Below are 57,671 nucleotides of genomic sequence, written 5' to 3'. Positions count from 1 at the left end.
AAAACTCAACACTCATAAGAAAAACTGCGTCACCCTGCACGCTTTACAACTAACTTTCTTGTCAAAGAAAAAAAACTCGTTAATTTTGTTAATTCTATCTAGTTGAACATCTTATCCGTTTTTAACGAGAACCTCGGCAGCGAAGTACATTTTAGAACTGCCCTTTATGAGTTGTAATCTTATCCATGTTTAAATTCTACAAAAAACAGAAATTTAAGCGCCTTCAGAGTACACTGATGACCGCATTTCTGGTGCTCAGTATCACACCTCTTACTATTACTGCGATCTTTTTCCTACAGTCCCACAGTAAAGATCTGCAAGAACAAAGCACCTCACACTTGTTGTCTGTTCGAGATACAAAACAACAGCAAATTATCGACTACTTTGAGGCGCGGGAAACCGAAGTCATGGGCTTTGTGCGCTCTGAACTGGCTTACGCCAGTGGTGGTCGATTTTACGGTCTCGTCAATGCTTTTAGTCGTTTAGGTAATGACATTGAAGAATCTCGTAAAAATGCCCAACAGCGCTACATTGAAGGCAGCGGAGATCAAATCAAAACGTCAACGTTACCCGAGTCTTCCAACTATGTCGGAAGTGAACGTTACCGACTCTTACATAAACGTTACCACTGGGCCTACTTGGAGCTCCTCAAGCGCTCTGATTTTAATGATATTTTGCTGGTCGATATCAACGGTAATGTCACCTACTCGATCAACAAAGACGATAACTACGGAACAAACTTATTATCAGGCCCCTACAAAGACTCAGCACTTGGCAAAACCTTCAAGCGTCTAGCTGATGACGTCACTGAACGCCGTAAGGTGAATGAAGACTACACCCCTGTGATTGTGTCTGATTTCGAACTGGAAGGTGGTAAACAAGTCGCTTGGTTAGGTGCTCCAATTGTTCAGCAAGGCTACCTACACAGCTATGCTATGTTCCGCTTACCAAATAATGGCATCACGAAGTTAGCCGCAGACGCCAACCGAGAGTCATCCATTAACACCTTACTGGTTGGAAATGATCACCAACCTCGCACAATTAACACCAAGCAAGATGACATTAAGAACAGCTTAGAAGTGATCGATAAAGCACTCTCTGGTGCATTTGGCGTCGGCACTTACACGAACGGTTTAGGTGAAGAGATCATCGCTGCTTATGCACCGATTGAAACGCGTGGTGTTATTTGGGCACTCGTCGTGCAATTACCTGAAAACGAAGCTTTCGCTCGTATTCATCAACTCGAAAAACTGTTTGTTATCGCCATGCTGATCGCCATCATTCTAGTGGTAATCGCTTCCCATTATTTATCAAACTTTATTACTTCTCCGTTGCTGAAGTTAACTTGGGCTGCCGAAAAAGTGTCTGCCGGAGATCTTGATGACACCACCTTTAATACGGTTCGCAAAGATGAAATTGGCCGTCTTGCGCTGAGTTTTGAACGAATGCAACGCTCTATTCGAGAGAAAATTCAAACCATTAAGAAGCAAAATGAAGAGCTCGAGAGCAACATCCAGATCATTCAAAAACAAAATGATGAACTACAATTGGCCGACAAACTTAAAGATGAGTTCTTAGCCACCACTTCTCATGAACTCCGCACACCATTGCACGGCATGGTCGGAATCGCTGAGACTTTAGCGTCCGGCGCTAACGGTGCTATTCCTGCTAGCCAAAAATATCAGCTTGATATCATCATTAAAAGTGGGCAACGTCTCGCAAACCTTGTTGATGACTTATTGGATTATCATAAAATGCGTTACGGAAGCATGGATATCCAGAAGTCAGCGGTGAGTTTAGCCAGTGCAACGCGACTGGTACTAGAGCTTTCCAGCCATTTACTCGGAAATAAAACCATCCGTATCATCAACCAAGTACCAGCGGATTTGAAAGCGGTGTCTGCCGATCCTCAACGCCTTGAACAAGTGTTATATAACCTGATCGGTAATGCGATTAAGTACACCTCAGAAGGTAAAATCGTTATCTCCGCCAATGTGGTTGATGATCATGTTCGTGTGCAAGTTGTGGATACTGGGCAAGGTATTCCCGCAGAACATCTTGAACATATTTTCGAACCACTTATCCAAGCGGGACAAGACGCAAGTCGCTATCGTCAAGGTGCGGGGCTCGGGCTTTCGATTAGCCGTCAATTGATTGAGTTGATGGGTGGCTCGTTATACGTCAGCAGCCAGCCTATGGTCGGCACCACCTTCAGTTTCACGTTACCACTTGCCAGTGAAGAAGAGATCCAAACAACTCAAACCCTTGCAGCGCACGGACACTTCCAGATTCCTGAAATCGATGTAGAGAACAATGAAGACTTATCACTGCCAGAGAATCCAGACGGCCCGTTACTGTATGTCGCTGACGATGAGCCAGTAAACCTGCGTGTGCTTGAGAGTTTCTTACGTTTAGAGGGCTATCGCGTACGTACCGTCTCTGATGGACCAGAAACATTAGCACTCGTTGAGCAGGAAAAACCGGAACTCCTGTTATTGGATATCATGATGCCAGGCATGAGCGGCTATCAAGTCTGCAGTGAATTACGTGAAACTTATGACCATGCCGAGCTACCTATCATTATGCTCACCGCGCTTAGTCAAACAGAAGATCGTGTACGAGGCTTTGAAGCAGGAGCCAACGACTATTTGTCTAAGCCATTCAATAAACAAGAGCTAGCTGCACGCATCCAAGCGCACTTAACGGCAAGCCAAGCTGAAATGCGCCACATGGAGAATAAGATACTTGAATCTGAACTTCGCCAACGAGCGGCTATAGAGGCAAGCTTATTAGAAACTCAAGGGCGATTGTTGGAACAACTGGAATCGGCTCCTGAAGCGATTATCTGTTTGCGTGAAGATAAACGTATCCGGTTTGCTAATGAAGCTGCTTGCAAGCTATTCAAGCGTAACTTAGAACAATTAAAACGTTCATCTGCCGATGAGTTGATTGCACCTAAGTATCTGACCGTCAAACAACCTCATTACTGTGGCAAGATTGATATCTATATTGAAGATATTCGTCAAAACATCGAAGCAGACATTCTTAAACTACCTGAAGGCTCAGGCTTAGATGTCATGTATATCTTTAATGTTGGCGGAGGAGCCAATGCCGCTCGCATACACAACCTAGAAACCGCCGTAGAGGTGCTTTCAAGTTATGCTTTTGATGGCGATAAAGACCAGCTGCAGAAGCTGAAAGAACTCGGTGGAGAGTTTACACGGCTTGCAGACAAAGCGCTTGGTAACAAAAAAGACAAACAAGAGCTAATGCGAGAAATTCTGGTCGACGCAATGACACACGCCTTAGAGTATTGGGAGTCAGTCACTGGTGAAAGTAAATTCGCATTTGCCGAACAAAGTGGCTTATGGCGCGTTTATCTTGACCGTAGCACTCTGCAAACACGCACTTTGGATAAATACATGCGTATAGAAACTCTGCCGAAAACGCCACGTTGGAGAACTGTGTTGAGCTCAATAGAATTCATCCTTGAACACTGTAAAGAACAGAGTCCTGAGCGTGCGTACATCGAAGCTCAACGAGATAAACTACAGCGACTGTTGACCAGCTAATACCTATCAAAAAAACTAGCCCAGCGCATACGCTGGGCTTTTTATTATCCAAGCCTTCCCTTTCTCTAAAAACGAACAATACAGCGACTCTCTACCGTTACCACATTAAAATGCCGAATAAGCCTCTGGACAAAGTTGTCCATGGTAGGCACTCCAAACATACGCTTCTATCGATATAACCGACCCAAACCAGGTTGAGTCGAGCGAATAAAACACTTCATTTTTACAATAAAAAAAGAGCAATAAATGAGAGAAAACTGTCGATAAAAGAGACTATTTTTCAGATAACAAACGGTTTTTAACCAACAATTGACAGAGATTGCGAACTCAATCACAACAGAACGGCAGATTAATTTTTAGCTAATTAATTAACACATTTTCTGCATGTGAGCGAGATCTCCGAACCAGGAAGAGAACCAGAAGGCTTTTATTTTAAATAGATTATAGGTTAGCAATCACTAACACTCACTATTAATAAGGATATAAACTGCGACGCATATCAACGTTTACTTTTTGGTCTATCTCTAGTCAAAATTAGCCAAAATAACGTTTATAACGGAGAGTGACGATATTTTAACGTTTTTAACGAGAATCGAGTTTGATTATTTTATGGATAAGGTGTTTTCTTACTCCTGCCTAAGGCCTACAGGCCACTCTTGGCGAAACTCAATGTTGTAATGAGTAATGCATAAACAAGAGGTAGGTCTTGGAGAGTGTTTATCAATTGATGACATTCAATTCCATTTAGTGAAATGAAAGCAAATAGTAAGGAACAGCTATGCTTGCCAATATTAAAAAAACAGCACTAGCAACAGCAATTATTGCAACGGCTACTACAGGTTTTGCATCGGTAGCTACTGCGGCTGAACGCAGTGAACTGACTATCCACCCTAAAGAGTTTACAACTTTCGTTCGTAACTTTAACCCTTTCTTGGGTGCAACTAACCTGCACACAACAACCGACTTTATTTACGAGCCGCTCGTTGTTTTTAACGAAATGCACGGTAACACGCCAGTATTTCGTCTAGCAGAAAACTTTACCATGGCTGATGACCTAATGAGCGTGACCTTCGATATTCGTAAGGGCGTAAAATGGTCTGACGGCAAAGCGTTTACCGCTGATGACGTAGTTTATTCTTTCAACCTAGTTAAAGAGAAACCAGAGCTAGACCAATCTGGTATCAACTCTTGGGTTACTGGCGTAGAGAAAGTTAACGACTACAAAGTTAAATTCCGTCTAAGCGAAGCAAACTCTAACGTTCCTTACGAAATTGCGAAAGTACCAGTTGTACCTAAGCACGTATGGAGCAAAGTGAAAGATCCAGCAACATTCACAAACGAAAATCCAGTAGGTAGTGGTCCATTTACCGAAATCGACACTTTTACACCGCAACTATACATTCAGTGTGAAAACCCGAATTACTGGGATGCTGATAACCTAGATGTAGACTGTCTACGAGTGCCACAAATCGCGAACAACGACCAATTCTTGGGCAAAATCGTTAACGGCGAAATGGACTGGACGTCTTCATTCGTACCAGACATCGACCGCACTTACGCTGCAGCAAGTCCGAATCACCACTACTGGTACCCACCAGCGGGTACTCAAGCGTTTGTAGTGAACTTCAAAAACCCAGACGCGGCGAAAAACGAAGCACTTACTAACGTTGACTTCCGTCGTGCGTTCTCTATGGCGCTAGACCGTCAAACGATTATCGACATTGCATTCTACGGTGGCGGTACAGTAAATGACTTCGCTTCGGGTCTAGGCTACGCATTCGAAGCTTGGTCTGACGAAGAGACGCACAACAAGTACAAAGGTTACAACACATACAACGCCGAAGGTGCGAAAAAGCTTCTTGCTAAAGCAGGCTTCAAAGATGTAAACAAAGATGGCTTTGTAGATACACCATCTGGCAAGTCTTTCGAGCTTCTCATTCAATCGCCAAACGGTTGGACTGACTTTAACAACACTGTACAACTAGCTGTTGAGCAACTAGCAGAAGTAGGCATTAAAGCACGTGCTCGTACTCCAGATTTCTCGGTATACAACCAAGCAATGCTAGAAGGTACATACGACGTTGCTTACACCAACTACTTCCACGGTGCGGATCCACACTTGTACTGGGACAGCGGCTACAACTCGAAGCTACAGTCTGGTGACGGTATGCCTCGCTTTGCAATGCACTTCTACAAGAACGATAAGTTAGACGGTCTTCTTAACAGCTTCTACAAAACCGCTGATAAGCAAGAACAGCTAGAAATCGCTCATGGTATCCAGAAGATCATTGCTCAGGACCAAGTAACCATTCCTGTGCTATCTGGCGCGTACATGTATCAATACAACACAACTCGCTTCACTGGTTGGTGGAACGAAGAAAATCCTAAGGGCCGTCCAAACATTTGGGCTGGTATCCCAGAGCGTCTACTTCACGTGCTGGACCTAAAACCAGTTAAATAAGTAGAAGTTCATTTCAAGCGGCATACATCCCGTGTGCCGCCTATAAAAATCCCTTGTTAACGAAACCAATATGTGGCGCTCGTCGTCAGGGGATTTTTCGCTCTAAATTTCGCTAGGAGCGACCTGAAACCAGAAACAGGGAAAAAATCTGGGTGAGTAAGGTGTGAGTTATGGGTTATTTTTTAAGACGTTTGTCGTTCTATCTTGTCGCGCTCTTAGTTGCAGCGACGTTAAACTTTATTATTCCGCGAGCAATGCCTGGTGACCCAGTTACCATGATGTTTGCTAATGCTTCTGTACAGGTGACGCCAGAACGAATCGCAGCAATGAAAGAACTGCTCGGTTTCGTTGATGGGCCGATTTACATTCAGTACTTTTCGTACATTAAAAACATTCTAAGTTGGGAGCTAGGTACATCAATCCAGTTCTACCCTCTTTCAGTTAACTCTTTACTAGGTAGTGCATTTGGCTGGTCTCTCTTCCTAGCTGGTACTGCGGTTGTACTTTCTTTCTCAATCGCTTCTGTACTCGGCATTTTTGCCGCATGGAAGCGTGGCAGTAAGTACGATGCATTCGTAACGCCTGGTACATTGATCATTCAAGCTATCCCACAGATGGTTATCGCAATGTTAGCGCTGTTTACCTTTGCGATTGGCCTAAAATGGTTCCCATCTGGCTATGCTTACACGCCAGGTACTATCCCTGATTGGTCAAGCTGGGAGTTCATCAAAAACGTGGGTTACCACGCAGTACTCCCTCTATTCTGTGCAACCATCGTTCAGATCGGCGGCTTCCTCGTCAATATGCGTAACAACATGATCAACCTTCTCGCCGAAGACTACATCACGATGGCGAAAGGCAAAGGGCTGAGCGAGAACCGTGTCGTCTTCAATTACGCCGCACGTAACGCGCTACTTCCAAGTGTAACCGCGCTATCTATGTCTTTGGGTATGGCCATTGGTGGCCAATTGATCATCGAGATGATTTTCAACTACCCAGGTTTAGGCACCGTGCTACTTAACGCAATTCACGCTCGTGACTACCAAGTACTTCAAGGTCAGTTAATTATCATGACGATGTTCATGCTGTGCTTCAACTTAATGGCTGACATGCTGTACATGATTCTAGACCCTCGCCTACGTACGGGAGGCAAATAATCATGAAAGAACTATTCAAACTTATTTTAGGTAACTCATTCGCTCGAATCGGTCTTGGTATTGTTACCGTATTCGTATTCGTTGCGATCGCAGCTCCTTTACTTACGAAACATGCGCCAGACAAACGAACCGGTAATCCACACGAATACCCTAGCTTTGTCGTAAAACAAGCACAAAATAATCCTGATGGCTGGGTAGCTAAAAATCTAGCAGATGATCGTCGTACGCTGATTATGTCGAAAAAGGCTGATCACGTTCTGGGAACTTCACGTATGGGTCGTGATATTTGGTCACAAGTGGCTTACGGTGCACGCGTATCGCTAGGTGTCGGCTTTGGTGCTGGCATCATCGTATGTTTCCTAGCGACGGTCATTGGTATCTCGGCAGGTTACTTCGGCGGCAAAGTGGATGACATATTGAGTGCAGCGATGAACATCATGCTGGTAATCCCTCAATACCCATTACTCTTTGTACTGGCAGCCTTTATTGGCGAAGCAGGTCCACTCACCATTGCCTTGATTATCGCTGGTACCTCTTGGGCGTGGGGCGCACGTGTTGTCCGTTCTCAAACCATGGCTCTACGCGAGAAAGAGTTTGTGAAAGCCGCTGAAGTATTGGGCGAATCTTCATTCCGCATCATCTTCGTTGAAATTTTACCAAACCTAATCCCGATTGTCGGTGCAAGCTTCATCGGCTCAGTAATGCTCGCTATCAATACTGAGGCTGTAATCTCGTTCTTGGGCCTGGGCGATGCCAACACCATCAGTTGGGGCATCATGCTTTACAACGTGCAAACCTCATCAGCAATGTTGATTGGCGCATGGTGGGAAGTATTAGCACCTTGTATCGCCTTAACTCTTTTGGTGACTGGTCTTGCTCTACTTAACTTTGCCGTTGATGAAATTGCTAACCCACAGCTTCGTTCTCACAAAGGGATGAAACGCTGGAAGAAACTGGCAGAGAAAGACAAGAAAGAGCGCGCGCCTGAAATGGCACCACAAAATGCACTATGGAGCGGAGATAAATAATCATGACTGCACCACTAATTTCTATCCGTAACCTATGCGTAGATTACATCACAGATGCGGGCGATGTCCGCGCCTGTAACAACGTTAGCTTTGACATTGCGCCAGGTGAAGTCTTTGGCCTGGCAGGTGAATCTGGCTGTGGTAAATCCACAGTTGCTTTCTCGCTCATGCGTCTTCATAAGCCGCCAGCATTCATCACTGGTGGTGAGGTCATCTTCAACGGTGAAGACATCATTAAGTACAGCGATGAACGTATGCAATCATTCCGCTGGAGCGAGATGTCGATGGTGTTCCAAAGTGCAATGAACGCATTAAATCCGGTGCTTACGATGGAAGAGCAGTTTTGCGATGTCATCATGCGCCACACCAACATGACACGTGAACAAGCGAAAAAGCGCGCCGAAGGATTGTTGGAAATCGTTGATATTCATCCAAGCCGCTTGAATGACTACCCACACCAATTTTCTGGTGGTATGCGCCAGCGCTTAGTCATTGCGATTGCTCTGGCTCTCAATCCAAAGATGATCATCATGGATGAGCCAACGACGGCACTCGATGTTGTGGTTCAGCGTGAAATCTTACAAAAAATCTATGCACTGAAAGAAGAGTTCGGCTTCTCGATCCTTTTCATTACCCACGACTTGTCACTCATGGTCGAGTTCTCGGATCGAATCGGCATTATGTACTCCGGTGAGTTGATTGAAGTTGCCCCTTCTAAGCAAATTCTGGAAAGTCCTTACCACCCTTACACCAAAGGTTTGGGTAGCTCTTTCCCTCCACTAACTGGTCCTAAAACCAAATTAACTGGTATTCCAGGCAACCCTTTGAACCTATTAGAGATTCCTCAAGGCTGCCGATTCCAAGCTCGCTGCGACCGCGTCCACGAAGCTTGTACACGAGTACCAACTCAGCTGCGTCAAATTGAACCTGGTCGTTTTTCAAATTGCCACTTATACGGCGACACGATTGCTCAAGCTAAGGTTTAACAACAAAAAATAACGCTAGCTAAGAACAAAATTACACTGGAGAGAATTATGAGCAAACAACTCGGCGAACTGCTGATTGAGGGTAAACATGTCGTTAAGGACTTCCCTTTAAATAGTAACTCAATCAAGCAGTCAAAAATGCGCGCGATCAACGACGTGTCATTCAAGATGTACAAGAGCCGCGGTTTGTCAGTAGTAGGTGAATCAGGCTCTGGTAAATCTACTACCGCTAAAATGATAGCTAAAATGTACGCCCCTACAGAGGGGGTGATCGAATACAGAGGTCGTGATATCCAAGATATTACCTCTCGGCATGACTTGATGACATACCGTGAAGGCGTACAAATGGTATGGCAGGACCCATTTGGCTCACTAAACCCTACACACAATATCTTTCACCACATTGCTCGCCCGTTGCTGATCCATAAAAAGATTGCACCAGGCAACAAAAAGGAACTGGAAGAGCGTGTGTATGACCTACTAGAACAAGTTGGTCTGATTCCGCCAAAAGAAACCGCGCAAAAGTTCCCGCACCAGCTATCTGGCGGTCAGCGTCAACGTGTAAACCTAGCCCGTAACATCGCTGTAGGTGCAGAAGTGGTATTGGCAGATGAGCCAACATCAATGCTGGACGTATCAATTCGTGCAGGTGTTTTGAACTTGATGGAAGAGATGAAGTTTGAAAAACAAATGTCTCTGCTTTACATCACTCACGACATCGCAACGGCGCGTTACATTGCTGAAGATCTCGCGGTTATGTACGTAGGTCACATGGTTGAATGGGGGGATACTGAGGAAATCATTCACGATCCTCAACACCCATATACGCAACTGTTGGTATCTGCTGTGCCTGATCCATCGAAGTCTATTCACGAGAAGCTGAAAGGCAACAAAGGGGAAATCCCACTTTGGACACCGGATTCAGTCGGCTGCCCATTTGCAGGACGCTGCGTACACGCAACCGATAAATGTCGCGAACGACTACCAGGCGTCACTCAGCTTTCTGAGAACCACTTTGTTCGCTGTTACTTATTTGAAGATTAATTATAACGAGGGTCAGGTTCAGCCTGACCCATTCCTGTTTTATCGTTTCCCGGAGACATTGAATGCTGCTACTGACTAACCACATTGGTTATGAACATCTGGGCCCAAAGAAAGCCATTGTCCAGACCGAACAACCACACTTGTCTTCTTACACTGCCCAATTGATTTGTGCCACTAGCGAGCAAACCGTGGCAACTTTTGCGGTTGAAGAACAAGGTAAAGTGGCGAACTGGCATCAGGGCTATTTCTACCTCATCGACTTTTCATCTTTCACAGATTCAGGCGACTATTTCCTGCAAGTGGAAGATACGCGCTCTTCCTCTTTCACCATTGGCGAACATATTCTGTTGGATCAAACTTTGTCGGATGTGATCCACTACTTCAAATCACAACGTTGTGGTGGAATTTTCGATCAACAAGATCGACAAGTTCCAGTGCTCAACGCCAACCAAACGGTTGATGTACACGGAGGCTGGTACGACGCATCTGGAGACGTTAGCAAATATTTAAGTCATCTTTCATACGCTAATTATTTGAACCCTCAACAAACCCCAATGGTGGTTTGGAACATCCTAAAAGGGCTTTCATTGCTTGAAGGAAGCGAAGACATTGCAGCCTTCACACGTACACGTCTTATTGAAGAAGCCCTGTTCGGTGCAGACTTCCTTGTTCGTATGCAAAACGAGAAAGGCTTCTTCTACATGACGGTCTTTGATAAGTGGAGCAAAGATACTGCGCAACGAGAAATCTGTGCCTACGAAACGCAACTTGGTCACAAATTTGATGACTACCAAGCAGGCTTTCGACAAGGTGGCGGTGTCGCCATCGCAGCGCTGGCCGCGGCGTCGCGTTTAGGTGTTCACGGAGAATACGATCAACAGAAATACCGCAACGCTGCTGAAAATGGTTACTGGCACTTAAAAGAGCACAATACGCAATACCTCAATGATAGTGAAGAAAACATTATCGACGAATACAGTGCGCTACTAGCCAGTGTAGAACTGTTTAAAGCCACCAAAGAAACTCGCTACTTGGAAGAGAGCCGTTTGTGGGCACAACGCTTAGTTGCCCGCCAAATGAGCGACGAGCAGATTCAACACTTTTGGTCAGCAAACCAAGACGGCAGTCGTCCATACTTTCACGCAGCTGAAGCTGGCCTACCCGTTATTGCCTTGTGCGAATATCTATCAATTGAAGACGACTCCGTACAGACAGAATCTGTAAAACGCATCGTTAACCGAGCGTGTGAGTTTGAGATCAAAATATCGAATAAAGTGACCAACCCATTCGGTTACCCTCGCCAGTATGTTAAAGGCGTAAATGAGTCAAAACGCGATGCATTTTTTGTCGCACACAACAATGAATCCGGCTATTGGTGGCAAGGCGAGAATGCTCGATTGGGCTCACTCGCGACCATGGCGTATCTTGCTCAACCGCATATAGCGTCGCAAGAAATACAGCAACAACTTTCAGTGTTTGCTCAAGATGCATTGAACTGGATTGTAGGCTTAAACCCATATGACATGTGCATGCTTGACGGCCACGGTCGTAACAACCCTGATTACCTTCCTCAATATGGTTTCTTCAATGCTAAAGGCGGTGTGTGTAACGGAATCACTGGCGGCTTTGAAGACGAGGAAGACATCGCATTTAACCCACCAGCACAAAAAGACGACATGTTACAAAACTGGCGTTGGGGCGAACAATGGATCCCGCATGGCGCTTGGTACTTACTCGCGATAATGAGTCAAGCTCAGCATATTTCTCAGTTGGCAACCTCTAAAAATATTAAGGAACAATAATCATGGGGATGTATTTTGTAGGTATCGATGGTGGCGGCACGTCATGTCGAGCAAGGATCAAAGATTCACAAGGTAATTTTCTTGGCGAGGCCAAAAGCGGCAGCGCCAACATCATGCTAGGCGCTGAAATTGCAATGGCTTCGATTCTTGAATCCATCACTTCGGCTGCCGAGCAAGGTGGCCTGACACAACAAGATTTTGCATCGATGCATGTCGGCTTAGCCCTTGCAGGTGCTGAGCACAAAGCATCTTGGCAAGCCTTTATGTCTCTTCCTCATCCATTTGCCAGTATGACTCTTAATACTGATGCTTACGGCGCGTGCGTTGGTGCACACAATGGCGAAGATGGCGCAATCATGATCGCAGGAACGGGTTCTTGTGGCATCTATCTTAAAGGATTGGAGCAGCACGTTGTCGGTGGTCGTGAATTCCCTATTTCGGATCAAGGTGGTGGCGCAGTGATGGGGCTTCGCCTAGTTCAACAAGTGTTGTTAGCTGAAGATGATATCAGAGAGAAAACGCCTCTAGCACAACACGTCATGGCACATTTCGAAAATGACGTTGATAACGTGGTGGCTTGGTCTAAACAAGCGCTTCCTCGTGATTATGGCCAGTTTTCTCCTGCAATTTTCCAACATGCAGAACAAGGTGATGCACTAGCAATTGAGATGCTGAAGCAAACTGCAGCTGATATAGAAATGTTTCTCGTGGCATTAAACAAGCGCGGCGCAACGCGTATTTGTTTAATGGGCAGCATTGCTGAACGTATTTTACGTTGGCTTTCGCCACCAGTTCAGCAATGGGTTGTTGAGCCACAGTTTGACGCGATTGAAGGCGCAATTATGTTTGCAGGTAAACCTGAACATAACCTTTACTCGCTCAATGCGGCGTAGGAGTAGATATGGAATATCGTGTTGATCTCGTCGTCCTATCAGAACAAAAGCAAAACTGCCGTTTCGGACTGACTTTCCATAATTTGAGCGATCAAGATCTCCACAATTGGAGCCTAATTTTTGCTTTTGATCGCTACATTCTGCCGGATAGTATTTCGAATGGTCAACTCAAGCAAATTGGCAGCTACTGCACCCTCAAACCAGAAGGGTTGGTGCTGGCAGCTAACCATCATTTTTACTGCGAGTTCAGTATTGGTTCGAACCCATTCCGTTACTATTCTGATGGATTCAATGAAGCCTTGGTCAACTTTGAAGTCAACGGCAACCTTCAGCGAGCTCAAGTCGATGTTACGCCGATCGTATTGGCTTCACCGTACCGTGAACGTAGTGAGATCCCTTCCAGCTTGACGCATGCGCAACCTTTATTGCCAAAACCAAACCATATAGAAGTCAGCGATCACTGCTTTAGCTTTAATCATCAAGCTGGCGTTGCGGTTTATTCAAACCTAGCCAATGCAGCTAAAGAGTGGTTACTTGAAGAGCTTAAGCGCATTCATCAATTTGAGCTCGCATCAGACAATGGCAGTCAGATCATCTTCAAAGGCAACCCAACCTTGGATGAAGGCGCTTACAAGCTGAAGGTAGCAGAAGAGTCGATCAAAATTGAAGCAGGATCTTCGTCTGGTTTTACCCATGCTTGTGCAACGTTATTGCAACTGATCAAAGTTGGCGATCAACCAGCCTCAATGGAAGTGGTTTGCTGTTCAATCAAAGACCGACCACGTTTTCGTTACCGCGGTATGATGCTAGATTGTGCTCGCCATTTTCACTCCGTTGAGCAAGTCAAACGTTTGATCAACCAGTTGGCTCACTACAAGTTCAATACATTCCATTGGCACCTTACCGATGATGAAGGTTGGCGAATTGAGATCAAATCATTGCCTCAACTAACCGATATTGGCGCATGGCGTGGGTTGGATGAAACCAATGAGCCACAGTACACGCACCTTGCTGAGTGTTACGGCGGTTTTTACACTCAAGAAGACATCAAAGACGTGGTTTCCTTTGCTTCGAAACGAGGCATCACTGTTATCCCTGAAATCGATGTACCAGGCCACTGCCGAGCTGCCATCAAGTCGTTACCACACCTATTGGTAGAAGCAGAAGACACCACCGAATACCGCAGCATTCAGCATTACAACGACAACGTCATTAACCCAGCTCTGCCGGGGAGCTATGAGTTTATCGATAAAGTGTTGGAAGAAGTCTCCGCGTTGTTCCCTGCGCCTTATGTTCATATCGGTGCGGATGAAGTACCTAACGGGGTTTGGTCAAAAAGCCCTGCGTGCCAAGCACTAATGGAGCAACAAGGTTACAGCGACTACAAAGAGTTGCAAGGGCACTTCTTGCGTCATGCCGAAGACAAACTTCGTAAATTGGGCAAGCGCATGCTGGGTTGGGAAGAAGCACAGCATGGCGACAAAGTTAGCAAAGACACAGTGATCTATTCGTGGTTAAGCGAAGAAGCGGCGTTGAACTGCGCGCGCCAAGGTTTCGATGTGGTGCTACAACCTGCACAAACCACCTACCTAGATATGACCCAAGATTACGCACCAGAAGAACCGGGCGTGGATTGGGCCAACCCGTTGCCGCTAGAAAAAGCTTACAACTATGAACCACTCGCTGAAGTGCCAGCTGACGATCCAATACGCAAACGCATTTGGGGCATTCAAACAGCATTGTGGTGCGAAATCATTAACAACCAGTCTCGTATGGACTACATGGTCTTCCCGCGCTTAACCGCAATGGCAGAAGCATGTTGGACAGACAAACAACACCGAGACTGGACCGACTATTTATCACGTTTGAAAGGACACCTACCGCTGCTTGATTTGCAGGGAGTGAATTACCGTAAACCGTGGAAGTAATACAGAGCTGATGTAGAAGCATCACGCTTGAAGAGTTTTTAAATTTTGGCTGCAGACGCAGCTTTGTAAAAAGGAAAGACACAAATGAAATACGGCTATTTCGATAACGAGAATCGTGAATACGTCATTACTCGCCCTGATGTACCTGCTCCTTGGACCAACTACCTAGGTACAGAAAAATTCTGTACCGTTATCTCGCATAACGCGGGGGGCTACTCGTTCTACAACTCTCCAGAATACAACCGTGTTACTAAATTCCGTCCAAACGCGACATTCGATCGCCCAGGACACTACGTTTACCTACGTGATGATGAGACGGGTGATTACTGGTCAATCTCTTGGCAACCAGTCGCCAAAAGCCTAGACGAAGCGAACTACGAAGTTCGTCATGGTTTGTCATACTCTAAGTTCAAGTGTGAATACAGCGGTATTAGCGCAACCAAAACGCTCTTTGTACCAAAAGGCGAAGACGCTGAAATCTGGGATGTAGTGATTAAAAACACCTCAGATAAACCACGCACGATCAGCGCATTCTCATTTGTTGAGTTCTCATTCAGCCATATTCAATCTGATAACCAAAACCATCAGATGTCTCTGTACTCAGCAGGTACGGCTTACAATGAAGGCGTGATTGAGTACGACCTGTACTACAACACCAACGATTTCGAAGGTTTCTACTACCTAGCTTCAACATTTGACCCAGATTCATACGACGGCCAACGTGACAGCTTCCTAGGCCTATACCGTGATGAAGCAAACCCGTTAGCAGTAGAACAAGGTAAGTGTTTCAACACAGCGCAAACGTGTTACAACCACTGTGGCTCTCTACATAAGCAATTTACTATCCAACCGGGTGAAGAAGTTCGCTTTGCTTACATTCTAGGTATCGGTAAAGGCAACGGTGAGCGTCTACGTGCTAAATACCAAGACCTTGCAGAAGTCGACAACGCATTTGCTGGCATCAAAGCACACTGGGATGAGCGCTGTGGCAAGTTCCAAGTGAAATCTCCAAACGAAGGTCTAGATACCATGATCAACGCTTGGACGTTATACCAAGCGGAAACGTGTGTGGTGTGGTCTCGTTTTGCTTCATTCATCGAAGTAGGTGGTCGTACTGGTCTTGGTTACCGTGATACAGCGCAAGATGCAATCTCAGTCCCTCACGCTAACCCAGCAATGACGCGTAAACGTATCGTTGACCTACTGCGCGGCCAAGTGAAAGCGGGTTACGGTCTACACCTATTCGATCCAGATTGGTTCGATCCAGAGAAAGCAGATGTTAAACCATCGAAATCTCCAACCGTAGTTCCAACACCTTCTGACGAAGATAAGATTCACGGCATCGAAGACACATGTTCTGATGATCACCTATGGCTAGTTCCAACCATCTGTAAGTACGTGATGGAAACCGGTGAGCACAGCTTCTTCGACGAAGTGATTCCTTACGCGGATGGCGGTGATGCAACCGTGTATGACCACATGAAAGCTGCGCTAGACTTCTCAGCTGAATACGTGGGTCAAACGGGCATCTGTAAAGGTCTACGTGCAGACTGGAACGACTGTCTAAACCTAGGAGGTGGTGAATCTTCAATGGTGTCGTTCCTACACTTCTGGGCACTGCAAGAGTTCATCGACCTAGCGAAATACCTAGGTAAAGAAGCCGACGTTGAAAAATACACGGAAATGGCAGCAAACGTGCGTGAAGCGTGTGAAACACACCTTTGGGACGACGAAGGCGGTTGGTACATCCGTGGTCTGACGAAAAATGGCGACAAGATCGGTACTGCACAACAAGTAGAAGGTCGAGTACACCTAGAGTCAAACACGCTTGCGGTACTTTCTGGTGCGGTATCTCAAGAGCGCGGCGAAAAAGCGATGGACGCAGTCGACGAGAACCTCTTCTCTGAATACGGCCTTCACCTAAACTCACCATCTTTTGCAACACCGAATGATGATATCGGCTTCGTAACTCGCGTTTACCAAGGCGTAAAAGAGAACGGTGCAATCTTCTCGCATCCAAACCCATGGGCTTGGGTAGCTGAAGCGAAACTGGGTCGTGGTGACCGTGCAATGAAATTCTACGATGCACTAAACCCATACAACCAGAACGACATCATCGAAAAACGTATTGCAGAACCGTACTCCTACGTGCAGTTCATTATGGGTCGAGACCACCAAGATCACGGTCGTGCAAACCACCCATGGCTAACTGGCACATCTGGTTGGGCTTACTTCGCAGTGACCAACTTTATCCTTGGTGTGCGCACAGGTTTTGATGGTCTAACTATCGATCCATGTATTCCAACTAACTGGCCTGGATTTGAAGTGACTCGTCAGTGGCTAGGCGCGACTTACAACATCAAAGTTGTTAACCCTGATTCAGTCAGCAAAGGCGTGAAGTCGATTACTGTGAACGGTGAAGCAGTAAATGGTGCCTCTGTACCAGTTCAAGCGGAAGGCTCCGTGAACGAAGTGATCGTAACACTAGGTTAATCGCTTCAAAACGTCCCAATGCACTTTTGCTCTTTAGCTTGTGCATTGGGCTCGCTAGCAAAATTTTAAGGCGCGGTGTATTACCGCCCTTATTGAGGTTCGAATCATGATCAAATTTGGTACAGGCGGTTGGCGCGCATTCATCGGTGAAGAATTCACCAAAGATAATGTACGCTTGGTGGCTCAAGCAGTCGCAAACATTACGAATAACGAATCTGTTGCTGATCGCGGCTTTGTCATTGGCTATGACCGACGTTTTCTGTCTGACAAAGCTGGCCGTTGGTTTGCCGAAGTTTTAGCAGCAAACGGCATCGTCGTTAGCTTTATCGATAAGTTTGTTCCAACGCCTATCGTAATGTTTAAAGCGAAGGAAATGGGCTGTGCTTACTCTGCATGTATTACGGCATCGCACAACCCGGCCGATTACAACGGCATTAAAGTCTTCATTGAAGGCGGTCGTGATGCAGATGAAATCATCACCCAAAAAATCGAATCACAAATCGATACGCTCACTGCACAAGATGTAAAAAGTGTCGATTTTGAACAAGCGGTTGAAGATAAGCTGATTCAAATTATCAACCCGATGAACGAATTCGTAGATTCGATCATTAACTTTATTGATATCGAGTCGATCAAAAAAGCCAACCTACGCGTTTTGATTGACCCGATGTTCGGTGTCGCAAAAAATGCGCTGCAAACCGTATTAATCAATGGCCGCTGTGACGTTGATGTAATTAACGATGGAAAAAACCCAGACTTCGGTGGGTTAATGCCTTCGCCAAGTGCTGCAACACTCTACCGTTTGATGCACCTAGTAAAAGAGCAAGGTTACGATATTGGCATCGGTACCGATGGCGATGCGGACCGTCTTGGTATTATTGACGAAAAAGGTAACTTCATTCATCCAAATGAAGTACTACTACTGCTTTACTACTATCTACTTGAATACAAAGGTTGGACAGGCTCCGTGGTACGTAACATCGCAACCACCCACCTTCTCGACAAAATTGCCGAAGATCATGGCGAGAAATGCTTTGAGGTTCCTGTAGGCTTTAAGCACATCAGTTCCCAAATGGAAGCGGATGACTCACTGATTGGTGGGGAAAGCTCTGGCGGCCTAACCATTCGCGGCCACATCAAAGGTAAAGATGGCGTCTTCGCGTCTAGCTTGTTAGTTGAAATGATTTCAGTAACAGGCAAGAAATTGTCTGAGTTGCTGGATGAAATCTACGGTAAGTACGGTTATGCCTACATGGCAGAAGGCGATTGCAAATTCAAACCAGCGCAAAAAGAGGTACTGTTCAACAAAATTTATGTTGAAAAGCTGTTGCCTGAGTTTGAATTTGAGATCGAAAAAGTCAGCTATGAAGATGGTGCGAAAGTGTATTTCAAGAATGGTGGTTGGATCATCGCCCGCTTTTCTGGTACTGAGCCGTTACTACGTATTTTTGCAGAAATGCAAGATAAGGACACTGCGGAACGTGTTCTTCAACAGTTTAAAGACTTCTTATCTTTATAACTGACCTTGTGCCCGCTTCGAGCACAATGATGAGAGTCGACGCTGTCTGAAAAGGCGCTCATCAACAGGAGAAGAGCACTTGCCCGGCATCACTGCCGGGCTTTTTTGTATCAACAAATCGAGAATGGATTCGCAATCCCGTATGCAGAGACATTAAGCGAATGCCAGCACGCCCTGCGTTTCAATTTTCACAGCAACAGACTCACCAATATTTAATGCCTGCGATGCTGTAGCCAACAAACGGTCGCCATTCGCATCAATCACGTAACGGCAATGGTCGCCCATAAAGTGCTGCTCCAGCACCGTTACTGAGCTCTCTTCATCAGATTGAATTTGCACATGTTGCGGCCTTAGCAACAAAGAGCATTCAGACTGCACTGGGATCTCTTGTTGGGCTGTGGCTTCAACCACACCCAAGTGGGTTTCATATTCTGAATCCGAAACTCGTTTAGCGGCAAGATAGCTACCACCACCCAAGAAATCCGCAACAAACTTACTTGAAGGCTGGTAGTAAAGCTCAGATGCCGTGCCATATTGCTCGATAACACCATTGTTCATCACTGCCATTTTATCAGCGAAGGCAAAAGCCTCTTCACGGCTATGCGTAACAAAAATGGCAGTCACGCCTTGCGCCTTAAAAATCTTACGGATCTCACTTATCAACTCATGGCGAACTTGCGTATCAATATTAGAGAACGGCTCATCTAGCAACAATAAGTCTGGGCTGTAAGCTAATGAGCGAGCAATCGCAACACGCTGCTGCTGTCCACCAGACAACTGATGTGGATAACGATCGCCATAGCCTTGCAAATGCACGAGATCGAGCATCTCTTGAACTTTGCCATTTTTCTCTTTTGTCGAGTAATGCTTTAAGCCAAAGGCAATATTTTGCTCCACCGTCAGGTGAGGAAAAAGCGCATAATCTTGGAAAATCATCCCTATATTACGCTGTTCTGGTGGCAACCAGTTCTCCCCATCATCAATCGTGACGCAATTTAAGCTCATTTCGCCTGACGTTAATGGCAATAGCCCTGCAACGGCTTTTAATAGTGTTGTTTTTCCGCAACCACTTGCACCTAGTAAACAGACAATTTGCCCTTGTTCCACCTCAAGAGACAATGACTCCAGTACGGTTTGATCATCATATTGGCAAGTTAGGTTTTTAATTGATAATGCGCAGCTCATCAGTGATTTTGCTCCAGTGAACGGTTAACAACAACAAGCGGGATCAACCCAACAAGAACCAACAGAACCGCAGGCAAAGCGGCCAATTCTAAATGCTCATCCGAGGCGAAGTTATAAACGTATGTGGCTAGCGTTTCAAAGTTAAATGGACGAAGTAATAGAGCCGCATTGAGCTCTTTCATCGACTCGATAAACACTAACAGAGCCGCAATCAGTGCACCACGTTTAACCAACGGAAAGTGCACACGCCACAGCATGGCATTAGGCTTACAACCCATGGTGCGAGACGCCATATCTAACGAAGGCGAAATTTTATTTAAGTTACTTTCGATACTACCAATCGCCACCGCTGAAAAGCGCACAACCATGGCAAAAACCAGGGCGAACATGGAGCCAGAAAAAATAAGTCCCGGTCTTCCCCATTCCATGGCTTTAGCAAGGTCGTTGACGCGGTGATCCATAAATAGTACTGCGACCATCACACCAATCGCTAATACGGTTCCTGGCACTGCATACCCCATTGAAGAAAGACGCATAAATGCCAAGCTTTCGCGCTTGCCATTGACGCGATGGGTAAAGTTAACGATCAGTGCGACAGCAACACCAATAATGGCGGCAATAACCGACACGACCAAACTATTCCATGCGTATTCACGAAACTCGGGGGTCCAACTCTGCGCAAAGTAAGTTATCGCATAATCAATCAGCTGTAGTAATGGCAAAATAAACGCGACCGAAACCAAGCCCCAACACCAAACCAGCGCGGTCCACTTTTTCCAGCCCGTCAACTCATAACGAAAATCTTCGTGACTGTTAAATTGGCTTTGAAAAAGCTTTTGTTTACGACGACTGTAGCGTTCGGCACTGAGGAGCAGTACTACAATGACAAGCATCATGGCTGAAATCTTGGCTGCTGCATTAAGATTAGAGTACCCCAACCAAGTATCGTAGACCGCTGTGGTTAACGTATTCACAGCGAAGTAACTTACAGTACCAAAGTCACCGATGGTCTCCATTGCGACCAGCGACAAACCCACAGCGATAGAAGGTCGCACTAGTGGCATCGAGATGCGCCAAAAACTTTCCCATGGAGAGCACTTGAGCAAACGCGCGCTTTGCAACAAAGAGACATTTTGCTCCATAAATGCAGCTCGACACAGCAAATACACGTAAGGGTACAGCACTAAAGCCAACACAAAGGTTGCGCCAGGCAAGGTGCGAATATCAGGGAACCAATACTCGCCAGGTCCCCATCCGGTTACATCACGCAAAAAGATCTGAATTGGACCAGCAAAATCAAACCAATCAGTAAAAATATAACCAATGATATAACCTGGCATCGCAAGAGGTAACACCAATGCCCACTGCAACCATTTTTCGGTCGGCAGTTTACACATGGCCATTATCCAAGCGCTTGGTATACCAAGAATTAAGGACAACACCATTACGCCAATAGTGAGCGCAACCGTGTTAAAAATATAAGTCGGCATGACTGTCGCCATTAAATGGGCAAACAAATCATCCGTTTCACCAATTGCGGTGTAGAAGATCGCTAAGATCGGCAAAACCAGTAACAGAGTTATTACCCCACTACTGGTTTTCCATAAAGAGTGTTTATCTTTCATCGCCTAATTACTGCAAGGCTGTATGAAATACAAATGCTGTTGCAAATACATCTCATATCCTTTAATCAAATGGGGGTACTGTTATACCCCCACAAGGAATTAAAGGTCAAATTTCACTTCGTCTAATAGCTTAATTGCCGCTTCGTGATTGGCTGCAATATCGTCTAGAGAAAGCTTGTCTGCTTTAAAGTCACCCCAAGATTCCACAAGTTCAGAACGCTTCACGCCTTCTTTAACAGGGTACTCGTAGTTAACTTCTGCGTACATCTGCTGCGCTTTGTCACCCGTTAGGAATTCCATTAGCTTCACAGCATTGTCTTTGTTTGGAGAGTACTTCGCCATCGCCATACCAGAGATGTTTACGTGAGTACCTGTAGTCTCTTGGTTAGGGAAGTTGATGTAAACTGCATCTGCCCAAGCTTTTTGCTCTTTGTCGTTAACCATTTTACCTAGGTAGTAGCTGTTACCTAGAGAAACATCACATAGACCTTCTTTGATCGCTTTAACTTGTGCACGATCGTTGCCTTGTGGTTTGCGAGCAAGGTTTGCTTTCACGCCTTCCAACCACTCTTTGGTTTCTGCTTCGCCATTGTGAGCAATCATTGCTGAAACTAGAGAAACGTTGTACGGGTGCTTACCGCTACGAGTACAAATTTTACCTTTGAACTCTGGCTTAGCTAGATCTGCATAGTTGAAATCTGCGCCTAGTTTACCTACGCGATCACGTGAAGAGTAAACACTACGTGAGCGTAGAGTTAGGGCAAACCACTCATTCTCTTTATCTTGGTATTGAGCTGGTACGTTTTCTTCAATGATTTTGCTATCTACTTTCTGAACTAAACCTTTGTTTGTCAGTTCAGCTAGACGACTGATGTCTGTCGTAAGGATAACATCAGCTGGGCTGTACTCGCCTTCTTGAGCTAGCTTTTCTGCTAAGCCTTTTTTAGCAAATTTTACGTTTACTTTGATGCCAGTTTCTTTAGTGAACTCGTTGAACATAGGTTCAACTAGGAAAGGTTGACGGTAAGAGTAGACGTTCACTTCTTCAGCAGCCATTGCTGTTGGAGCTAAGGTAGCGCAAGTTAATGCTGAAAGAGTTAGCAGTTTTTTCATTGTTTAATCCTTTACCATGCTAATGATAACGTTTATCAGTTGCGTTATTATATGTATGTTCAATAAGAAGACAATGACAAATATTAAAAAACCTGCTCATCGGAGCAGGTTTTTATATGTTGAGAGTGTAACTATTTATTACAGGCTATTGATTACTTCACAGTGACAAATTCTGGGTACGCACCGACGCCACAATCATGCATGTCCATACCTTCCATTTCTTCATCTTCCGTGACGCGAATTCCAACGGTTGCTTTCAAGATAGCCCACACCACTAGACTGGCACCAAATACCCAAGCAAAGATAACGACTGCACCTAAAAGCTGCGCACCGAATGTAGCATCGCCGTTACTTAGTGGTACAACCATCAAACCAAAGAAGCCACAAACACCGTGCACTGAAATCGCACCGACTGGGTCATCAATTTTTAGTTTATCTAGGCCAATGATGCTGAATACAACTAGCGCGCCAGATACTGCACCGATAGCAACTGCATATAATGGCGATGGTGATAGAGGATCTGCGGTGATAGCAACCAAGCCCGCTAGCGCACCATTGAGAATCATCGTTAAATCCGCTTTGCCCCAAGTCGTTTTACATACAAATAGCGCCGCAATAGCACCTGCAGCAGCTGCTGCGTTGGTGTTTAGGAAGATCTGACCTACCGCTGTTGCATTCTCAAAGTCTGAAACCATCAACTGAGAACCACCGTTAAACCCAAACCAACCAAACCAAAGGATGAAAGTACCTAGCGTTGCCAAAGGCATGTTTGAACCTGGAATCGGGTAGATTTCACCGTTTTTGCCATATTTACCTTTACGAGCACCAAGCAATAACACACCAGCGAGAGCTGCAGAAGCACCAGCCATATGTACGATACCTGAACCTGCAAAGTCGCTAAATCCAGCTTCTGCTAGGAAACCACCGCCCCATGTCCAATAACCTTCCATTGGGTAGATAAATGCGGTCAAAATCGCAGAGAAAACCAAGAAAGACCAAAGCTTCATACGTTCAGCCACCGCACCAGAAACGACGGACATTGCAGTTGCAACGAAGACGACTTGGAAGAAGAAATCAGACTCTAGAGAGTGATCAGCCCCTTCTCCTTGGGTACCAATCAGCGCACCAAATGAAGGTAACCAGCCTCCTTCTCCGTTGTCGACATACATGATGTTGTAACCAACGATCAGAAACATCGTACATGCAATTGCGTACAAACAGATGTTCTTCGTAAGAATTTCTGTTGTGTTCTTAGAGCGCACAAGACCAGCCTCTAGCATCGCAAAACCAGCTGCCATCCACATTACCAACGCACCGGAAATGAGGAAGAAAAAGGTGTCAAGTGCGTAACGTAACTCGGTTACTGTTGTTGTTAATTCCATAATAAGTTTCTCCAATCCCTTGAATTCTTAAAGTGCTTCTGCGTCCATTTCGCCTGTTCGGATACGCACCGCTTGGTTCAGGTCGTAGACAAAAATTTTACCGTCACCAATCTTTCCTGTTTGCGCAGCTTTTGTAATCGCTTCAACCACTCGTTCAACATTATCCGCGTGAGTAGCGATTTCAATTTTCACTTTTGGTAGGAAATCGACCTGATACTCAGCGCCGCGATACAGTTCCGTGTGGCCTTTTTGACGACCAAACCCTTTAACTTCTGATACCGTCATCCCTTCGATACCGACGTTAGCCAATGCTTCTCGCACATCGTCTAATTTAAACGGCTTAATAATGGCATTGATTATTTTCATTCAATTCTCTCCGAAGCTTTCATCCTGAAACACTTCTAATAATCCAATCTACGTGCCAAGTTTTTAAGTCATTGAATAATAAAAACTAACGTCAATTTACATATCTATAAACAAAAAGGGCGCACCATATCGGTGCGCCCTTTTCACAAATTTAAAGCAACAGAAGGAAAGTTACCCAAAACTGTGCACTAAATGTTCAAAAAGTCTTTCCATCGCTCGATAAGAATCATGAAGTCCTCTATTCCACAGCTTGCTGTACTTTCTGCATTGTAGAAATCGAATTCACTTTCCATCTCAACATCATGGTCATGGGCCAATGCGTTTTCTTGCACTAGGACTTCATCGCCCTGAATCATCAAGCTAATTTCTGTACCTGTTAGGTTATGCTCTTGAGAAGGCGCTGAAAATGACTGCTCAATTAGCTTTTCAACCTGAGCAATCTTCATAGGATCTTTGCCAATTTCTTCTTGTAGCCAGCGCCCAACAATCTCATGCCCCATGCTGCATTTTACGTAGTACTCGCCCATCAACGTGTTACGGATGAATTCAAATTCCATCGAGATTGCCTTTTCGTATCAATTTGGTGCGGAGTATAGCGAATTGCGCCCATAAAAAAAGCACCTCGTTTGAGGTGCTTTTTAATTGTGCAGTTAAACTTATGCAGGCTCTTGGAAGATCACTTCATCCGCTTTCTTGGTGTACTGATCCATTTTATGGAAGTTCAAGTAGCGGTAAGTATCTGTAGCGGTTGCATCAATTTGCTTCGCATACTCCAAGTACTCTTCTTTAGTTGGAATCTTACCAAGGATTGCACCTACGGCAGCTAGTTCCGCAGACGACAGGTAAACATTCGCACCAGTACCTAGACGGTTCGGGAAGTTACGCGTTGAGGTAGACATCACTGTTGATTTGTCTGCAACACGCGCTTGGTTACCCATACACAGTGAACATCCTGGTGTTTCGATTCGAACCCCAGCACGGCCAAAGATACCGTAATAACCCTCTTCCGTTAGCTGATCCTTGTCCATCTTCGTTGGCGGAGCGATCCATAGACGAGTTGCAAGCTGTCCGTTGAACTTATCTAGCAGCTTACCCGCAGCGCGGAAGTGACCGATGTTAGTCATACAAGAACCGATGAACACTTCATCAATCGCTGTGCCTTGTACTTCAGACAACAAGCGAGCGTCATCCGGATCATTCGGTGCACATAGTACTGGCTCATTGATTTCAGCCATATCGATTTCAATTACATGTGCATATTCAGCGTCTTTATCCGCTTGCATCAGCTCAGGATTTGCTAGCCACTCTTCCATCGCTGTAATACGACGTTCGATAGTACGGCGGTCACCGTAACCTTCAGAGATCATCCACTTCAGCATTACAATGTTAGAGTTTAGGTACTCTTCGATCGACTCTTGCGACAGTTTCACAGTACAACCTGCCGCAGAACGCTCAGCAGAAGCATCAGAAAGCTCAAATGCTTGCTCAACTGTTAGCGTTTCTAGGCCTTCAATCTCAAGGATACGGCCAGAGAATTCGTTGATCTTGCCCGCTTTTTCTACCGTTAGTAGACCTTGCTGAATCGCGTAGTAAGGGATGGCATGAACAAGGTCACGTAGTGTGATACCCGGTTGCATTTCACCTTTAAAGCGAACCAAGATTGACTCAGGCATATCTAGTGGCATAACGCCTGTCGCAGCAGCAAAGGCAACCAAACCCGAACCTGCTGGGAATGAAATACCTAGCGGGAAACGAGTATGTGAGTCACCACCAGTACCAACTGTATCCGGTAGTAGCATACGGTTTAGCCATGAGTGGATAATACCGTCACCCGGGCGAAGAGATACGCCACCGCGGTTCATGATAAAGTCCGGAAGTGTGTGGTGCGTGTTTACGTCTACTGGTTTTGGGTACGCAGAGGTGTGACAGAAAGACTGCATGACAAGGTCAGCAGAGAAGCCCAAACACGCCAAGTCTTTAAGTTCATCACGAGTCATAGGGCCGGTAGTATCTTGCGAGCCTACTGTCGTCATCTTCGGCTCACAGTAGGTACCAGGGCGAATGCCTTCTACGCCACACGCTTTACCAACCATTTTCTGTGCAAGCGTGTAACCCTTGCCAGAATCTGCAATTTCACCAGGTTTACGGAATACATCCGAAGGCTCAAGACCTAGCGATTGACGCGCTTTGTCTGTCAAACCACGACCGATGATCAATGGGATACGACCGCCAGCACGAACTTCATCAATCAGTACTTCCGTTTTCAGCGAGAACTCAGCTAAAACTTCACCTGTTTCGTGATTACAAACTTTACCTTCATATGGGTAAACATCGATAACATCGCCCATGTTGAGCTTAGTCACGTCGACTTCGATTGGTAGTGCGCCCGCATCTTCCATTGTGTTGAAGAAGATAGGTGCAATTTTACCACCAAGCACATAACCACCAGCACGTTTGTTTGGAACGTAAGGGATATCATCTCCCATGAACCAAAGTACTGAGTTGGTTGCAGATTTACGTGAAGAACCAGTACCCACAACATCACCAACGTAAACCAATTGGTGACCTTTTTCTTTCAATTCTTCAATTTGCTTGATCGGACCAATATTGCCCGGTTGATCAGGATTGATGCCTTCACGCTCGTTCTTCAGCATCGCAAGTGCGTGCACTGGGATATCAGGACGAGACCAAGCATCAGGTGCAGGTGAAAGGTCATCCGTGTTCGTTTCACCTGTTACTTTAAATACAGTTAGAGTGACTTTTTCTTCAAGCTTAGGCTTAGAAAGGAACCACTCAGCATCAGCCCATGACTGAAGTACTTTCTGTGCATGCGCATTGCCTGCTTTTGCTTTCTCTTCTACATCATAGAAAGCATCAAACATCAGAAGTGTATGAGACAATGCTTCTACAGCAATCTCTGCCAGTGCTTCGTCATCAAGTAGCTCAACTAGCGGCTCGATGTTGTAACCACCTTGCATAGTGCCTAGCAGTTCAGCCGCTTTTTCACGACTCACTAATGGTGATTTAACTTCACCTTTTGCTACTGCTGTTAGGAAACCCGCTTTTACATAAGCAGCTTCATCAACACCTGGAGGGATACGGTTTTCAAGTAGGTCAAGAATGAACTCTTCTTCACCTTGCGGGGGATTTTTCAGAAGTTCTACAAGTCCAGCAACTTGTTCTGCGTCTAGCGGTTTAGGAACAACTCCTTCAGCAGCACGCTCTTCGACGTGTTTACGGTAGGCTTCAAGCACGACTTTTTCCTCTCATTGCGGTTCCTCCTCTATTATTACTATTGTTAAAGTAAAGGAGTGAACATCCTTGGAAACTTGGCTCTCCATTGCCCTTGTTTTCATTCAATTATGATTGAGAAACAGCGCCGTAGAGGCCAAACTGTGGGCAAAATAATAGCAAATTTAACCTTAAATTAAAATCTTATCATTTTGACCAACATAGCAACTTACGACTAAAGTTCTGCTAATTTTGACCAAATATGCCAAGTTTTTGCTTTCTTATACCCGGTTAATTAAACGACGTTCCTACGATCAAATACACAGCATCCATATCCTGCTCAGTACGACCATAAGCCAACATAATTGGCCCGATTGGTGAGTCAACACCAAAGAAAATAGAGCCAGCATTGTAAAGTGGCGCTTCATTCAGCTTCAGATCATTATCTGACCAAACTCCACCGTATTCCACTGATGCACCGAGGTAGACTGGCGCTTCAAATAGTCCAAAGTCATTGTCGAACCATTTGTATCGGTACACCAAGCTACTAAAAAACAGGTTCTGTCCAATCAAGCTATTTCTTGGGATGCCAGATAGGTTTAAAAAGCCGCCTAACTCTCTCGGATCAAGTGGAACCGATGAATTTTTACTTTCTACAAAGCTATATTCTGCATGTCCGACTAAAGTATGACGCTGATGACTGACCGCACCTTTGAATCGCGCGGAGATTTCATACACAGTATCTTCAATCATCTTTTCCGTGTCGAGCAGAGTGATGCCTTCCGGACTCTTGTCATGAGATACGAAATATTCAAGATCGACCAGCAGTCCGCGAGTAGGAAATGCAAAATCATCAAGCGTATCGAGTCGATAGCTCGCAAATATACCTTTGCGCTCGAAGTCTAGCTGCCCTGCCGAGGCCAAGGTAGACAGCTCAATATCTCCTGTAGAGTAACGAGCACCAAGGCGCAACTCTTGCCATAACGTAGGTTGAATGCCAATAGCCAGTTCTGAAGCAAAGTCATTATAGGAAACGGGTAAGAAGTCGTTAACTGAGCTGAGGTCCGGGTTTTCAAACTCGCTAAAAGGTAAGTTTCTATCTTCACTGCTGTATCCAACACGGCCAGCAACAAAAAGCGCTTGGCTAGATAAAACAGGCGAATACAACTCAGCTTCTATCAGCTTATCCGTGCCCATTTCTACGTTGAACGCCAACTCCGCACCATGCGAATTTAAATTAGTAAAATTGGTCGACATACCGATGCCGTATTGGCTATCCGTATCGAAGTCATCTTCAAGGAAAAATCGAAAGTTAACGTAATTTGGCCCCCACGACTTTTCGTTAACATCAAAAACCAACAATGTTTTACCATCAACATCTTCAAAGTGGTAAGTGATTAACTCAAAACGATCCAACGCATAGAGATTTTCAACGGCTTTTTCTATTTCAGCCGTTGGAATACGACGACCTGTTTTCAATTGAATACGGTTAGTAAGTAATACATCGCTGTAGTGGGTGTTATTCACTATCACAATGTCATCAACAATGCGTTTATCACCGTAAACCAGCGTCTTACGTACCTCTTGCTTGTGATCGATGTACTTTTGGTATTCTGCGTTCGATAAACTTAGACCAAGCAGCTTATCTTCAAGCTGCTTGGTAATATCGTAACCCGCTTGAAAAGCCCAAGGCATTTTGTCGAACTCGACCGTTTCCATGGTCCCCACATTGGGACGAATATAAATATCTTGAGGTTCAAGCTCGTCCACTTGCTGTTGCGTACTGCGACGGACTAGGTAATTAGAAAGTTGATCCGCTACAGTAAACAGCCCGGTAAACTCATCTTCGGTTTTGTAGTCGGTGCTAATATCAACAGCAATAACAACATCTGCCCCCATAGCGCGAGCCACATCGACAGGCATATTATTAACGACACCACCATCGACAAGCATATGGCCATTGAGCTTATAGGGAGGGAGCGCTCCTGGTACAGACATACTGGCCATCATGGCGTCCACGAGGTAGCCATTGCCAAGAACCACTTCCTCTAGCGCAAGAATATCTGTCGCCACAGAGCGATAAGGAATGGCAAGATCATCAAAAGAATCGAATCGCCCTAAGTTCCCTGTAGTCTCTCGCAATACGCGCAACATGTTCTGGCCTTGCACGACACCCGTTGGGGCACGAACCTCACCAAATCTTAAGCCGAGGTCAGTGTTAATTTGATAGCGGTCTTCATACTCTTTATCACGAACTCGGCGTTGACTGCGGTCGACACGATCTCGATAACCACTGCTCCAATCGACGGTGTAGATAAAACTCTCGATTTCATCAGCACTCATCCCCGTGGCATAGAGCCCACCCACATAGGCGCCCATACTGGTGCCCGTTACGATATCGACCGGGATCTGCATCTCTTCTAATGCTTTGAGAACGCCGATATGCGCAGCGCCTTTTGCTCCGCCACCAGCGAGCACAACCGCCACCTTTGGGCGAGGCTCCAAGTCATCCGTTTTTGCTAGAGAGTTTGCGAGGGAAACTGAAGGAGTGGTGATCAAAAAGGCACTAACCCAAAGCGCGAAATGGCGAGTCGACGGGCTTGATAACAGCTTTTTGAACATTCACTTCTTCCTTTGTTGAATTTCTTATCAAGTAGGGCGTGCTAGCAGCACCGCACTAACACGCCCTAATATGTACTAAGAATTGACCAGAGAGACAAGCTAATGTTGTTGATTTGGCGATGCTACCAATCAAATAAGCTGTTAAGCCAGTTTGATTTCTTCTCACACTGCTGCTTTATTTGACCCGTTTTATCCCAAACTGGCAGTTTATAATCACTACGACAGTTCATTTCTAAACCACCATCTGATGTCGGCTTAAATCCTAACGTGGTGATCTCTCTTGGCCATGGAAGCTCTAAACGCTCAGGAATGCGTTGCTTCAAATACTCTGCGTACACTCGTAATGCACCGCTCGATCCCGTTAGATGAACCGGTTTGTTATCGTCGCGGCCTAGCCAAATTGTCGTCACTTCACGGCCATCAACACCGACAAACCAGCTATCGCGGTTATCGTTACTGGTACCCGTTTTTCCTGCCAGTGCAGCCCAACCAAACTGGCTTTGTAAGAAGCGGCCTGTACCTTGAGCAACCCCCTGTTTCATCGCGTAGGTCGTTAGCCATGCTGCTTGCTCATCCACGGCTCTTGATGAACGAGGCAAGGATTGATAAAGCACATTACCTTCCATATCCATCACTGAACGCAGAGCGGTCAGTTTCGCACGTTTGCCTGAGTTCGTCAGTGTCTGATACATCTGCGCGACTTCAAACGGCGTCAAAGAAAACGAGCCCAAAAACATCGAAGGCACTGGGCGGATTTCGTCTTTGTTGACGCCCAAACGCTCTAAAGTATCGGATACTTCTGGGATACCAAGCGCCATGCCTAAGCGCACCGTTGGCACGTTGAGTGACTTCGCTAAAGCAATGTAGAGTGGCACATCACCACGGTATTTTCGGTCGTAGTTACGCGGTGTCCATACATTACCTTTACTGCTTTTCAGGCTTAGCGGCGTGTCGTGCAGCGTCGTGCCTAGGTTATATTTTTCCGGTTGTTCTAAAGCCGTCAAGTAAATCGCTGGTTTAACTAGAGAACCAATTGGACGACTGGCATTGAGCGCGCGGTTAAAACCTTCATAACCAACACGTTTACCGCCAACCATGGCACGGATTTCACCACTATGACGATCAACCGCGACTGCAGCGGCTTCTAATTCTTTACCGCCTCGTTTAGCTAGCTCCGGGATCTTTTTCGCGATGGCTTGCTCCATTTTGCTTTGCGATACCGGATCCAGAGACGTAAACACGCGTAGTCCGGTTTCCGCTTTAAATCGCTCCCCCACTTTTTCTTTCAATTCAATGCTCAATTGTTGGAAATAAGCGGGCTGACGGCTCGCAATACGTGGTTTACTCTGCGTATCAAGCGAACGACTGACGGCTTGCTCATACTGCTCAGATGTCAGCATGTTTTGCTGCATCAACAAACGTAATACAAGATCGCGGCGCTCTTTCGTGCGCTCAGGGTAACGAATTGGATTGTAGTAAGATGGTCCTTTTACCATCCCAACTAACATCGCCAGCTGATCGATTCGCAGCTCTTGGATCGGTTGTCCAAAGTAATAACGCGATGCCAAGCCAAACCCGTGGATCGCTTCACCACCGCTTTGCCCTAGATACACTTCGTTAAGGTAGGCTTCCAAAATACGATCTTTGCTGTAACGGTAATCCAAAATTAACGCAATATACGCTTCTCTAACTTTGCGCCACAGCGTCTTATCACGGGTCAAAAACAGGTTTTTCGCCAACTGCTGAGTTAGCGTACTACCACCTTGAACAGTACGACCCGCTTTAATGTTTGCAACCATTGCTCGTGCAATCGCGAGTGGAGACACCCCATCGTGTTGATAAAAATCCCGGTCTTCGGTCGCAAGCAGTGCATCAACTAAAATTTCCGGGAACTGATCACGACGCAAGAACAGACGCTGCTCATCTTGATCTTTCTCCAGCATCCCCAACATCTTAGGCTCTAAGCGTAAGTAACCAAGATCACCTCGGGACTCTAAAGACTGAATACGCTGTAAGCCAGAATCTGAAAAATGGAGCATCACGTGACGATCCGGTTCAGGACCATCGGCAAATTCAAATGGACGACGGATCAGCTCAATACGAGTGGAAGAAGAAGAGTACTCACCAGGATAGCGAGGCTGACTTACCTTACGGTAATTCAGTACATCCAGCTCGTTGCGCAGTTCTTGAATGGTGATATTTTCACCCGGATTTAAGTTCAAGATGCGAGCATAAACCACCGTTGGCAGTTCAAACAGCTGGCCTTCAAAGCGCTCTTTCACGACACTATCTAAATAAATACCCACAAACAGCAAAACAGCGGCAAGCGCAACACCGGCTTTCCAGCTAAATGACCACAAAACTTTCAGCCACGAACGTTTCTCGTTAGCCGGCTTTTTACTCGGTGTGCGTCGAGTCGGTTTTGTCGTTCCTTTATTGGTTGTACTTTTCTTCGCTGGCGCTTTTTTCGCGCTAGGCTTCTTGCTGTTAGTCATTATTCAATTGTCTTTTTGTTTTCGTAGTTGCTACATGATTGGCAGGATCATCTGGCCAAACGTGTTTTGGGTAGCGCCCTTTCATCTCTTTTTGAACGTCTTTATAGCTTCCGTTCCAGAAAGCCGCCAAGTCAGACGTCACTTGCAGCGGACGTTGTGCCGGCGAAAGCAGTTCAAGCACCAAACGCTTACGACCAAGCGCTACCGTAGGGGAGCCACTCTCACCAAATACCTCTTGCATACGCACCGATAATTTCGGCTCATGGCCATACTGGTAACGGATACGCTTCTTTGAACCTGTAGGCAGTTGGTAATGCTCTGGTAACCATTCATCCAGTTGTTGATTGAGTGGCCAACCTAATCGAGCGTTCAGCGCTTCGACCAAGTTTATCTTGCTCAAATCGTTAACCGAACTGACGGACGTCATGTACGGCTCTAACCACTCTTCTAATGAATCCAGCAAACTGGCTTCATCAAACATTGGCCATGATTGCTCGGGTAACCATTCCACCGCACAACGAACCCGAGCCAACAAGCTCTCCGCTGCCGGTGTCCAGTTTAGACTCTGTAAGCCCTGGCGGCGGACATACGTGAGTAAAGCTTGTGTCATTTTTTCTTTGCCAGGGCTTGGCAAAGGCTCGCGTTCAACCACCAGCTGACCGAGTTTTGTTTGTCGCTCAGCCATTAGACGCCCTCTTTTTTCATCCCAGTCTACAACTTCTTCAGACGAAAATAGCGCTTCAAAGGTCGCTCGCAATATATTGACATCCAATTCACATGCCGAATGAATTTGACTGGAGTTAGAATGAGAACGCATTAAGTCAACGGCAACCAAATACTCACAGCCACCTAGCATGTCTTCCTGACGACATTCTGCACCATGACCATTAGCCAAAGTAAATCGCCCAAATTGATTTGTGCGCTGCTGCGCAATGCGATCTGGAAATGCCAAACTTAACACCAGCGGTAATGCATCTTCATCCACGCCTTTCAGGTCAAATACCGTATCCAATTTGTACGCTAGAGATTGAGCACGCTTGAACAACAGCGACTTTTTTGGATGAGTACCAACAAGCCAACGATGCAAGCTATGAGCGATATTGGTAACGTTTCTCTCTGGCTCTTCAATCAGTGCGACCGCCGCCAAAGCAGCATTTAACATCTTATCACTGTAAGATTGCGCTTTAATTAGCATCGCAGCCGCACGAGGCTCAACGCCTAGTTCATGCGCCTGTTTTCCTTCGGACGTTAATTGCCCTTTTTCCGTCAGTAGTCCCAATGACACCAATAGCTGCTTAGCTTGTTCCAATGACGGATTAGCGGGAACATCAAGCCACTTGAGATCGTGGATATCACTCGCTCCCCAAAATGCGAGCTCCATAACTAAACTCGCCAAATCGGAATGCAAAATTTCAGGTTGGGGAACCAGCGGTTGCTGCTTGAACTGACTTTCAGAATAAAGACGAACACAAATGCCCTCTTCGATCCGCCCTGCTCGTCCTGCACGCTGAATCGCTGAAGACTGTGCAATGCGTGTTTGCTCTAAGCGTGTTAAACCGTTTTTCAAATCAAACCGGGCAATACGCTCTAACCCAGAATCAACCACAAGGCGAATGCCTTCAATCGTCAGTGAAGTTTCTGCGATGTTGGTCGCGAGTACGACTTTACGCTTGCCGTGTTCTGCCGGCGTGATGGCTTTTTGTTGCTCAGTAAAGCTCAGTTGCCCATAAAGCGGACACACTTCAATATCATCCGCCAAATGAGATAAACGTTCTTCGACTTGTTTAATGGCCCCAACGCCCGGTAGGAAAGCCAACAAAGAGCCGGATTCTTTATTCATAAGGCTTTCTATTGTTTTTGCCATACTCGTAGGTAAATGATCATTCACACCTAACGGTTGGTAACGCATTTCTACGTCGAAACTGCGTCCTTCTGATTCAATATAACTGGCTTCCGGCAACAACGACTGTAAGGCTTGTTGATCAAGCGTTGCCGACATCACCACCAACTTGAGATCATCTCGCAATGCCTCTTGCACTTCTAAACTGAATGCCAAGGCAGTATCAGCATGAATACTGCGTTCATGAAACTCATCAAAGATCAGCAGATCAACACCATCCAGTTCAGGGGCAGTTTGAATCATCCGAGTCATGATCCCTTCGGTCACGATCTCCAACTGCGTTGCAGAACTTACCTTTGCCTCGCCACGAACTCGATAACCCACGCGTTGACCTACTTGCTCTCCTAATTGCTCAGCAAGATAACGGGCAATGTTACGCGCCGCGAGTCGTCTTGGTTCGAGCATGATGATTTTGCCAGCAACCGAATGATTTAAGAGTAACTGCAAAGGGAAGTAAGTCGACTTACCGGCACCAGGCGCCGCTTTTAAGATCACTTGATGTTGATTTTTGACCGCCGTCAGCAACTCAGGCATCACGGCTTCAATCGGCAATTGTGACAAAGGAAATACCTTGTGGTGTAATGGTGGCAACATTGTACATAAAAAAATTTTTGTCTAAATAAGCAAATGCATTTCACACCCGCTTTAGAGTCCGCCACTCTACTCAAACGCTATAAACGCTTTCTTGCCGATATCGAACTCGATACCGGTGAAGTTCGTACTATCCACTGCGCAAACACTGGCGCTATGACAGGTTGTGCGACACCCGGAAACAAAGTTTGGTTTTCCACTTCCGACAACCCGAAACGAAAATATCCCAATAGTTGGGAGTTGAGTGAAACCGAACAAGGCCACCGCATTTGTATCAATACCGCGCGCGCCAACCAATTAGCCGTTGAGGCTATTGAAAATAATGTCATTTCAGAGCTTTGTGGTTATGACACACTTCAAACTGAGGTGAAATACGGTAATGAAAATAGCCGAATTGATATCTTGCTCAGCGCAGACAACAAGCCAAAGTGCTATATAGAAGTGAAAAGCGTCACTCTTCTTGATGAGACCGACTCTACTGGACAAGGATACTTCCCAGATGCGGTCACGACTCGGGGACAAAAGCACCTGAGAGAGCTCACAGAAATGGCACAAAATGGAAGTAGAGCCATACTTTTATTCACTGTTTTACATTCAGGTATTGAAAAAGTATCCGCGGCGCACCATATAGACGCGAAATATTCACTATTACTCAAACAAGCACAAGACGCTGGAGTGGAAGTTCTCTGCTACAAAGCTGAACTGAGCGATACTGGAATGAAGCTGATTTCCGCTATTGATTTTATCAATTAAGAGAAAAAATGATGTCGTCTTCACATTGACGATAACTTTGCGATTCAGTATTTGCTTGCACCGCCTCTTTTTGCTATAGATACCCGCCTTAAATTGACTGCGTAGCAGTTGACTAGGTGTAAGTAGGAGATGCTGTATGCCAGAATCAAAGAAGAAAACGATAGGCATCCTAGCCATTGCCGGCGTGGAGCCATATCAGGAAAAACCTGGTGAAGAGTACATGTCACCAGAGCAGGTTGAACACTTTACGAAAATCTTAACAGCTTGGCGCGACCAGCTGAGAGCTGAAGTGGATCGTACCGTTCACCACATGCAGGACGAAGCAGCAAACTTCCCAGATCCAGTTGACCGCGCCTCTCAAGAGGAAGAGTTCAGCCTAGAACTGCGTAACCGCGACCGCGAACGCCGTTTGATCAAGAAGATTGAAAAGACTTTGGATAAAATCAAAGAAGACGATTTTGGCTTCTGTGAGTCTTGTGGCGTAGAGATTGGCGTTCGCCGTCTTGAAGCACGTCCAACCGCTGACCTATGTATTGACTGTAAAACACTTGCAGAAATCAAAGAGAAGCAAATGCAAGGTTAATCAACCAAGCATTATGATTATTGAAGGGAGCTCAGGCTCCCTTTTTGTTTTGACTACCTTTGCATCCCATTTGTTTACTAAATTCGAGATACACGCATGACACGCTATGTAGGTCGATTCGCCCCATCTCCTTCTGGTCCTTTACATTTTGGTTCACTGATTGCCGCTCTTGGCAGCTATTTTCAAGCGAAAGCACACAACGGAACCTGGTTAGTACGTATTGAGGACTTGGACCCACCAAGAGAAATGCCAGGTGCGGCGCAACTTATCCTAGATGCGCTCAAAGCCTATCAGCTGCATTGGGATGGAGAGGTGGTATACCAGAGTGAACGTCATGACCTTTACCAAGCCCAAATAAACACATGGCTCGAAAATGGTGAGGCCTATTATTGCCAATGTACTCGAAAGCAAATTAAAGAGCATGGCGGGTTTTATCCTGGCACTTGCCGCGATAAAAACTTGAAAGACGGCGCGATTCGCCTAAAAATGACCAAGCCTGTCGCTCATTTCTTCGATCAGAAGCGTGGAACAATTAAGATTCCAGAGCAACTCGTTAATGAAGATTTCATTATTAAACGTCGAGATGGATTATTTGCTTATAATCTTGCGGTAGTATTGGACGACATCGACCAAGGCGTCACAGAAGTCGTGCGTGGTGCAGACTTAATCGAGCCAACAGGGCGTCAAATAAGTCTGTACCAGATACTTAGGCAGCCTGAAGTCAGCTACTTGCATTTACCATTGGCGATGGACAACAACGGCAATAAACTGTCGAAACAAAATCACGCGACGGCTATTGATATAGAGACACCAAAGCCTACTCTATTACGCGCCATGACATTTTTGGGCTTCGAGATACCGGAAGCCATAAAAGCGGCCAACATAGAAGAGATTCTTCGTTGGGGCTGCGAAAACTGGCGCTTGGAACAGCTTCCAACAGAGATCGAGATCACACCGTGATTCTCAAATGGCATTGTGTAGGCTATCATTAGCCGCAAATTAGGCCCTAGAGGCGCAAAAACTAACCAAAGCAAGATTGGACTAAACCCAGTTATTGCCAGATGCACATGAATACAAACGACTATACACCAAGCGAACCTGCCACTATTCCAGAGCTCGCTCTCAATGTAATAACTCGTGAAGAGCACAACATTTCGCGTAAGCAGATCAGTGATAATGCACTGAAGGTACTGTACCGCCTAAATGGTGCTGGTTTCGATGCTTTTCTTGTGGGTGGCGGGGTTCGAGACTTACTGCTTGGACAGAAACCAAAAGATTTTGACATTGCGACCAACGCAACGCCGGAACAGATCAAACAGCTATTTCGTAACTGCCGTTTGATTGGTCGCCGCTTCCGCTTGGCTCACATTATGTTTGGCCGAGACATCATTGAGGTTGCGACATTCCGTGGTCACCACCAAGAGCAAAAGAATAAGAGCATCTCTCAGCAATCGAAAGAAGGAATGCTGCTGCGGGACAATGTCTACGGCACCATCGATGAAGATGCTGAGCGCCGTGATTTCACGATTAACTCGATGTACTACAACATCGCGGATTACTCGATTCACGACTACGCACGTGGTATTGAGGATTTAGAAGATCGCCTCATTCGGCTGATTGGCGATCCAGAAACACGCTACCGTGAAGACCCAGTACGTATGTTGCGTGCAGTTCGCTTCGCAGTAAAACTGGACTTTGATATCGAAGAAGACACCGCGGCACCAATCGAACACATGGCACCGTTGCTCGGTGACATTCCGTCAGCGCGTCTTTTTGAAGAGTCACTCAAGTTATTGCAATCCGGTCATGGCCTAGAAACCTACCACCTACTGCGTGAGTACAACTTATTCCAACAGCTATTCCCGACGATTGCAGCGCACTTTACAGAAGATTACTCCTCTCACACTGAGCAAATGTTGGATCTTGTCCTAGATTCTACCGACATGCGCATCGAAGATGGGAAACGCATCAATCCAGCATTTATGTTTGCTGCAATGCTGTGGTACCCACTGTGTGCGAAAGCCGATGAACTGATGGAAGAGCGCAACCTAGGCCATTACGACGCTATTATGGAAGCGAGTAACATCATTCTTGATGAACAAGTTCGTACAATTGCCATTCCAAGACGCCACACAGCAACCATTCGCGAGATTTGGCAGCTGCAGCTGCGCCTTCCTCGACGTAACGGTAAACGTGCATTCCGCCTGATGGAGCTCAATAAATTTAGAGCTGGCTTTGATTTTCTTGAAATGCGCGGTGAAATTGAAGGTGGTGACACTCAGAAGCTTGCCAAGTGGTGGGAAACTTTCCAAAATGCAGGCCGAGAAATGCGTCAAGCAATGGCTGCCGACCTAGACGGTCAATCACCGAAGAGTGGTCAGCGCCGCCGTAAAACCTATCGCAAGAAAAAGAGTAAGCCTAAGTCATGATCACAGCGTACATTGCGGTAGGCAGTAACTTGGCTGATCCTGTCAGCCAAGCGAAGCAAGCGATTGAAGCGTTAAAAACGCTGCCTAAATCAGAATTTGTTCAGGCTTCTTCGCTATACAGCAGCACGCCAATGGGACCACAAAACCAACCGGATTACATTAATGCGGTTGTGTCGATTAACACCAGTTTGACGCCTCTTGAATTGCTCGATTGCACACAAGCCATTGAGCAAGAACAAGGGCGTGTCCGTAAAGACGAACGTTGGGGACCAAGAACCTTGGACCTCGACATTGTTCTTTATGGCAATGAGGTGATTAATTCCGAGAGGCTGATCGTTCCTCATTATGGAATGAAAGAGCGTGAATTCGTACTCTACCCTCTTGCGGAAATTGCACCAAGTTTACAACTCCCCGATGGGACCGAGGTCTCTGAACTACTGGAACAAGTAGATAGAAACGGCCTCAGTATCTGGCAGTCATAGCCAACTCCTAGTAAGGATAAAACCATGAAAAAAATGACCATCAACGACCTAATCAAGTGGAAGCAAGAAGGTCGTAAATTTGCTACTTCAACCGCTTATGATGCGAGCTTTGCCCAACTGTTTGAAAGCCAAGAAATGCCAGTACTTCTTGTTGGTGATTCTCTAGGTATGGTTTTGCAAGGTCACAACGATACTCTGCCAGTAACGGTCGATGATATCGCTTACCATACTCGTTGCGTACGCGCAGGTAGCCCAAATTGTTTGTTGATGGCTGACATGCCATTCATGAGCTACACCACGCCAGAGCAAGCTTGCGAAAATGCGGCTACACTGATGCGTGCGGGTGCCAATATGGTGAAAATTGAAGGTGGTGACTGGCTAGTCGACACTGTAAAAATGCTCACTGAACGCTCGGTTCCAGTTTGTGCTCACCTTGGTTTAACTCCTCAAGCCGTGAATATTTTTGGTGGTTACAAAGTTCAAGGTCGCGATCAAGAAAAAGCGGACCGCATGGTGAAAGATGCGTTAGCACTGCAAGAAGCAGGCGCTCAAATCGTCTTACTAGAGTGCGTGCCTGCTGAGCTTGCTGAGCGTATTACGCAAGTGCTCGACGTGCCTGTTATCGGTATTGGAGCTGGTAACGTGACAGATGGTCAAATTCTCGTGATGCATGATATGTTCGGTATCTCTGCCAACTACATGCCGAAATTCTCCAAAAACTTTCTTGCTGAAACAGGTGATATGCGCAAAGCCGTTGCTAAATATATTGAAGATGTAGCCAACGGTGTATTCCCAGACGACGCTCATACCATTGCCTAGAGGATAAATGCATGCAAACTTTTGCGGAAATCTCAGCAGTTCGTGAACACCTTAAAACCTTTAAACGTGAAGGTCGTAAAATTGCGTTTGTCCCAACCATGGGCAACCTTCACGAAGGTCACTTAACTTTAGTGCGTAAAGCACGCGAATACGCTGATATCGTTGTCGTAAGCATCTTTGTTAACCCGATGCAGTTTGATCGTGCAGACGATTTAAATAATTACCCACGTACGCTAGAGGAAGACTTAAGCAAGTTGACCTCTGAAGGGGTCGATGTGGTATTTACGCCAACACCAGAAGTTATCTATCCTGAAGGGCTTGATAAACAAACGTTTGTTGATGTTCCGGGTCTATCGACAATTCTCGAAGGGGCTTCACGCCCAGGTCATTTCCGTGGCGTCACAACCATCGTAAACAAGCTATTTAACATCGTTCAGCCAGATGTGGCCTGTTTTGGTGAGAAAGATTTTCAACAACTTGCGGTTATCCGCAAGATGGTTGTCGATCTTGCGATGGACATTGAAATCATTGGTGTACCAACCGTACGTGAAATGGACGGGTTAGCTATGAGCTCTCGCAATGGCTTACTCACGCTGGATGAGCGCCAGCGTGCGCCAGTGCTTGCTCGTACAATGCGTTGGATCAGTAGTGCCATTCGTGGCGGCCGTGATGACTACGCATCGATCATCGAAGATGCGAGCGACCAACTGCGAGCTGCTGGTTTGCATCCTGATGAGATCTTCATTCGTGATGCTCGTACTTTACAAGTGATCACGTCAGAAACGACACAAGCCGTCATTCTGATGTCTGCGTTCTTAGGCAAAGCTCGTCTTATCGATAACCAAACGGTAGATATGGTTGTCGAAGCGAAGGAAGAAGCAGACTCTAGTAATACAAACTCAGAGAGCGCAGAGTAAGCTCTGAGCCATCAAGACGTAAAAAGGTCGACTCTTAGTCGACCTTTTTTATTTTCTACGTATAGACGCAATCTAATCCTTCAGGACGTGTTTTAAACCGCTTGTGCAGCCACATCCACGCTGGAATATCACGTTTTATCATTTTCTCAAGCTCTTGGTTCAAGATACTTGCCGCTTTAATCGCATTACGCCTCTCGAAACGCTCACTGATATCTTTTCCAATATATAACGTGTAATGGTGATTCTTGCTCACTGTGACGCCAGATATGACCGCACACTTTGTTGCGTCTATAAGCACACTAGAGCCCACGGTACTCGCGGTTTGTTCAACAGCAAAGAACGGCGCAAAAACAGAATGGCTGACGCCATAATCATGGTCGGGCAAATACCACAGTCGATGACCATTTTTCAGAACTTTGAGCATTGATTTAACGTCTTTTCGATCAATCATTTGATGCCCAAAACGAGTTCGACCTCGATGTTGAATAAACTCATAAGCAGGGTTCGAATTTGGGCGATAAACGCCATAACCTTTGGCAAACTGGCTAAAAATACGAGCGGTTATCTCCAAGTTTAAATGGTGACTGCACACCACCAACACACCACGGCCATTCTTTTCCTCAGCGAGTAAACGATCTTTTCCAACAATAGAGGTTATCCGACGTATCCGCCAATCTGGCCAAAACCAGGCGATCCCCGTTTCGATGATCGCCATTCCCGTATATTGAAAGTTTTTTCGTACTACGTCCTTACATTGCCAGTCCGTAAAATCAGGGAAACACAGCTGGAGATTACGCAGAGCGATCTTGTGTCGGCGCTTCATTACATACATCGCAACACAACCGATGCTTCTACCTAAGATTCGCAATACTATGTATGGCAGTACATTAACAAGAATCGCTAAAGATCCAAATGCCAGCCATACAGACCAATATTTGGGCTTAAGTAACTGATAGGAGAAAGGCGGCGGCGGGACAATATTCATAGGATCACTCATTTATTACAAATGATTGAAACCTATCATGATAAAAACTTAAAAATTGTATGGGTATGTATTGTTATGCATGCCAAAGAGCAGCATGATTCGCTGCTCTTTGTTGTGTGGGAGAGTCTTAGCTTCTTAGCCCAATACCTTTCGTTACTAAGTAATGAGCAACGGCATACAGCGCTATCACAAACACCGCAAGCACACTGAATGAGGTGACAATACCCACATCCGATACGCCTAAAAAACCATAACGGAACGCATTCACCATGTAGACGATTGGGTTAATCTTAGAGACACCTTGCCAAAATTCAGGCAGTAAGCTGATGGAATAAAAAACACCACCCAAGTAGGTTAACGGGGTCAACACAAATGTAGGAATGATCGAAATATCATCAAACGTTTTTGCATAGACCGCATTGATCAACCCGCCTAGAGCAAATACAACGGATGTCATGAAGACGGTCGCAACAATAATGCCCCAGTGTTCAACTTGCAGATCCACAAACAATAGAGACACACAGGTAACAATAGCGCCTACTAACAAACCTCGAGTCACACCGCCCATTACGTATCCAGCAATGATCACGTAATTTGGCACTGGTGCCACCAGCAGCTCTTCAATGTTCTTCTGTAGTTTTGCACTAAAGAACGAAGACGCCACATTCGAGTATGAATTGGTGATCACCGACATCATGATCAAACCTGGAACTATGTACTCCATGTAGCTAAAGCCGCTCATCTCACCGATTCGAGAGCCAATAAGATTACCGAAAATGATGAAATACAGTGTCATTGTGATTGCAGGCGGAACTAAAGTTTGCACCCAAATACGCGTAAAACGGGTGATCTCTTTGCTCAGCAAGCTACGAAATGCCGTCCAATATAAACCGTACATTTACTTACTCCCTTCTCTTACAATGCTGACAAACAACTCTTCCAGTCGGTTGGCTTTGTTACGCATTGAAAGAACTTTAATACCATGCTCTGTTAACTGACTGAACACTGAATTCAATCCTTGGCTTTTATCTAGCTCTATCTCTAAAGAGCCATCAACAATACTTTGTCGATTGACGCCTTCAAGCTCAGGCACCTCGCCTTCAGATTCAATGTCTAGGATAAATGTCTCGACGCTTAACTTACCTAGCAACGCCTTCATGGTGGTGTTTTCGATCAACTCACCTCGGTTAATAATGCCGATATTTCGACACAGCATCTCCGCTTCTTCTAGGTAGTGCGTCGTCAAAATAATCGTAATCCCTTGCTCTTGGTTGATCTCTTTCAGAAATTCCCACATTGAGCGGCGTAGTTCAATGTCCACCCCAGCCGTTGGCTCATCCAAAATGAGCAACTGCGGCTCGTGCATCAAAGCTCGGGCGATCATCAAACGGCGCTTCATCCCGCCAGATAAATTACGGGCACGCTCTTTACGTTTTTCCCATAAATCGAGTTTTTTCAGGTACTTTTCAGCTCGTTCTTTGGCTAATACTTTAGACACACCGTAATAGCCCGCTTGCTGCATCACGATTTGTTCAACAGTTTCAAACTGATTGAAGTTGAACTCTTGTGGCACCAAGCCTAAATTCTGTTTGGCCAACTCAAGGTCGGTATCAATGTCATAACCGAAAACTTTCGTCGTCCCAGAAGTTTTGTTCACTAAGGAAGAGATGATGCCGATCGTGGTCGATTTTCCTGCACCATTGGGACCTAGAAGCGCGTAGAAGTCACCCTTTTTCACTTGGAGACTAATACCTTTTAACGCCTCAAAGCCACCTGCATACGTCTTGCGCAACTGTTCAATTTCTAATGCGTACATAAGGTCGTGATTGCCGTTTGTTTGTGATTACTAATACCGACTCGATGTTTATCAGCGGTTTACTACGAAATCGCCTTGGGTATTGTACTGGAGGTCCATCAGTTTATCGTTGAATAACGATGATTACAATTAAACCTTTCGATAATATTGGAAATATAGTCCCTATCAACGTAAAGGTTATCTACAAGTAAGGAAAAGTTAGGGAATAAAAAACGCAACAGAGCGCTGTTGCGTTTTTAACGATCAGAGTGATTACGCCGTTATACGCTGATACTGGTCCGCCTCGACATGAGCTACCGCCGCATTTAATGCTTCATAACGGAATTGGTACATATTGTCATTCGGGACAAGATCAATAACGTGGAACTTTTCTAGCTGTTCTCGCGTGCGCTCATTTGGACACAACAAATACACGGCACAATTAGCATCGAGCGCATCTTTAATCGCGTTTTCTAACGCTAAACCGACAGTAACATCAATCATAGGTACATCGGTAAGATCGAGAATCATCACATCATAATCCGAAATACTGGAGTGCTGGCGTGAAATTGCCTTAGAAACACTGAAGATCATTGGACCCGAAAGATAAAAGAACAGTACTTTGCCATTGGCGCGATCAAGCAAGCCACGCTCGCTGTCAGTTAGCGGCACATCGTCTTCATCCGCGTCACTGATCGCTTTCACTTGTCTCGCCTGTTCTCGGCTCAGACGCTCAATGATAATAATGTTGGAAATAAAGACGCCCAAGCCCACGGCAACGATAAGATCAACGAACACTGTGAGCAACATAACGCCATACATTACCGCCATTCCGGAAAAGCTAACCTTGTGTGCTCGTTGAATAAAACTCCAATCCAAAATGTTAAAGCCGACATATACTGCAATGCCAGCCAACACAGCCATTGGGATCGGCTCCGTTAATCCACCCGCAACCAATACGACCAATGCAAGCATAAGTGCACGAATCACACCGGACAATGGCGAACGAGCCCCAACTTGAATGTTAGTCACCGTGCCCATCGTTGCGCCCGCGCCAGGTAGTGCACCGAACAAGCCTGAGATCATGTTGGCAAGGCCTTGGCCTCGCAGTTCTTTGTCTGAGTCGTGCTCTTTACGAGTCAAGGAGTCACCGATAACCGCCGTTAACAAAGTATCGATACAACCTAAGGTGCCGAGCACCAATGCATCAATAACCATCTCAACAAACATATCTGGATCAATATGAGGTGCAACGAGAGAAGGCAATCCTGCCGGGATTTCACCGATACGACGAATGTCTTCCGTATCGAAGAACATCACAGACAATAAAGTCACCACAACCAACGCCACGAGTTGCGCTGGTACATATTTTCGATATTGCTTAGGGAAGAAAAAGAGAATCCCCAAAGTCAGTAGACCTAAAAACAGTTCACTGAACTTGAGGTTAGAAATGGTCTCCGGCAAAGCAGATAATGTTCCGAGCACTCCTCCAGAAGGAGCAGCATGCCCCATCAAAGGTGATAGCTGCAAAATGATAAGAATCACGCCAATCCCTGACATAAAGCCCGAAATCACGCTATAAGGCATCAAGGTAACGTATTTACCCAGTTTTAACGTCCCTAATAGGATTTGGAACGCACCAGCCATCATAACAACCGTGAAGGTCATGGCCATGCCCGTTTCTGGATACTTCGCCATCATACTGGTTAACACAGCGGTCATGATTACCGTCATTGGCCCTGTTGGTTCTGATATTAACGTATTAGAACCACCAAACAACGAAGCAAACAAACCGACCATTATTGCGCCCCAGAGGCCTGCTTCTGCCCCTGCACCGGATGCAACACCGAACGCTAACGCCAAAGGAAGAGAGATAATCGCTGTGGTTACCCCGCCAAATACATCCCCTTTGAAATTAATATCTTCAAAACGACTACCGAACACTGCTGATTTCCCTGCATTCAATTTTAAAAAGTAAAATGTCATTACTTTAACGAGCCAGGCGAAAATTTAAACCATAAATAGATTAAGGCTAAATTCACACCACAAATAATTAGGCCTAATTTTACGTTTTTATTGATGAAAACTAGTCAGATGAGTCCTGTCTGACGAATATTTAACGAGATCGAAATTGTAACATTGTGTATAGTTACAACACTGATCGCTTGCATGTTCATATAAGCGGCAGCGCTTTTGTCTTTTAAGGGAAGTAGTTTGCAAGATGCCGGAAATTAAACAGTTATTTGAAAACAATTCAAAATGGTCTCAAGAGATCAAATCTGATCGACCTGAATACTTCGCAAAACTCGCAGAGGGTCAAAAGCCCGATTTTCTTTGGATTGGCTGTTCTGATAGCCGTGTCCCTGCCGAGCGACTAACCGGACTATACTCGGGTGAACTATTCGTTCATCGGAATGTTGCAAACCAAGTCATCCATACTGATCTCAACTGTCTGTCCGTCGTTCAATACGCCGTAGACGTTCTTAAGGTTAAGCACATCATTGTCTGTGGACACTATGGCTGTGGTGGCGTAAACGCTGCCATTGATAACCCTAAGCTAGGTCTTATTAATAATTGGCTGTTACATATCAGAGATATCTATTTCAAACACCGCACTTACCTAGATCAAATGCCGCAGCAAGATCGAGCAGATAAACTAGGCGAGCTTAATGTCGCAGAGCAAGTGTACAACTTGGGTAACTCAACCATCCTGCAAAACGCTTGGGAGCGTGGGCAAGATGTTGAAATTCATGGCGTGGTATACGGAATTGAAGATGGTCGTTTAGAGTACTTAGGCATTCGTTCTAACTCTAAGGAAACCGTAGAAGCGTCTTATCAGAAAGCCCTTTCGACGATTCTAAATACAGACAATAAGCTGCTTTGTCGCTAAGCTACATCTAAGAGTTGAACAAAAAACGCCCATCTGAGATGGGCGTTTTTTTATATTTTTAATGCTGCTCTCAATGATTATTCTTGAGGTACAACTTTACCGATGTATGGTAAGTGGCGGTATTTCTGCGCGTAATCAATACCCACACCAACGACAAACTCATCTGGGATTTCGAAACCAATCCAATCCACAGGAACATTCACTTCGCGACGAGATGGCTTATCTAGGAGCGTACAAATCGCGATAGACTTCGGCTCACGCAGCGATAAGATCTCACGGATTTTATTTAGTGTGTTACCTGTATCAATGATGTCTTCAACAAGCAAAATGTCTTTGCCTTTGATGTCATCATCCAAATCTTTCAAGATACGAACGTCACGTGAACTTTCCATTGTGTTGCCGTAGCTTGACGCAGTCATAAAATCAACTTGGTGAGTCAGTTCGATAGCACGTGCCAAGTCTGCCATAAATACAAATGAGCCACGCAATAAGCCTACCAACACAAGATCTTCACTACCTTGATAACGCTCTGTAATTTGTTTGCCTAATTCACGAACTCGTTCCTGAACTTCTTGCTCAGAAATCATGACTTCTATTGTATGTTTCATACTGTGCTCAATCTAATTTGTGGGTTGAGGTAAGTCGCACGCAAACGATCACCTAATCTTACGGCGTGTAGTGTATCACCACGTTCATTGGGTTGAAAGTCACATCCTGTTGCCAAAAAATCTTGGAAGAAGGTCTTAGTTTTATAAAGTTCATAGCTAATTTTATCAATAATAATGACATTACTGTATATAAATTGTTCTACAGATGTTGACCTTGTTGATATGCACCATTACACTCATCACTGCTTTAAGCAACTATTAAAATAATCAATTAGGGGGTTACCCCCAATATCAACTCAAATGGCAAGGAAAATGGATATGGACTCAATTGCAAAGAGACCTAGAACTAGGCTTTCCCCGATTAAGCGTAAGCAACAGTTAATGGAAATCGCATTGGAAGTGTTTGCGCGCCGCGGCATCGGTCGTGGTGGTCACGCAGATATCGCAGAAATTGCTCAAGTTTCTGTGGCGACCGTTTTTAACTACTTCCCGACTCGTGAAGACTTAGTGGATGAAGTACTCAACCACGTCGTACGTCAGTTCTCGAACTTCCTATCGGATAACATTGACTTAGACTTACACGCACGTGAAAACATCGCCAATATTACTAATGCAATGATCGAGCTTGTCAGTCAAGACTGTCACTGGCTAAAAGTTTGGTTCGAGTGGAGTGCTTCAACACGTGACGAAGTATGGCCATTGTTTGTTTCAACTAACCGTACTAACCAGTTGCTGGTACAAAACATGTTCATTAAAGCGATTGAACGTGGCGAAGTGTGTGACCAGCACGATTCAGAACACTTGGCAAACTTGTTCCACGGTATTTGTTACTCACTGTTTGTCCAAGCGAACCGTGCAAAAAGTGAAGCGGAACTTAAGCACCTTGTTAGTTCATACTTAGACATGCTTTGCATTTACAACCGTGAACACTAAAGCTTAACTCGCAATATATGTCAGCCCACCGTTTGGTGGGCTTTTTATTGTCTGCTGTCAGCCGAGCACACGTTTATATTCCTACCTAACAAACATAAAAAAACCGCTGCAATGCAGCGGTTTCTATCATTAAGTCAGAAAAAGCTTACTTCTTCTTAACTGCTTTTTTGTTTGGCAGGTCAGTGATTGAACCTTCAAATACTTCAGCAGCTAGACCTACAGACTCGTGTAGAGTTGGGTGAGCGTGGATAGTCAGAGCGATATCTTCTGCATCACAGCCCATCTCAATTGCAAGGCCGATTTCACCAAGTAGTTCACCACCGTTAGTACCAACGATAGCACCACCGATTACGCGATGAGTTTCTTTGTCGAAGATTAGCTTAGTCATACCGTCTGCACAGTCAGATGCGATTGCACGACCTGATGCTGCCCAAGGGAATGTTGCCACTTCGTACTTGATGCCTTCTTCTTTCGCTTCTTTCTCAGTCTTACCAACCCAAGCCACTTCTGGCTCAGTGTACGCGATTGAAGGAATAACTTTAGGGTCAAAGTAGTGCTTCTTACCAGAGATAACTTCAGCAGCTACGTGACCTTCATGCACACCTTTGTGAGCAAGCATTGGTTGACCAACGATATCACCGATCGCGAAGATGTGAGGAACGTTAGTACGCATTTGCTTATCAACGTTGATGAAGCCACGCTCGTCAATTTCTAGACCCGCTTTTTCACCGTCGATTAGCTTACCATTTGGTACACGACCGATAGCAACTAGAACCGCATCGTAACGCTCAGCTTCAGCTGGCGCTTTCTTGCCTTCCATTGAAACGTAGATACCGTCTTCTTTTGCTTCAACTGCTGTTACTTTCGTTTCTAGCATTAGCTTGAACTTGTCTTTGATACGCTTAGTAAATACTTTCACGATATCTTTGTCTGCTGCAGGAATTACCTGGTCAAACATTTCAACAACTTCAACTTTAGAACCTAGAGAGTGGTAAACCGTACCCATTTCTAGACCGATGATACCACCACCCATGATAAGCAGTTTTTCTGGCACTTCTTTTAGTTCAAGAGCGTCAGTAGAGTCCCAAATACGTGGGTCTTCATGCGGGATAAATGGCAGTTTGATTGGACGAGAACCAGCCGCAACGATTGCGTTGTCAAAGTTAACAACTGTTGGCTCACCTTCGCCTTCTACAAGGATAGAGTTAGGGCCAGTGAACTTACCGTAACCGTTAACTACTGTTACGTTACGCATCTTAGCCATGCCGCTTAGGCCGCCAGTTAGTTGGTTAACAACTTTTTCTTTCCAGATGCGGATTTTGCTGATGTCTGTTTGAGGCTCACCGAACACAACGCCGTGGTCAGCCATCGCTTTCGCTTCCTCAATTACTTTAGAAACGTGAAGCAGTGCTTTTGATGGGATACAACCCACGTTCAGACATACACCGCCAAGCGTGCTGTAACGTTCAACTAGTACAGTTTCAAGACCTAAGTCCGCACAACGGAATGCAGCGGAGTAACCAGCAGGACCAGAACCAAGTACAACAACTTGGGCTTTAATTTCTTTGCTCATTTTGACCTCTTGTAGTCATTATCCCTAACAGGCTGAGTGGGTATCGATTTTTTATGTTTAAGAGAGATTTGTTTTAAACAGTTATTTTCAGACCGCTAACAGTTTACAGAGATGTTAATGGTGTGAAAAGTAAATCAATTTAGCCTGTGAGCTAGACAACAATTCGATTGTGAAAACCCTGAACGAAGCAAGGCTGATAACCAAATTGTCGGTAATTATGATTAGCAGAGGCGGCTAAGTTGCCGCCTCTCATTCATCTAATTTCTATTACAGAACTAGACGACGAATGTCAGATAGACATGAGTTTAGGTAAGTGATGAAGCGCGCACCTTCAGCACCATCGATCACACGGTGGTCGTATGATAGAGATAGTGGAAGTTGTAGACGCGGTTCGAACTCTTTACCGTTCCATACCGGTTTCATTTCTGACTTAGACACACCTAGGATACCAACTTCTGGCGCGTTTACGATTGGAGTAAACGCCGTACCGCCGATACCGCCTAGGCTAGAGATAGTGAAACAGCCACCTTGCATGTCAGCAGCAGTTAGCTTGCCTGCACGTGCTTTCTTAGAAACAGCCATTAGCTCTTCAGATAGCTCGTAGATGCCTTTCTTGTTCACGTCTTTAAATACAGGAACAACTAGACCGTTTGGTGTATCTACCGCGATACCAACATTCACGTATTTCTTCAGAATTAGGCTCTCACCGTCTTCTGATAGAGAAGAGTTGAACGCTGGGAACGCTTCAAGCGCTTTAGCTACCGCTTTCATGATGAACACAAGTGGCGTGATCTTCATGCCAGTGTCTTTCTTCGCTTCAATCGCGTTTTGCTCTTTACGGAATGCTTCAAGAGCCGTGATGTCTGCGTTATCCCACTGTGTAACGTGCGGGATCATTACCCAGTTACGGTGTAGGTTTGCACCAGAGATCTTCTTAATACGAGATAGCGGTTGAACTTCTGTCTCACCAAACTTGCTGAAGTCCACTTTTGGCCATGGTAGCAGACCAAGAGCCGCGCCGTCGCCTTTGCCTGATGCTGCTGCACCTGCGCCAGACTCAAGACGCTTAAGTGCATCTTTCACGTAAGCTTGAACGTCTTCTTTTAGGATACGGCTCTTACGACCAGAACCTTTAACCTTAGAAAGATTAACGCCAAATTCACGCGCTAGACGACGAACAACTGGAGACGCGTGAGCGTACTCATCGTTTTCTTTGAAATCGCCAGTCGCTGCTGGAGCTGCTGCCGCTGGAGCTTCTGCTTTAGGAGCTGGAGCTGCAGGTGCTGCTGCTTGAGCTGGAGCCGCTGCAGGAGCTGGAGCTGCGCCCGCCACTTCGAATACCATGATTAGTGAGCCAGTAGACACTTTGTCGCCAGCTGCAATCTTGATTTCTTTCACTGTACCAGCAAATGGTGCAGGAACTTCCATAGAAGCTTTGTCACCTTCAACAGTGATTAGAGATTGCTCTTCTTCCACTGTGTCGCCAACGGCAACCATGATCTCAGTAACTTCAACTTCGTCGCCGCCGATATCTGGAACGTTCACTTCTTTTGCCGCAGACGCTGCTGGAGCTGCTGCCGCAGGAGCTTCAGTTGCCGCTGGTGCTGGTGCTGCTGGAGCGCCTGAACCTGCTGTTTCGAACACCATGATAAGTGAGCCAGTCGATACTTTATCGCCTGCTGCAACTTTGATCTCTTTTAGAGTACCTGCGAATGGCGCTGGAACTTCCATAGAAGCTTTGTCGCCTTCAACAGTTAGAAGAGATTGCTCTTCTTCGATGCTGTCGCCAACGGCAACCATGATTTCAGTAACTTCTACTTCATCACCACCGATGTCTGGTACGTGAACTTCTTTTAGTTCTGCCGCTGCTGCTGGAGCTGGAGCTGCTGCTGGAGCTGCTTCTGCCGCAGGAGCAGGTGCAGCGTCAGCTGCACCCTCGGCTTCGAAAATCATGATTAGAGAACCAGTAGAAACCTTGTCGCCTTCTGCAACTTTGATTTCTTTAACGATACCCGCTTGAGAAGCAGGAACTTCCATAGAAGCTTTATCGCCTTCAACTGTGATCAGAGACTGCTCTTCTTCAACCTTGTCGCCAACGCTTACAAGAATCTCAGTAACTTCAACCTCATCCGCACCGATGTCTGGTACATTAATTTCGATTGCCATTTCTTATCTACCTTCTTAATTAAGCGTATAGCGGGTTTGTTTTCTCTGTGTCGATGTCGAATTTCTTAATTGCTTCTGCAACTACAGATTTCTCAACTTCGCCACGTTTCGCTAGTTCAGTTAGCGCTGCTACTACTACGTAACCTGCGTTCACTTCGAAGTGACGACGTAGGTTTTCACGGCTGTCTGAACGACCGAAGCCATCAGTACCAAGCACTTTGAAAGACTCAGCAGGAATGTATGCACGAACCTGCTCTGCGTAGTTCTTCATGTAGTCAGTTGCTGCGATAGCAGGCTCAGTACCCATTACTGTTTGGATGTAAGGTACTTTCGCTTCCGCTTCTGGGTGAAGCATGTTGAAACGCTCTGCATCTTGGCCATCGCGAGTTAGTTCGTTGAATGACGTTACCGAGTAAACATCAGAAGCAACACTGTAATCTTCGCTTAGGATTTGAGCTGCTTTACGTACTTCATTCATGATAGTACCAGAGCTCATTAGCTGAACTTTCGCTTTGTCGCCCGTGTAAGTTTCTAGCTTGTAGATACCTTTACGGATGCCTTCTTCAGCGCCTTCTGGCATTGCTGGCATTGCGTAGTTTTCGTTCATTAGCGTTAGGTAGTAGAACACGTTTTCTTGTTCTGGGCCGTACATGCGACGGATACCGTCTTGCATGATTACTGCTACTTCGTACGCGAATGTTGGGTCGTAAGAAATACAGTTAGGAACCGTACCCGCCAAAATGTGCGAGTGGCCGTCTTCGTGCTGTAGACCTTCACCGTTCAACGTTGTACGACCCGCAGTTGCACCTAGTAGGAAACCACGTGCTTGTTGGTCACCAGCCATCCACGCCATGTCGCCAACACGTTGGAAGCCGAACATTGAGTAGTAGATGTAGAACGGGATCATTGGTAGGTCGTTTGTCGAGTATGAAGTCGCAGCAGCAACCCATGAAGACATAGCACCTAGCTCGTTGATACCTTCTTGTAGAACCTGACCTGAAGTCGCTTCTTTGTAGTAAGAAACAACGCCACGATCTTCTGGTGTGTAAGTTTGGCCGTGCGGGTTGTAGATACCGATTTGACGGAACAGACCTTCCATACCGAATGTACGCGCTTCGTCAGCAATGATAGGAACGATGTTCTTACCAATGTTCTTGTTCTTAAGTAGAACGTTCAGTGCACGTACGAATGCCATAGTAGAAGAGATATCACGCTTCTGTTCTTCTAGTAGTGGCTTGAATTCTTCTAGCTCAGGAACGATGAATTCTTGAGTGAATTTTGGTAGACGCTGTGGTGTGTAGCCGTGTAGCGCTTTACGACGAGCGTGTAGGTATTCGTACTCTTTTGAACCTTCTTCAAGTTTCAGGTACGGAAGTTCTTTCACAGCTTCGTCAGTTAGGATGTCTTGAAGACCTAGACGATCACGTAGGTGTAGTACGTGAGTCATGTCCATCTTCTTAACTTGGTGCGCGATGTTCTTACCTTCAGCCGCTTCACCCATGCCGTAACCTTTAACAGTCTTAGCTAGGATTACTGTTGGACGACCTTTAGTTTCTGCCGCGTTTTTGTATGCCGCGTATAGCTTAGAAGACTCGTGACCACCACGCTTAAGTGCGAAGATTTCGTCATCAGTCATGTCAGCAACAAGTGCAGCTGTCTCTGGGTACTTACCAAAGAAGTGCTCACGTACGTACGCGCCGTCTTTTGATTTGAATGTTTGGTAGTCGCCATCGATCGTTTCGTTCATAAGCTGTAGAAGCTTACCAGTCGTATCTTTAGCTAGTAGTGAATCCCAGTTGTTACCCCAGATTACCTTCACTACGTTCCAACCAGCACCTTTGAACAGACCTTCAAGTTCTTGAATGATCTTACCGTTACCCATTACAGGGCCATCTAGACGCTGTAGGTTACAGTTGATTAGGAAACATAGGTTGTCTAGTTTCTCACGCGCAGCGAAAGAGATAGCACCACGTGATTCTGGCTCATCCATCTCACCGTCACCTAGGAACGCGTAAACACGCTGCTCTGAAGTATCTTTAAGACCACGGCCTTCTAGGTACTTAAGGAAACGAGCTTGGTAGATAGAAGCGATTGGACCTAGGCCCATCGATACTGTCGGGAATTGCCAGAATTCAGGCATCAGTTTAGGGTGCGGGTATGAAGGAATACCTTTGCCGTCTACTTCTTGACGGAAGTTGTCTAGCTGCTCTTCAGTTAGACGACCTTCAACGAATGCACGTGAGTAGATACCTGGTGAAATGTGACCTTGGTAGTAAACTAGGTCGCCACCGTCCTTCTCGTTTGGCGCACGGAAGAAGTGGTTGAAACATGTCTCGTAGAACGCAGCAGAAGACTGGAAAGACGCCATGTGGCCGCCTAGCTCTAGGTCTTTCTTAGATGCACGTAGAACGATCATGATAGCGTTCCAACGAATAATTGAGCGAATACGACGCTCAAGTGTTGTGTCACCTGGGTATGCTGGTTCTTGGTCTGCAGGAATCGTGTTGATGTAGTTAGTTGTGATACCTGTTGGCATATCAACACCGTCTAGACGTGCTTTATCTAGAACTTGCTCTAATAGGAATTGAGCACGCTCTAGACCTTCTTCACGTACAACTGACTCAAGCGCTTGTAGCCATTCTTGAGTTTCCAGTGCATCTACGTCATGCTTCATATCAGACATGGCGATCTATCCTTCTGTTGGTTGGATCTACTTATTTAAGTAACGCTCTTACGAGTCATTACCCTGCTGAATTCGACGTAGAGAACGCTCTCGTCGAGACTCTTCTCGAGTCAAATCCAACAATGTTTCTTCGATGTAAGCCAAGTGCGAGTGGGACATTTCTCGCGCCTTTTCAGGCTGACCAGAAACAATCGCATCCACGATATTGGCTCGGTGTTTACTGACTTTCTCGACCGCTTCTGGGCGGCGACGTAGTAATTTAAAATTTTGTAGAATATTTTGCTCAAGCAAAGGTGCTAAGCTTCGAACAATGTGCAACAAAACCACGTTGTGCGCGGCTTCTGTCAAAGCGATCAAAAATTGCATCACTTCCGCAGATTCAGCTTCGATATCGTTGTTTGCTTGCTCTTGGCTAATGCGTTCAAGGCAACCTTGAATACGCGCAAAATCTTCTTCGGTACCACGTAAAGCTGCAAAGTAAGCTGAAATTCCTTCCATTGCATGACGAGACTCAAGCACATCAAGCTGGGTTTCAGAATGGCTAGACAACAAATTCAACAAGGGATCTGAAAAGCTCTTCCAGATATTCTCACTTACGAATGTTCCGCCACCTTGGCGACGAGTTAACAAACGCTTCGCTTCTAAGCGTTGAATGGCTTCTCGGACTGAAGGACGAGACACATCGAACTGTCTTGCCAGTTCACGCTCTGGAGGCAGTTGTTGCCCCGGAGACAATGTTCCTTCCACTATCAACCTTTCTAACTCTTGTTCTATAACATCAGAGAGTTTTGGCTGACGAATCCTTTGATAAGCCATAATTTATTGTTCTTCTACTCTTGCAGGTAATTGGTAATACCAATTTTAAGTTGGTGCAGAAATTAACATAATTAAAACGCCACTGTCCAGCCGAAAATTGACCTAAATCATAGAACGAGCTTACTTCCAACACTCTGATAACAATCGACTGTTAAAACAGCAATAGAATTGGTATGACCAATTACATAAAGCATACAAATGGGAAGTCGACGTGCTAGCAATTTTGGAAAAGAAATACAGAAAATGACAAAATTATCAGTCTATTTCTTCACCAAAATGGCGTATACGAGCGTAAAAATGTAGTTAACTTTTAACAATCATTAATATTTCTGGTATCAAAAAAAGGCATACCTGATCGTATGCCTTATTTATTTCGCTTTTTTGAATTTACACTTTCGCTACAAATCAACGCTGTATAAGCTGTCTATATTTCACCCAATCAAAGCTTAGACCAGGATCGCTTTTTCTCAAGGGCGCAATATATTGATGACCGGTAATTCGTGGCAAGGTGATGTGGGGATAAGACTGCATAATCACCTCAGTGATCTCTGCAAGTGATTGATATTGCGCTTCTGTGTAGGCAGTAAATTCTGTCCCTTCAAGCTCGATACCAATGGAATAGTCATTACAACGCTCCCTGCCCGCGAAACTGGATTGACCGGCATGCCATGCTCTATCGAGAAAAGAAACAAATTGAACAACCTCGCCGTTTCTCTTAATCAAGCAATGTGCAGAAACGCCCATTTTGTGAATAACTTCAAAAAATGGATGTGCGTTTGGGTCTAGCTTGCCAGTGAAGAAGTCCTCTATATATGGTCCACCAAACTGCCCAGGAGGCAAACTGATGTTGTGTACCACCAGCAGAGAGATGTCGTTTATATCAGAGCGGGCATCAAAAAATGGTGACGGAACATGCTTTGCCTGTGTCAGCCAGCCATTCTCGATAATTGGGCGCATATCAACCTCTCTACTTTGCAAATTAACTGCTGAAATTATTGACACCGGAGAGTATCATTCGTTGCCATCTCCCTTTCAAGACAAGATTTGCGATGAAGAACACACACAACATTCAAGAACGCCTAGAATACCTTAAACAACAACTCCCTTTAGAGATCACTCGCTCTGTCGCTGATACCTTAAAAGAAGATCTAGGTGGCAGTGTCGACGCAGATAACGACATTACTGCATCTTTGATCCCTGCCGATGCGGTTAATACCGCAACGATTATTACTCGTGAGCATGGTGTGTTCTGTGGTCAAGCATGGGCTGATGAAGTTTTTAAACAGCTCGGTGGCAAGGTCAGTATTGAATGGCACGTAAAGGACGGCGATAAAGTCGAACCAAACCAAAACCTTTGTACTCTGACAGGCCCTGCTCGTGACTTGTTGACTGGTGAGCGTAACGCAATGAACTTCATCCAAACGCTGTCTGGCTGCGCAACAGTTACCGCAGAGTACGCTGAAAAAATCGCGCATACTGAGTGTCGTCTACTAGACACACGCAAAACCATTCCTGGTCTGCGTAGCGCCCTAAAATACGCCGTGACGTGTGGTGGTGGCTTTAACCATCGCATCGGCGTGTTCGACGCTTACCTCATTAAAGAAAACCACATTATTGCTTGTGGTGGCATCACTCAAGCCATCCAAAAAGCGAAAGAGCTTAACCCAGGCAAACCGGTAGAAGTAGAAACGGAAAGCTTAGAAGAGTTGAAACAAGCGATAGAGGCTGGTGCCGACATCATCATGCTCGATAACTTCACAAAAGAAATGATGCGTGAAGCCGTAGCGATTAACGCAGGTCGTGCCGCTTTAGAGAACTCCGGCAACATTACGCTAGAGACCATCGC

Annotated in this window: 41 protein-coding genes (1 of these 41 only partly in view); 21 read left to right on the top strand and 20 right to left on the bottom strand. The window is 45.6% G+C overall.

Annotation, left to right across the window (positions count from 1 at the left end; genetic code table 11):
* Positions 1-185: 185 nt before the first annotated feature.
* The 11 genes from FR741_RS03335 to FR741_RS03285 all read left to right on the top strand — a co-directional run bounded on the left by FR741_RS03335 (position 186) and on the right by FR741_RS03285 (position 18,883).
* On the top strand, positions 186-3,572 hold the full coding sequence (locus tag FR741_RS03335) for a hybrid sensor histidine kinase/response regulator (protein WP_167426263.1): 3,387 nt from the start codon (positions 186-188) through the stop codon (positions 3,570-3,572).
* Between the two features lie 778 nt (positions 3,573-4,350).
* Complete coding sequence (locus FR741_RS03330; RefSeq protein ID WP_005394703.1) at positions 4,351-6,033, top strand: ABC transporter substrate-binding protein; 1,683 nt, start codon at positions 4,351-4,353, stop codon at positions 6,031-6,033.
* A 170-nt stretch (positions 6,034-6,203) separates the two neighbouring features.
* On the top strand, positions 6,204-7,190 hold the full coding sequence (locus FR741_RS03325) for an ABC transporter permease (RefSeq protein ID WP_005394705.1): 987 nt from the start codon (positions 6,204-6,206) through the stop codon (positions 7,188-7,190).
* Positions 7,191-7,192: 2 nt separating this feature from the next.
* Entirely contained in the window at positions 7,193-8,218 is a 1,026-nt protein-coding gene (locus FR741_RS03320) for an ABC transporter permease (protein WP_005394707.1), read from the top strand.
* A gap of 2 nt (positions 8,219-8,220) precedes the next feature.
* On the top strand, positions 8,221-9,204 hold the full coding sequence (locus FR741_RS03315; protein ID WP_005394709.1) for an ABC transporter ATP-binding protein: 984 nt from the start codon (positions 8,221-8,223) through the stop codon (positions 9,202-9,204).
* A 48-nt stretch (positions 9,205-9,252) separates the two neighbouring features.
* On the top strand, positions 9,253-10,248 hold the full coding sequence (locus FR741_RS03310; RefSeq protein ID WP_005394711.1) for an ABC transporter ATP-binding protein: 996 nt from the start codon (positions 9,253-9,255) through the stop codon (positions 10,246-10,248).
* Positions 10,249-10,310: 62 nt separating this feature from the next.
* The gene (locus FR741_RS03305; RefSeq protein WP_167426262.1) at positions 10,311-12,050 is read left to right on the top strand and encodes a glycoside hydrolase family 9 protein; all 1,740 of its coding nucleotides are present in this window, start codon (positions 10,311-10,313) and stop codon (positions 12,048-12,050) included.
* 2 nt (positions 12,051-12,052) lie between these two features.
* A complete protein-coding gene (locus tag FR741_RS03300) occupies positions 12,053-12,943 on the top strand; it encodes an N-acetylglucosamine kinase (RefSeq protein WP_167426261.1) in 891 nt (296 codons plus the stop codon).
* Between the two features lie 8 nt (positions 12,944-12,951).
* A complete protein-coding gene (locus FR741_RS03295; protein ID WP_167426260.1) occupies positions 12,952-14,871 on the top strand; it encodes a beta-N-acetylhexosaminidase in 1,920 nt (639 codons plus the stop codon).
* A gap of 84 nt (positions 14,872-14,955) precedes the next feature.
* Positions 14,956-17,364 carry a GH36-type glycosyl hydrolase domain-containing protein gene (locus FR741_RS03290; protein ID WP_167426259.1) on the top strand — a complete coding sequence of 803 codons (2,409 nt, stop codon included), beginning with the start codon at positions 14,956-14,958 and terminating at the stop codon, positions 17,362-17,364.
* 106 nt (positions 17,365-17,470) lie between these two features.
* A complete protein-coding gene (locus FR741_RS03285) occupies positions 17,471-18,883 on the top strand; it encodes a phosphoglucomutase/phosphomannomutase family protein (protein ID WP_167426258.1) in 1,413 nt (470 codons plus the stop codon).
* A 153-nt stretch (positions 18,884-19,036) separates the two neighbouring features.
* On the opposite strand, the gene FR741_RS03280 is transcribed toward FR741_RS03285, so the two are convergent.
* From FR741_RS03280 to hrpB, 10 genes are all read right to left on the bottom strand, one after another.
* Positions 19,037-20,068, bottom strand: coding sequence for an ABC transporter ATP-binding protein (locus FR741_RS03280; RefSeq protein WP_167426257.1), 1,032 nt, complete (start codon positions 20,066-20,068; stop codon positions 19,037-19,039).
* Positions 20,068-21,693, bottom strand: a complete 1,626-nt coding sequence (locus tag FR741_RS03275) for an ABC transporter permease (RefSeq protein WP_005396731.1) — start codon at positions 21,691-21,693, stop codon at positions 20,068-20,070. Before FR741_RS03275 ends, FR741_RS03280 begins: the two co-directional genes overlap by 1 nt.
* 99 nt (positions 21,694-21,792) lie before the next feature.
* Positions 21,793-22,806 (bottom strand): Fe(3+) ABC transporter substrate-binding protein, encoded by a 1,014-nt coding sequence (locus tag FR741_RS03270; RefSeq protein WP_005386566.1) that lies wholly within the window; start codon positions 22,804-22,806, stop codon positions 21,793-21,795.
* Positions 22,807-22,958: 152 nt separating this feature from the next.
* Positions 22,959-24,188 (bottom strand): ammonium transporter, encoded by a 1,230-nt coding sequence (locus FR741_RS03265; protein ID WP_046875065.1) that lies wholly within the window; start codon positions 24,186-24,188, stop codon positions 22,959-22,961.
* A gap of 27 nt (positions 24,189-24,215) precedes the next feature.
* Complete coding sequence (locus FR741_RS03260; protein ID WP_005396729.1) at positions 24,216-24,554, bottom strand: P-II family nitrogen regulator; 339 nt, start codon at positions 24,552-24,554, stop codon at positions 24,216-24,218.
* 188 nt (positions 24,555-24,742) lie between these two features.
* Positions 24,743-25,111, bottom strand: coding sequence for a YacL family protein (locus FR741_RS03255; RefSeq protein WP_012841428.1), 369 nt, complete (start codon positions 25,109-25,111; stop codon positions 24,743-24,745).
* 99 nt (positions 25,112-25,210) lie between these two features.
* Entirely contained in the window at positions 25,211-27,808 is a 2,598-nt protein-coding gene (gene acnB / locus FR741_RS03250; protein ID WP_012841427.1) for a bifunctional aconitate hydratase 2/2-methylisocitrate dehydratase, read from the bottom strand.
* Positions 27,809-28,076: 268 nt separating this feature from the next.
* Positions 28,077-30,407: a patatin-like phospholipase family protein gene (locus tag FR741_RS03245; RefSeq protein WP_167426256.1), complete on the bottom strand. Its 2,331-nt coding sequence runs from the start codon at positions 30,405-30,407 to the stop codon at positions 28,077-28,079.
* 122 nt (positions 30,408-30,529) lie between these two features.
* The gene (gene mrcB / locus FR741_RS03240) at positions 30,530-32,902 is read right to left on the bottom strand and encodes a penicillin-binding protein 1B (protein WP_005396725.1); all 2,373 of its coding nucleotides are present in this window, start codon (positions 32,900-32,902) and stop codon (positions 30,530-30,532) included.
* On the bottom strand, positions 32,895-35,363 hold the full coding sequence (gene hrpB, locus FR741_RS03235; RefSeq protein ID WP_167426255.1) for an ATP-dependent helicase HrpB: 2,469 nt from the start codon (positions 35,361-35,363) through the stop codon (positions 32,895-32,897). Before hrpB ends, mrcB begins: the two co-directional genes overlap by 8 nt.
* 66 nt (positions 35,364-35,429) lie before the next feature.
* On the opposite strand from hrpB, the gene sfsA reads away from it, so the two are divergent.
* From sfsA to panC, 7 genes are all read left to right on the top strand, one after another.
* A complete protein-coding gene (gene sfsA / locus FR741_RS03230; protein ID WP_006743318.1) occupies positions 35,430-36,146 on the top strand; it encodes a DNA/RNA nuclease SfsA in 717 nt (238 codons plus the stop codon).
* Between the two features lie 136 nt (positions 36,147-36,282).
* A complete protein-coding gene (gene dksA, locus FR741_RS03225; protein ID WP_005386584.1) occupies positions 36,283-36,729 on the top strand; it encodes an RNA polymerase-binding protein DksA in 447 nt (148 codons plus the stop codon).
* A gap of 96 nt (positions 36,730-36,825) precedes the next feature.
* A complete protein-coding gene (gluQRS, locus tag FR741_RS03220) occupies positions 36,826-37,689 on the top strand; it encodes a tRNA glutamyl-Q(34) synthetase GluQRS (RefSeq protein ID WP_053809212.1) in 864 nt (287 codons plus the stop codon).
* Between the two features lie 101 nt (positions 37,690-37,790).
* Entirely contained in the window at positions 37,791-39,158 is a 1,368-nt protein-coding gene (gene pcnB, locus FR741_RS03215; protein WP_046875073.1) for a polynucleotide adenylyltransferase PcnB, read from the top strand.
* Complete coding sequence (folK, locus tag FR741_RS03210; RefSeq protein WP_048625962.1) at positions 39,155-39,640, top strand: 2-amino-4-hydroxy-6-hydroxymethyldihydropteridine diphosphokinase; 486 nt, start codon at positions 39,155-39,157, stop codon at positions 39,638-39,640. Before pcnB ends, folK begins: the two co-directional genes overlap by 4 nt.
* A gap of 24 nt (positions 39,641-39,664) precedes the next feature.
* Complete coding sequence (gene panB, locus FR741_RS03205; protein WP_005396718.1) at positions 39,665-40,459, top strand: 3-methyl-2-oxobutanoate hydroxymethyltransferase; 795 nt, start codon at positions 39,665-39,667, stop codon at positions 40,457-40,459.
* Between the two features lie 11 nt (positions 40,460-40,470).
* Positions 40,471-41,376 carry a pantoate--beta-alanine ligase gene (panC, locus tag FR741_RS03200; protein WP_167426254.1) on the top strand — a complete coding sequence of 302 codons (906 nt, stop codon included), beginning with the start codon at positions 40,471-40,473 and terminating at the stop codon, positions 41,374-41,376.
* 55 nt (positions 41,377-41,431) lie between these two features.
* Here panC and FR741_RS03195 read toward each other — a convergent pair whose 3' ends face one another.
* The 4 genes from FR741_RS03195 to FR741_RS03180 all read right to left on the bottom strand — a co-directional run bounded on the left by FR741_RS03195 (position 41,432) and on the right by FR741_RS03180 (position 46,100).
* On the bottom strand, positions 41,432-42,361 hold the full coding sequence (locus FR741_RS03195) for a Kdo(2)-lipid IV(A) acyltransferase (protein ID WP_167426253.1): 930 nt from the start codon (positions 42,359-42,361) through the stop codon (positions 41,432-41,434).
* Positions 42,362-42,488: 127 nt separating this feature from the next.
* A complete protein-coding gene (locus FR741_RS03190) occupies positions 42,489-43,259 on the bottom strand; it encodes an ABC transporter permease (RefSeq protein WP_005396714.1) in 771 nt (256 codons plus the stop codon).
* Positions 43,260-44,177, bottom strand: coding sequence for an ABC transporter ATP-binding protein (locus FR741_RS03185; protein WP_005396713.1), 918 nt, complete (start codon positions 44,175-44,177; stop codon positions 43,260-43,262). It abuts the gene before it with no gap.
* A gap of 252 nt (positions 44,178-44,429) precedes the next feature.
* Complete coding sequence (locus FR741_RS03180; protein WP_134647038.1) at positions 44,430-46,100, bottom strand: SulP family inorganic anion transporter; 1,671 nt, start codon at positions 46,098-46,100, stop codon at positions 44,430-44,432.
* Between the two features lie 277 nt (positions 46,101-46,377).
* On the opposite strand from FR741_RS03180, the gene can reads away from it, so the two are divergent.
* Complete coding sequence (can, locus tag FR741_RS03175) at positions 46,378-47,046, top strand: carbonate dehydratase (RefSeq protein ID WP_005379996.1); 669 nt, start codon at positions 46,378-46,380, stop codon at positions 47,044-47,046.
* 77 nt (positions 47,047-47,123) lie between these two features.
* On the opposite strand, the gene hpt is transcribed toward can, so the two are convergent.
* Positions 47,124-47,654 (bottom strand): hypoxanthine phosphoribosyltransferase, encoded by a 531-nt coding sequence (gene hpt / locus FR741_RS03170; RefSeq protein ID WP_005379995.1) that lies wholly within the window; start codon positions 47,652-47,654, stop codon positions 47,124-47,126.
* A 318-nt stretch (positions 47,655-47,972) separates the two neighbouring features.
* On the opposite strand from hpt, the gene opaR reads away from it, so the two are divergent.
* The gene (gene opaR / locus FR741_RS03165; RefSeq protein WP_031780576.1) at positions 47,973-48,587 is read left to right on the top strand and encodes a transcriptional regulator OpaR; all 615 of its coding nucleotides are present in this window, start codon (positions 47,973-47,975) and stop codon (positions 48,585-48,587) included.
* Positions 48,588-48,732: 145 nt separating this feature from the next.
* Here the strand turns inward: opaR and lpdA are convergent, their stop codons facing one another.
* The 5 genes from lpdA to ampD all read right to left on the bottom strand — a co-directional run bounded on the left by lpdA (position 48,733) and on the right by ampD (position 56,782).
* Positions 48,733-50,160: a dihydrolipoyl dehydrogenase gene (lpdA, locus tag FR741_RS03160; RefSeq protein WP_005379993.1), complete on the bottom strand. Its 1,428-nt coding sequence runs from the start codon at positions 50,158-50,160 to the stop codon at positions 48,733-48,735.
* 267 nt (positions 50,161-50,427) lie between these two features.
* Entirely contained in the window at positions 50,428-52,326 is a 1,899-nt protein-coding gene (gene aceF / locus FR741_RS03155) for a pyruvate dehydrogenase complex dihydrolipoyllysine-residue acetyltransferase (protein ID WP_167426252.1), read from the bottom strand.
* Between the two features lie 19 nt (positions 52,327-52,345).
* Positions 52,346-55,009, bottom strand: coding sequence for a pyruvate dehydrogenase (acetyl-transferring), homodimeric type (aceE, locus tag FR741_RS03150; RefSeq protein WP_167426251.1), 2,664 nt, complete (start codon positions 55,007-55,009; stop codon positions 52,346-52,348).
* 48 nt (positions 55,010-55,057) lie between these two features.
* Positions 55,058-55,825, bottom strand: coding sequence for a pyruvate dehydrogenase complex transcriptional repressor PdhR (gene pdhR, locus FR741_RS03145; RefSeq protein WP_005396680.1), 768 nt, complete (start codon positions 55,823-55,825; stop codon positions 55,058-55,060).
* Between the two features lie 405 nt (positions 55,826-56,230).
* On the bottom strand, positions 56,231-56,782 hold the full coding sequence (gene ampD, locus FR741_RS03140) for a 1,6-anhydro-N-acetylmuramyl-L-alanine amidase AmpD (protein WP_046875077.1): 552 nt from the start codon (positions 56,780-56,782) through the stop codon (positions 56,231-56,233).
* Positions 56,783-56,874: 92 nt separating this feature from the next.
* Here ampD and nadC point away from each other — a divergent pair, with 92 nt between their 5' ends.
* A protein-coding gene (gene nadC, locus FR741_RS03135; RefSeq protein WP_167426250.1) for a carboxylating nicotinate-nucleotide diphosphorylase crosses the window boundary here: on the top strand, positions 56,875-57,671 show its 5' portion. 91 nt of this gene lie beyond the right edge of the window; 797 of the gene's 888 nt are visible here — the first part of the coding sequence; the start codon lies at positions 56,875-56,877; its stop codon lies beyond the right edge, outside the window.

This window comes from Vibrio diabolicus (assembly GCF_011801455.1).
Taxonomy (GTDB): Bacteria; Pseudomonadota; Gammaproteobacteria; order Enterobacterales; family Vibrionaceae; genus Vibrio; species Vibrio diabolicus.
The sequence above is the reverse complement of the archived record's forward strand: the minus strand, read 5'-3'. Positions and strand labels throughout refer to the sequence as shown.

What these genes read in the sequence shown, in the direction of transcription:
- FR741_RS03310 (WP_005394711.1), top strand. Translation starts at nt 9,253, where the DNA reads ATGAGCAAACAACTCGGCGAACTGCTGATTGAGGGTAAACATGTCGTT.
- aceE (WP_167426251.1), bottom strand. Translation starts at nt 55,009, where the DNA reads ATGTCTGATATGAAGCATGACGTAGATGCACTGGAAACTCAAGAATGG.
- FR741_RS03190 (WP_005396714.1), bottom strand. Translation starts at nt 43,259, where the DNA reads ATGTACGGTTTATATTGGACGGCATTTCGTAGCTTGCTGAGCAAAGAG.
- opaR (WP_031780576.1), top strand. Translation starts at nt 47,973, where the DNA reads ATGGACTCAATTGCAAAGAGACCTAGAACTAGGCTTTCCCCGATTAAG.
- FR741_RS03320 (WP_005394707.1), top strand. Translation starts at nt 7,193, where the DNA reads ATGAAAGAACTATTCAAACTTATTTTAGGTAACTCATTCGCTCGAATC.
- FR741_RS03280 (WP_167426257.1), bottom strand. Translation starts at nt 20,068, where the DNA reads ATGAGCTGCGCATTATCAATTAAAAACCTAACTTGCCAATATGATGAT.
- gluQRS (WP_053809212.1), top strand. Translation starts at nt 36,826, where the DNA reads ATGACACGCTATGTAGGTCGATTCGCCCCATCTCCTTCTGGTCCTTTA.
- aceF (WP_167426252.1), bottom strand. Translation starts at nt 52,326, where the DNA reads ATGGCAATCGAAATTAATGTACCAGACATCGGTGCGGATGAGGTTGAA.
- FR741_RS03285 (WP_167426258.1), top strand. Translation starts at nt 17,471, where the DNA reads ATGATCAAATTTGGTACAGGCGGTTGGCGCGCATTCATCGGTGAAGAA.
- FR741_RS03325 (WP_005394705.1), top strand. Translation starts at nt 6,204, where the DNA reads ATGGGTTATTTTTTAAGACGTTTGTCGTTCTATCTTGTCGCGCTCTTA.
- folK (WP_048625962.1), top strand. Translation starts at nt 39,155, where the DNA reads ATGATCACAGCGTACATTGCGGTAGGCAGTAACTTGGCTGATCCTGTC.
- FR741_RS03195 (WP_167426253.1), bottom strand. Translation starts at nt 42,361, where the DNA reads ATGAATATTGTCCCGCCGCCGCCTTTCTCCTATCAGTTACTTAAGCCC.
- panC (WP_167426254.1), top strand. Translation starts at nt 40,471, where the DNA reads ATGCAAACTTTTGCGGAAATCTCAGCAGTTCGTGAACACCTTAAAACC.
- FR741_RS03315 (WP_005394709.1), top strand. Translation starts at nt 8,221, where the DNA reads ATGACTGCACCACTAATTTCTATCCGTAACCTATGCGTAGATTACATC.
- panB (WP_005396718.1), top strand. Translation starts at nt 39,665, where the DNA reads ATGAAAAAAATGACCATCAACGACCTAATCAAGTGGAAGCAAGAAGGT.
- sfsA (WP_006743318.1), top strand. Translation starts at nt 35,430, where the DNA reads ATGCATTTCACACCCGCTTTAGAGTCCGCCACTCTACTCAAACGCTAT.
- FR741_RS03255 (WP_012841428.1), bottom strand. Translation starts at nt 25,111, where the DNA reads ATGGAATTTGAATTCATCCGTAACACGTTGATGGGCGAGTACTACGTA.
- FR741_RS03185 (WP_005396713.1), bottom strand. Translation starts at nt 44,177, where the DNA reads ATGTACGCATTAGAAATTGAACAGTTGCGCAAGACGTATGCAGGTGGC.
- dksA (WP_005386584.1), top strand. Translation starts at nt 36,283, where the DNA reads ATGCCAGAATCAAAGAAGAAAACGATAGGCATCCTAGCCATTGCCGGC.
- FR741_RS03290 (WP_167426259.1), top strand. Translation starts at nt 14,956, where the DNA reads ATGAAATACGGCTATTTCGATAACGAGAATCGTGAATACGTCATTACT.
- pdhR (WP_005396680.1), bottom strand. Translation starts at nt 55,825, where the DNA reads ATGGCTTATCAAAGGATTCGTCAGCCAAAACTCTCTGATGTTATAGAA.
- FR741_RS03335 (WP_167426263.1), top strand. Translation starts at nt 186, where the DNA reads ATGTTTAAATTCTACAAAAAACAGAAATTTAAGCGCCTTCAGAGTACA.
- FR741_RS03305 (WP_167426262.1), top strand. Translation starts at nt 10,311, where the DNA reads ATGCTGCTACTGACTAACCACATTGGTTATGAACATCTGGGCCCAAAG.
- FR741_RS03330 (WP_005394703.1), top strand. Translation starts at nt 4,351, where the DNA reads ATGCTTGCCAATATTAAAAAAACAGCACTAGCAACAGCAATTATTGCA.
- FR741_RS03260 (WP_005396729.1), bottom strand. Translation starts at nt 24,554, where the DNA reads ATGAAAATAATCAATGCCATTATTAAGCCGTTTAAATTAGACGATGTG.
- FR741_RS03275 (WP_005396731.1), bottom strand. Translation starts at nt 21,693, where the DNA reads ATGAAAGATAAACACTCTTTATGGAAAACCAGTAGTGGGGTAATAACT.
- FR741_RS03300 (WP_167426261.1), top strand. Translation starts at nt 12,053, where the DNA reads ATGGGGATGTATTTTGTAGGTATCGATGGTGGCGGCACGTCATGTCGA.
- lpdA (WP_005379993.1), bottom strand. Translation starts at nt 50,160, where the DNA reads ATGAGCAAAGAAATTAAAGCCCAAGTTGTTGTACTTGGTTCTGGTCCT.
- FR741_RS03265 (WP_046875065.1), bottom strand. Translation starts at nt 24,188, where the DNA reads ATGGAATTAACAACAACAGTAACCGAGTTACGTTACGCACTTGACACC.
- pcnB (WP_046875073.1), top strand. Translation starts at nt 37,791, where the DNA reads ATGCACATGAATACAAACGACTATACACCAAGCGAACCTGCCACTATT.
- ampD (WP_046875077.1), bottom strand. Translation starts at nt 56,782, where the DNA reads ATGCGCCCAATTATCGAGAATGGCTGGCTGACACAGGCAAAGCATGTT.
- FR741_RS03295 (WP_167426260.1), top strand. Translation starts at nt 12,952, where the DNA reads ATGGAATATCGTGTTGATCTCGTCGTCCTATCAGAACAAAAGCAAAAC.
- can (WP_005379996.1), top strand. Translation starts at nt 46,378, where the DNA reads ATGCCGGAAATTAAACAGTTATTTGAAAACAATTCAAAATGGTCTCAA.
- mrcB (WP_005396725.1), bottom strand. Translation starts at nt 32,902, where the DNA reads ATGACTAACAGCAAGAAGCCTAGCGCGAAAAAAGCGCCAGCGAAGAAA.
- hpt (WP_005379995.1), bottom strand. Translation starts at nt 47,654, where the DNA reads ATGAAACATACAATAGAAGTCATGATTTCTGAGCAAGAAGTTCAGGAA.
- FR741_RS03270 (WP_005386566.1), bottom strand. Translation starts at nt 22,806, where the DNA reads ATGAAAAAACTGCTAACTCTTTCAGCATTAACTTGCGCTACCTTAGCT.
- FR741_RS03245 (WP_167426256.1), bottom strand. Translation starts at nt 30,407, where the DNA reads ATGTTCAAAAAGCTGTTATCAAGCCCGTCGACTCGCCATTTCGCGCTT.